We start from the raw sequence: 55,260 nt of genomic DNA on the forward strand, positions 1-55,260 counted from the left end.
CGACCGCGGCCGACTGGCTGGCCGATGATGTCGCCTGCGACCTTGCTCTGCCCGCCGGCCTCGACGCCCCGGAAGCCCTCGCTGCTCTGCGCCAGGCAGTCGCCTCCGAGCCCGTCGATGTCGTTGTGCAGCAGCGCGACGGACGCGCCAAGAAAATTCTGATCGCCGACATGGATTCCACCATGATCGATCAGGAATGCATCGACGAGCTCGCCGACGAGATCGGCGTCAAGGAGCATGTCGCCGCCATCACCGCGCGCTCCATGAACGGTGAAATCGCCTTCGAGCCCGCATTGCGCGAGCGCGTGGCGCTACTGAAGGGGCTGGACGCCGAGGTCATCGACCGCATCATATCCGGCCGGCTGACGCTCGCCTCGGGCGGCCGCGAACTGGTCTCGACCATGCGAAAGCACGGCGCCTGGACCGCGCTTGTTTCGGGCGGCTTCGATGTGTTCACCTCGCGCATCGGCGACATGCTCGGCTTTCACGAAAACCGCGCCAATCGCCTCGTCGTCGAGGCTGGCGGGCTGCTCGCCGGGACGGTCGTAGAGCCCATTCTCGGCCGTGCCGCAAAGGCCCAGGCGCTGCTGGATATCTCCGCCCGGCTCGGTCTGACGCCGGCCGATGCGATTGCCGTCGGCGACGGCGCCAACGACCTCGACATGATCCGGCTCGCCGGTACGGGCGTCGCCTTGCATGCTAAACCTGCAGTTGCAGCCGAAGCCGGCTTCCGCATCGATCACGGCGATTTGACCGCGTTGCTCTACATCCAGGGATATCGTCGCTCGGAATTCGCAGCATGACACCGATCCGCACCGAACGCCTGATCCTGCGCAATTGGGAAGATCGCGACCGCGATCTGTTCTTCCGCATCAATTCCGATGATCGCGTGATGGAATTCTTTCCGTTCCGCCGCGACCGCGCTGAATCCGACACGTTTCTCGACCGCCTGCGCGACGGCATCGCCGAACGCGGCTACGGCTTTTCGGCCATCGAGATAGCGGCGACCGGCGAATGCATCGGTTTCTGCGGCCTGAAAGAGCCCGACCTCGATCCGGTGTTTCCGGCCGGCACGATCGAGATCGGTTGGCGGCTTGCGCCCGAATACTGGGGCAAGGGCTACGTAACCGAAGCCGCTCAGGCCTGGCTCGGCTTCGGCTTCGAGGCGCTTTCGCTGGATGAGATCGTCTCCTTCGCCGTCTGGAACAATTTTCGCTCGACCGCCGTCATGGAGCGTCTCGGCATGCGGCGCGACCCGGCAGGCGATTTCGATCACCCGAACGTTCCCGACACCCATCCACATCTCAGGCGCCATGTGCTTTACCGGCTGACGCGCGATGAGTGGAAGAAACAAAAAAGAGCGGCCCTGTAGCCGCTCCTTTCGTTGTCATTTCAGCCGCTTGCTACGACTTTCAGATTCAATCCATCCGGATCGTCACGAAGCGCAGCTCGCCGGTCTTCGAAGCCAGCATCAGAAGCGCGTTCTTGCGGCCCTGGTCCTTCAGCGCGGCGATGCGGTCCATCACAGCCTTGGGCGAGGAAACCGATTCCTGCGCGATTTCGGTGATAACCTCGCCGGCAAGAATGCCACGCTCGGCGGCGGCGGAATCGGGCGCCACCTCGGTGATCACGACACCCGAAACGTCCGCGGCGACGCCGAATTTGGTACGCGTTTCATCGTTCAATTCGCCGATGGTCATACCAAGCACGGTCGCCGAGGCGACAGCCTCGCCTCCTTCTTCTTCTTCGGGCTGGCCCTCGGCGTTTTCGGCGAGCTTCTCACCGTCCTCCAGCCTGCCGAGCGTGACCTTCACCGTCTGCTCAACGCCCTTGCGCACGATCACCACATCGACCGCCTTGCCGACCGGGCTTTCGGCCACCACGCGCGGCAGGTCGCGCATTTCGTCGACGTCCTTGCCGTCGAACTTGATGATAACGTCGCCGGGCAGAATGGTGCCGTCGTCGACCGGACCGCCTTTGATGATCCCAGCCACCAGCGCGCCCTTGGCAATCTTCATGTCGAGGGTTTCGGCGATGTCGTCGGTGACGGGCTGAATGCGCACGCCGAGCCAGCCGCGGCGCGTCTCGCCGAATTCGGTCAACTGGCCGATCACACCGACAGCCAATTCCGACGGGATCGAGAATCCGATGCCGATCGAGCCGCCCGACGGCGAGATGATGGCGGTGTTGATGCCGACCACCTCGCCCTGCATGTTGAACAGCGGCCCGCCGGAATTGCCGCGATTGATTGCGGCGTCGGTCTGGATGAAATCGTCATAGGGACCGGAATTGATGTTGCGATTGCGCGCCGAAATGATGCCGACCGTCACCGTGCCGCCGAGCCCGAACGGATTGCCGATCGCCATCACCCAGTCGCCGATGCGCATCTGGTTGGAATCGCCGAACTTGACCGCAGTCAGCTTCTTCAGCGACGGGTCGATCTTGAGAACGGCGAGGTCGGTCTTGGTGTCGGTGCCGACGAGCTCGGCCTGAAGCGTCGAACCGTCGGAGAAATTGACCTCGATCTGATCCGCGTCGGCAATCACGTGATTGTTGGTAATGACGATGCCCTTTTCGGCATCGACGACGAAGCCGGAGCCGAGCGACTGCACTCTTTGCGGGCCGACGCCGCCATTGCCGCCACGGTCATTGAAGAACTCGTCGAAAAAATCCTGGAACGGCGAGCCCTCCGGCAGGTCGGGCATCGGCACGGAGTTCGGGCCTTCCGCGCCCTTCACATTCTGTGAGGTGGAGATGTTCACGACGGCGCCGAGCAGCCCTTCGGCCAGATCGGCGACCGAAGCAGGACCCTGGCCCTGCCGCAACGGCTGCAACTGCGGTTGAGGTTGCGCCGGCGATTGCGCCGGCGGCGCTGCTTGTGTCTGCGGTTGCGGCTGCGTCTGCGCGAGGGCCGGCGCGATGAAGGACGGCGCAGCCACCGCGGCTGCAAGGGCGGCGGCGGTCGCCGTCGGCAATATCCTTCGCACCGCTGGCAGGATGATCTTGGTCGCCATGGATATGCCTCCGGTGTTTTTGGAATGACGTGCCGCCTGATCGCGGTTCACGCCATGTTCTGGAGAAATAAGGCGTGTTTGCGGCCTTGCCCACAGGCTTGGCCACAAACTTGCGTTACCCGCGCACCAGCCAGACGATGCCGACCCCGATGGCGATCGCAGCAAGGCCGGCAGCCCGCAGCGCGCTTTCCGGCGTCGACAGCACTTCCGACGCAAGCCGCTTGGCCAGCGTCGGAAATCCGCCATAGACCAAGCCTTCCACGACCAGCACCAGACCCAGCGCGGCCAAGAAATCGGCCATCGACGCTTACTGGCCGGCGTCCGGCTGCGTGGCGCCCGTGGTCGTTCCGTTGGGGGCTGGCGCCGCCTCGGGCGCGCTGGCCGCCGGACCCGCGTTAGGCGCCGTCCGCGGAGCGCCGCCCGATGAGGAAGCGGCACCGCTCGGGCTGCGGAAATACCGGAAGAACTCGGAATCCGGCGACAGCACCATCGTCGTGCCCGTTGGATCGAGCGCCGCGGCATAGGCGATCATCGAGCGGTAGAACTCGAAGAAGTCCGGATCGCGCTGGAAGGCGTCGGCGAAAATAGCATTGCGCTGGGCCTCGCCCTCGCCTCGCAGGATTTCCGACTCCTTGCGCGCCTCCGCGACCGTCTCGACCACTTCGCGATCGGCCCGCGCCCGAATACGCGCCGCCGCTTCCCGGCCGCGCGCTCGCAGCCTTTCAGCCTCGGCAAGGCGCTCGGCCTTCATACGGTCGTAGGTCTGCTGCGACACTTCGGCCGTAAGGTCGGTCCGGCGGATGCGGACATCCTCGATTTCCAGCCCGAGCGACGTCGCGTCGGGACGCAGCTGGTCGCGCACCTCGGTCATCATCGAGGCGCGCTCATCCGACAGCGCCGCTTCGAAGCCGCGCACGCCGTACACGCGGCGCAGCGCCGCGTCGAGACGGGTCCTGAGCCGCTGCTCGGCCAGTGGTATGCTGCCCGACACCGTCTGCCGGAACGTGCGCGGGTCGGCGATGCGGTAGGCTACGAACGCGTCCACCTCGTAGAATTTGCCGCCCGAGACCTGGACGCGGATATCGTCGAGGTCGAAGCGAAGCACGCGATCTTCGATAATCTGGACATTGTCGGCCTCGAACATGCCGAATGGCGCCTTGAAATAGATGCCCGGTTCGCTCTTCACGTCGACGATTTCGCCGAAGCGCAGCACGATGGCCTGCTCGCGCTCGTTGACCACGAATATCGACGAATAGACGAGCAGCAGGATGACGGCGAGGATGACGCCGATGATGGGGAGACGGTTGGCCATCAGTTGCTTACTCCTTCAGCCGCAGCCGCGGGGGCTGGAGCGCGCTTTTGCAGTTCCGGCAGTGGCAGATAGGGGATGACCCCCTGTCCGTTGCCGCCCTGCTCGACGATGACCTTGTTGGAATCCTTCAGCACCTTCTCCATGGTTTCGATGAACAGACGCTGCCGCGTAACGTCAGGCGCCTTGGCGTATTCGTCGTAGACCGAGATGAAGCGCTGCGCCTCACCCTGGGCTTCCTGCACCACCCGGTTCTTGTAGGCGGCCGCTTCTTCCCGGACACGTGCTGCCTCGCCGCGCGCCTGGCCGAGCTTCTGGTTGGAATACTGGTTCGATTCCTCGACGAAGCGGTCCTCGTCCTGCTCGGCGCGCTGCACCTCGTAGAACGCGTCCGCCCCTTCGCGCGGCGGCGCTGCGTCCTCGATCGAGATCGCATTGATCGTCAGCCCGGCGCCGTAAGCGTCGAGCGTACCCTGGATGATGTCGCGTACGGTGTCCGCAATTCCCTGGCGGTCATCGCGGAAGATGTCCTGCGCAGGCCGGCGTCCGACTGCCTCGCGCATGGCGCTTTCGCCGACCTGGCGCACCATTTCATCCGCATTGGAGACATTGAACAGATAAGCCTTGGGATCGGAGACCTGATAGGCGATCGAGAATTTGACGTCGACGATATTCTGGTCGCCCGACAGCATCAGCCCCGACGAGGTGCTGCCGCGGACTTCGCCAAGATCGACCAGCTTTTCCGCCGTGTTGGCGATCTCGACCGTTTCGATCGGCCACCAATGGAAATGCAGGCCCGGACCGGAGAGTTCTTCCTTGGGCTTGCCGAAGCGCAGTTCCACGGCCAGTTCGTCAGGCTGCACGGTATAGACCGACTGGAACACCCAGAACGCCAGCAGGGCGAGCGCGATCAGCCCGAACAGCGCCGGGCTTGCCGCGCCGCCTCCCGGCAGTGCGTTCTTCAGCCGGTCCTGGCCGCGGCGGATGATGTCTTCAAGATCGGGCGGAGATCCCTGCGGGCCGCTCGGCCGCGGGCCTTGACCCCACGGCCCCCCGCCATTGCCGCCGCCGCCCCATGGGCCGCCGCCGCCTCCGCTCTGATTGTTCCAGGGCATGAAAGTCCTTTCGGTTACGAAGTCTCGGCGCGTCAGCGTTCACTGGCGCGCGTGTTGCCTGACCTCTTCTATAAGGGTGCAAGAGCGCGCTTTCAACGCGACCGCTGCGCAGAGGGCCGATTTCGAGGAGGAAGCGGTCCTAACCCGCCCTCAATGCACGTTGCTGCGCCTCTCGTAAACCATATAGCGCGTTGCATGGCTGTCCTTCTCGCCCGCCGGCACATCAAATACCCGGATGGCCCGCCAGATTTTGCTGTCTATATCGGGAAATCGCGTATCTCCCTCAACGTCGGCCAGTACATGGGTCACATGCAGGCGGTCAGCCAGCGGCAGCGCCTGCCGGTAGATCTCGCCGCCGCCGATCACGCAGATTTCATCCGCCCCGGCCATGCAGCGGCCGCGCGCCCTGGCCAGCGCGATCGCCTCCTCGAGCGAACGCACCGTCTCGGCGCCTTCGGCGCGAAACGCCGGATCGCGCGAGACCACGATGTTCAGCCGCCCCGGCAAGGGCCGCCCGATTCCTTCCCAGGTCTTGCGGCCCATGATGATCGGCTTGCCCATCGTGTCGGCCTTGAAGCGCTTCAGATCGCTCGACAGCCTCCACGGCAATCCACCCTCGCGGCCGATCACGCCGTTTTCGGCAATGGCGACATAGATCGCGATGTCCATCATCACACCGCGATCGGCGCGCGGATGGTCGCGTCGGCGACGTAGTTTTCGAGTCGGAAATCCTCGAAGCGGAAGGCGAACAGATCCTTCACCTCCGGATTGATCCACATGGTTGGCAGCTGTTTCGGCGTGCGCCGAAGCTGTTCGCGCGCCTGCTCGAAATGGTTCGAGTAAAGATGCGCGTCGCCCAGCGTGTGGACGAAGTCGCCGGGTTTCAGCCCGACCACCTGCGCCACCATCAACGTCAGCAGCGCATAGGAAGCGATGTTGAACGGCACGCCGAGAAAGATGTCGGCGGAGCGCTGGTAGAGCTGGCACGAGAGCTTTCCGTCGGAGACGTAGAACTGGAAAAGACAGTGGCATGGCGGCAGCGCCATGGCGTCGACCTCGGCCGGGTTCCACGCCGAAACGATCAGCCGCCGAGAATGAGGATTCGTCCGCAACTGTTTCAGAAGATTGGTGATCTGATCGATCTCGCCGCCGTCCGCTGCCGGCCATGAGCGCCATTGCTTGCCGTAGACCGGGCCGAGATCGCCATTCTCGTCGGCCCATTCGTCCCAGATCGTCACGCCGTGATCGTTGAGGTATTTGATATTCGTGTCGCCGGCCAGGAACCACAGAAGCTCGTGGATGATCGACTTCAAATGCAGTTTCTTGGTCGTCGTGACGGGAAAGCCCTGCGCCAGATCGAAGCGCATCTGGTAGCCGAAGACCGAGCGCGTGCCGGTTCCGGTGCGGTCGCTGCGGTCGGAGCCGTTTTCAAGGACATGGTTTAACAGGTCGAGATATTGACGCATCGCTGCCGCTTCGATTCGAGGTTTGGGCGATCATAGCCGACGCCAAAACCGGCGCATATGGCATATCGCCGATTGACGCCATTGCGGCCTTTCATTTTCGCCCGCGACTTCCTATATTCATCGAGCCGGCTTGTCCGGCTATGGCGATAAACAGGCGATGAAATAAGCCGTTCGGACCCGGGGGCGGTACCCGGCGCCTCCACCAAAAACCGCTTTCGAGAGCGGTTTCTGATGGGGGCGAAATAGGATCGACGAAGGTGTAAAGATCGTGCTTTCGCCCGGCATTGTACCACCGTTATCGGGCTAACCTAGTAGTTGCAAACGACAACTATGCGGAAGCACGTCTCGCCGCTTAATGCGGTGCGATAGCTTCAAATCAAGTCCTAGGGGTTCGCACTTCTAGGCGGGGTTCGGAGGTACCTGGCAACAGAAACCTCCACTTTCCTTCCTCTCTCCCTCCCCAGTTCAGCTTTGCCGTGCGCTCGCGTCTCGCATGCTGTGAACGGGCGCCCGGCACCTTTCATTCAACAAAGGAGCCGACAGAAATGTCCGAGGATTACCAACGCTTTTTTATCCTCACCGGCGGTCCCGGAGCCGGTAAGAGCACATTGATCGATGCTTTGCGGGAACGAGGCTTCGCCGGTTCGGCTGAGGCGGGCCGCGGTGTCATCCAGCAACAAGTTGCGGTTTCCGGTCCGGCACTGCCGTGGAACGATCCGGCCCTCTTCGCCAACTTGATGCTCTCCTGGGAAATGCGCTCCTATGACATGGCCCGCCGGGAGACTGGCACGATTTTTTTCGATCGCGGCATTCCGGAGCTTCCCGGCTACTTCCGGCTGATAGGTCTTCCCGTGCCGCCTCACGTGAGCGCAGCCGCCGAGACCTTTCGCTACAACCGGCGCGTTTTCGCTCTCCCGCCTTGGCCGGAGATTTTCTCCCAGGATGCCGAGCGCAAGCAGGATTTCGCCGAGGCCATCCGCACCTTCGAGGCGGTTACTTCGGCCTACCGTGAGTCGGGCTACCAATTGGTCGAAGTTCCGCGCGCACCGGTCGAGGAGCGGGTCGAATTCGTCGTCGACGAAATCCGACGCTCCGAAAGATAATGAAAAGGCCGGGTTTCCCGGCCTTTTTTATTGCAGAGTCGAGGGAGATTTACTCCGCCGGCGCTTCCGCCACGTCGCGGCCACGGTCCAGCGTGAGCTGCGTCAGGCCGAAGGCGATCACCGCGCAGGCGGCGATGCCGATCACCATGGGCAGCGGCGTGCCGTCGAAGAAGAGGCCGGCAACCGCCATGGCGACTGCGCCGGTGGCGAAATGCAGCGTTCCCATCAGCGCCGAGGCCGTTCCCGCGATCTCGCCATGGTCGTCCATCGCCAGCACCGAGGTCGAGGGGATGACCAGGCCCAGGAAGCCGTAGCCGACAAAGAGCAGCGACGCCAACACGGCGAGTTGGTCCATGCCCGACGCCATCACCGCCAAAAGAACGACCATGACCGTGGCGTAGCCGGAAACGGCGACGCGCACCACGCGCCTCAACCCGTAGCGCTCCGAGAGCATGCCGGTCATCTGCGACATCGCGAAGAAGGCGACGGCATTGATCGAGAAGAACACGCTGTAGACCGAGGGCGACAGGCCGTAATGGTCGATCAGCACAAAGGATGAACTCGCCAGATAGACGAAGAAGCTCGATATGCCGAAGCCGCCGATGAAGGCCAGTCCAAGGAAGTTGCGGTCCCCCATCAGGAATTTGTAGCCGGCCAGCGCGCTGCCGAACGAACTGCCGACCCTATGGCCGGCCGGACGCGTCTCCTTCAGGCCGAAGGCCAGAAGCACGACCGCGATCAGCGCGGCGATGGTCACCGCCCAGAACACGGCGCGCCAGCCGAAACCCTCGATGATGAAGCTGCCGGTCAGCGGCGCGAGGATAGGCGAGATCGAGAACACCAGCATCAGCAGCGACATCAGCCGCGCAGCTTCCGTTCCGGTGTGCAGGTCGCGCACCACGGCGCGCGGCACCACCATGCCCGCGCAGGCGCCGAGACCCTGGATGAAGCGGAAGGCTATCAGCCATCCTATGTCGGGTGCCAGCGCCGAGCCGATGCTGCCGACCACGAACAGCGCCAGCCCGAAATAGAGCGGAGCCTTGCGCCCCACCATGTCGGAAATCGGCCCGACCACGATCTGGCCGAAACCCATGGAGAGGAAGAACACCAGAAGGCTCATCTGCACGGCGACGGTGCCGGCCGCCAGATCCTGGCCGATGGTCGGCAGCGCGGGCAGATACATGTCGATGGCGAAGGGGCCGATGGCTGACAACAGGCCGAGAATGACCGCTGTGCGGAGGAAATTCGTTGTCATGGCTTGATTCTCTTGGCTCTTGTGACCAGTTGAGCCGAGCGCCGGGGGCTGCTCTCGACCTCTCCCCCGCGGATCGGCCGGCTCCTCCAAACCATCCGCTCCGAATGAGGCTCTGTCCAGAAAATTAGACAGCCTTGTCTAATTTGTCAATCATGCTTATCTTCTTTTCATGCCAGCACCTGACATTACGGTCCTCGAACCAGCCGCCCAGCGCGGCCATATCGCCAAACGGGTTTCGATCCTCGACGCGGCCGCCAACGTGTTTTGCCGTGAGGGATACGGCGGCGCCAACATCGACATGATCGCAGCCGAAGCCGGCGTATCGCGACAGACCGTCTACAATCATCATGGCGACAAGACCAATCTGTTCGTCGCCGTTGTCCGCGAGATCACCGAGCGCACAAATGCCGGCGTCTTCGCCACCCTCGCCACCTTCCCGGACCAGCCGCGCGACCTCGAAGCCGACCTGATCGACTTCGCCATGCGCCTGAACCGGAACTGCGTCTGCAACCGCGACGGCAAGTTCCTGCGCAAGCTGATCCAGACCGAGGGCGAGCGCTATCCGGAACTGTTCGAGACCTGGCGCACGGACGGCCCGGGCAAGACCTGGGCAGCGCTTGCGGCCCGCTTCGCCCGTCTCGCCCATGCCGGCCTCCTTGAAATGGACGACCCGGATGTCGCCGCCCGTCAGTTCCTGGCGCTGATCAACGCCGACCTGCAAATGTCGTTCGTGCTGGGCATCACGCCCACGGAAGAGGAATTGCGCACTGCCGCCACCAACGCGGTGCGGACCTTCCTGCGCGCCTACGGCAAATCCGGCCGGCAGCCCGCCGAAAACGCCCCCTCCCCGCCTGCCTGACAGCCGCTTCGAACATATGCGGGCGCCTGCCGCGTTGGCAGGCCCGCACGGTTGTTCTATATCCGGTTTACGGCAGCGCGAAGCTTGATTAGAGGTAGGGCTGACGATTCACCGGAACCGCTTCCAATATGGCCGAGGACCACATCCGCTACGACATTCTTGCCCAGGAGGCGTTGCGCGGGGTCATGCGCAAGGTCCTGGCGGAAGTCGCGCGCACCGGCCTCCCCGGCAGCCATCATTTCTTCATCACCTTTCTGACCGGCGCGCCGGGCGTGCGCATCTCCAGCCGCCTGCGCGAGCGCTATCCGGAACAGATGACCATCGTCGTCCAGTTCCAGTATTGGGACCTGAAAGTCTCCGAAACCGGCTTCGAAATCGGCCTGTCCTTCTCAGACGTGCCGGAAAAGCTGGAAATACCCTTCTCGGCCGTCCGCGGCTTCTATGATCCCTCGGTCAATTTCGAGCTCGAATTCGACGTCAAATCCGAAGGTCCGGCGGTGATTGCCGATCAGACCCCGCCGCCGAAGCTCGAAGCCGCGCCCGCCCCGGCAGCCGGCGGCAAGAAGGCGGAGTCGAAGAAAAAGCCCGCCGAAGCCGCAAAAGACGCGGCGGCAGCCGCTGAAGCCGGTCCAGCCAAGGGCGCCGAAGTCGTTTCGCTCGACTCGTTCCGCAAGAAATAGCCATGGCCGAAATCGTGAATCTTCGGCAAGCGCGCAAGCAGAAGGCGCGTGCCGACAGAGAGCGCGTGGCCGAAGAGAATCGCTCGCTCCATGGGCGCAGCAAGGCTGAGAAGACCCGAGATGCCGAGGCTGCGAAGAGATCCCAAAGCTTTCTCGAAGGCCATCGCCGCGAACGCCCGGCCGGAGACGGCGAGGCGTGAGCCTGGTGCGCAAACGTTCGGTCTCGATCCGCGGCCACCGCACCAGCTACTCGCTCGAACAGCCCTTCTTCGATGAACTCGTCGCTATAGCAGCCGAGCGGCAAATCCCACTCGCAGCGCTGATCGCGGAGATCGATACGTCGCGCCCGCGCGACGCGAACCTGTCGTCAGCGCTTCGGCTGTTCGTGCTGGGCGAGGCGAAACGCAAATCGGCCCACGCGCCGGAAAAATGAGCACTCAGCCCCGCCGCCGCGATGGATTCGCGGCGGCTGTGGGGATGACTGCCCGGCCGAAGGCGCGAGCGTCTGTTACGACTTCACCTCGATGCGGCGCGTCTTGTCGCGGGCGGCAGGGTTCTTCGGCAATTCGACGGCCAGGATGCCATTCTTGAACTTCGCCTGAACCTTGTCGGCATCTACCTCTGTGTCCAGCGGGATGGAGCGCATGAACCGGCCGTAGCTGCGTTCGGCATAGGTCCGGCCGCCATTCTCTTCCTTGTGCTCCCGCCGCTTTTCGCCGCTGATGATCAGGGCGTTGTCACGCAGGGTGACTTCGACATCCTTCTGCTCCATCCCCGGCAGTTCGGCGGTCACCTTGTAGGCCTTTTCCGTCTCGTCGACATCAACGCTCGGCCATACGCCGCCATCCTGGCCGGCCGCCAGGGCCGGAGCTTCCATCGGCGTCAGGAAATCGTCGAACAGCCGATCGATCTGCTGTCGGAAAGAGGTGAATGGATCGCGCGCGAATGGAGCGATTCCGCGGGACCGCGTCCAAGGCGCAAGGTCACGGTTGGGCATGACTTTCCTCCTTGTTTCTTTGGATTTGGACGCGTCGCCGCCCTATTGGTCCGGCGACGCTATTTGAACGTTTCTGTTCAGGGGATGTTCCGCAAAATGCAGTGGGAAAAACGGCGTCCAAATGACGGACGATACGGAATTATTCCGGGTTCTGCAGCGATCTGATGAAGCTCTCGAACGCGTTCGGCCGGGGCCTGTTCGACTCGGGCGGAATTGTCGCGGCTGGGCCGTCGGCTCTCGGCTCCGCCAACGGCGTCCGCTCGATGTCGGCCGGCGGCGGCGCCTCGGCGTCGCGGCGGGCTTTTTCGTCCGCTGCCCGTCTTGCCTCTTGCTCCGCCTTTCTCCGCGCAGCCTCGTTGGCTGCCTCTTCTGCCGCGCGCCGCGCTTCTTCCTCGGCGCGCGCCTTGGCTTCGGCTTCGAGCCTGGCCTTTTCCTCGGCCTCGGCCTTCAGCCTCGCCTCTTCCTCGGCCCTAGCCGCCTCCGACAATGCACGCAGGCGTGCTTCCTCCGCCACCCGCGCCTGCTCGGCCGCGCGTTCGCGCTCCTCCTGCAGCGCCGCGTAGTACCGCACCTCGCGCCGCAGCCGCTGCTTTTCCAGAAGCTCTGCCTGCATCGCTTCCACGCGCGCCTGTTCGCGCTCCAGCGCCCTCTGCGTCAGGAACTGCGCCAGCGGCTCGCTGTCGAACACGCGCTCGGCCTCGCTCGGCCTGCCTTGCAGGCGAAACCGCAGCGACGGCTCGGACCCGGCGAGCGCCTCGTCGCCGGGCTTGTAGGCGATCGTCCCCTCAACCGCGACTTGCCGCGTGTTGAGGTCGGCGCGGACATCCGCCGTTACCGCCGCGTCCTGGTTTTCGAAGCTGACCGGCGGCGCCCGGAGTATCCCGCCGGCGACGGTGAAGGCGATCTCTGCCCCTTCCGCCGAAAAGCTGCCGTCCGCCGCGACCTCAGGCGCAAAACCTGCCGTCCGCGCCGCGTCTATGTCGCGGCCGATCGCGTCGGCCCTGGAGATGAGGATCGGGAACGCCTTGCTATTGAGGCCGGCGATGGTCAGGTCCTTGAGTGCGGCGGTGCCCGAACCCGACAGCGCCGCGACCATGCCGCCGACGGATTTGCCGCTGGCCGACAGCGTCGTCGAGAAATCACCTGCCCCCGAAAGCCCGGCGCCCGGCAGCGCCGTTTCAAGATCCGCGCCGGCGAGCGACAACTGCCCTGAAAACAGTCCCGTGCCGCCATTGTTCTTGAGTTCAAGCAGGCCGGCGAGATCGCCGCCGAACAGCTTCCCTTTGAGGTCCGATACCCGCATGCCTTCCGCATCGAGCCGGAAGGTCATCGTCGCATCATAGGCGCTGGCCGCCGCGCCCGCCGCAAGCGTTCCGGCGGAAATATCCATCTCGGCGGTGAAGGGCGCAGCCGACTTGGGCTGGAAGGGCACGGAGGGCCAACCGCCGCTCGCCTCTGGCGCCAGTGCGGTCTCGCCGAGCAGCATGGCCGCCGCCGGTTCGAGGTCGAGCGCATCGAGCGCCAGCGCGCCGGTCAGATGCGGCAGCCCCTCGCCGATCTCGGCGTTGACGTCGCCCGACACCGCATTTTCATTTACCGTGCCGTTGAGGCCGGCAAGCACCAGGAGACCATCGGCATAGTCGACGTCGCCCGCAAGCGAGACTGGCATGCCAAAGCCCATTCCGGGCAGCGAAACGCCACTGGTCATCAGCCATGGCTCCAGATCCGCGCTTTCCAGCTCGGCCTTCCCCTTCGTCGCCAATCCCTGATCGCCGAAGCTGGACGTACCCTTGAAACCGGCCTGAAAATCGTCTCCCGAAAGCGTGAATGCCGTTTCCATGCCGGCGGCCGGCTCGCCCTTGGTCGAAAGCGTCATTTCGCCCGGCCCTACCGCGCCGAGCGGAAGAGCCGGCAGGCCGGCGAGCCCCATCAGCGATGTCGCATCATCATTGCGCGCCGAAAGCGACAGCGACAGCTCGCCCTCGCCAACCGCTCCGGCCTTGGCCGAGCCCGACAGGGTCGCCGAGATCGCCGATCCGCCGGCGTCGCCCTGCACGCTCAGCGCCAGTCCCGTCGTGCCGTCGTCATTGGCCGCTGCGCTGGCGATCAGGTCGATGCGGGTATCGGCCAGCAAGCCCGGATAGGCCCCGGCCCGCTTGTCCAGCCCGGCGAGCAGCGGATTGCCGGGGTAGCGCGCCGCCGCCAGCGAAACCAGCGGCGCCAAATCGACCGCCACCACCGAGGCGTCGAGATTGCCGGTCGGATTTTCCGGAAAGCCTTTTATCGTTCCGGTTGCGCTGACCGACGCGCCGGCCAGCCCGCCGATCGCCAGCCGGTCGATCTCGAGCACGCCGCTCCGCAACCGGAGCGCAGTGTCGACGGTCTCCGCCGTCAGCCCGCCGGCGCTCACCGGCCCGGCCTTGATCTGGAAATCGAGGTCGCGGTCGGCGAACCGGTTTGTGCCCTGGTCGCTGACGAACAGCGATGCGAACGCCGTCAGTCCGTCGACATCAAGCGCCTCGCCGTCGAGCTCGAGCAAGACTGAAGGCCGCAGATCGGCTGGCTGGCGGCTGTCGATGGCCCCGTGGAAGACCGCATCGCCGAGCACCAGCTCCAACTCGCTGAAAAGCTGGCGCTGTTTCGTCATCTCCACTTCGGCCTTGAACCCAGCCGCAGGCAGCCGCCGGATCGCGTCGTCCACGTCCTTGGCCACCCATGCGGCGAAGCCCGAAGGCTGGTTGATGGCGAGCAGCAGCGATCCGTCGAAGCCGAATTCGCCTTCGGTGCGCAAAAGTCCGTCGGCTTCCAGCGTGGTGCGCCCGGGCAGCGTCGCGCCAAGCGATTCCAGCTTCCAGCCGCCCTCGGCCGGCTCGGCGGAAAGGCTCACATTGCGGATCGTCGTATCGCCCACCACGACAGCCGGCAAATCGACCTTGACGGCTCCCGGTATCGCCGGCCTTGGCAGGCCGGTCAGCGCCGCCTCCAGCGCAGCGATGCGCTGCGCCAGCGACAGTTTCGCGCCCTCCTCCGCCCCGACCGCCTCGTCGAAACGCACCTTCGCGCCGCTCGTCTCTGCCAGGAAGCGCGGCTCCGCTCCGATCTCCACGAAGGCGGTTCCGTCGGCCGTGTAGGGGTTGTCCAGCGGGCCGGTTTCGAAGCGGAATTCATCCAGGCTGAGCCGCTTGTGGTCGAAGGTGAACCGCCCGTTGATGCGGTATCCGGGGTTGCCCTCCAGCGCCTTCACCGGCTGACCGTCGCTGCCGTGAAGGCTCTCGGCCTCGCCTCTGCCGCCCGCTATCCTGAACGCTCCGGTATAGACCGCCGCGCCCTTTTCGAGACGGACATTGCCGTCCGTTTCAAGAGCAATTCCATAGGGTTGCGGCTCGGCCTTGATTCGAAGCCGCATCTGGCCGGCACCGTCCGGCACGCCGGTCGAGACGGCCAGCGCGGTCGGCATGCCGTCCATTCTCATCGTCCCGTTCGCCCGCCACGGCCCGGCAAACGACCGCGCCGATATCTCGGCGCTTATTTCCGACAGCACATGCGTCCGACCGCTCGCCGCGTGCCGCACCGTAACCTGGCCCTCGGTGACGGTCAGCCTTTCCAAAGATATCTGGCTCGCCCGGAACGGCGTCGACGGCCGCACCGTCCAGTCCACCGTCCCGTCGGCCGCTACATCGACCGTCGCTTTCGGCCGCACCATGCGCATGTCAAAGATCAGAACCTCGCCGCGCAGGAACGGCGCGAGTTCGGCGTCCATCGAAAATGTCTCGACGGTCATCGCCGGCTCGCCGGACCCGCCGCCTACCGAAACATCCGAAAACGTCACCGAGGGAAACGGCAGCAGCCGCGCGCTGGCGTCGCCCTCCACCGTCACCTTGCGGCCGAGAATGGCGCTCGCCTCGCGCTCGAAATCAGCGCGATAGGATGTCCAGTCGACGAGATACGGCCCGACCAGCGCCGCCGTCAGCGCCAGTACGATCAACCCGCCGATAATGACAAAAAGCCGCGCCAGAATCAGTTCCTCGCGATGGATTGGAAACGGGTTCGCACTCTACCGTCATCAGTCCTCGCATAAAGTGGCAATTTTGCCGAGATGTTCCCCGCAATGTATCGGCTTCGGCTTTCGAGCCGTTGCAGTCTCCACGACAATCCGACGAACGGCTCAATTGAGCCCATTTCTACCAATGCTGCAGCTTGCACGAATGTCTGGTTTGGTAACACCGGTCAAAAACGCCAAAAACAAACTGAGCTTTGCCAAGGGTTTGCGGCACAATAGAATCTAAGGACCTTAGCCAAAGCTACGGCCGCGACGAAACCGACCGGCTTTGGCTGGAGGGTTATGGCTGTCTCCGCGGCAAAGCCGTCCTAACGTGTTCAATTTCTGCCTTGACCTCAAGCTAACTTGAGAAATTACGATTGAATCTGATCTAGCCATCTCGGAGAAAAAAATGACGTTTGAAATCGAACCAATGGTTCCAGAGCTGTGGTGCTCTGACTTCGAAAAATCGTTGGAGTTCTATACAGAGTCCGTCGGCTTCAAAGTGGCGCAACGGCGCGGACAAGACCCCCACGCCTACCTATCGCTGAACGAGGCTCAGATCATGATCGCACATTGGACGCTGGATGGGAGTTGGGAGCCATGGCGTCCCGAAGCGCTGCAACAACCCTTTGGTCGGGGCATAAATTTTCAGTTCATGGTCGATGACATTCAATACGTATACGACAGGCTTCTCTCGAAAGGGGTTAAGCCTTTCCGTGACTTTTATACTTCCGAAATTTGGAAGACCGATTGCATGGATACACGGCGGCAGTTCATGGTTCTCGATCCTGACGGGTATCTTTTGAAGTTCTCACAGAGCGTCAGCACGCGCCCTGTCACTGAGGATGATCACAGAAGCCTAAATCGGTATTATGAACGAGTTCTCCATGAGACTTTCTTAGCTGTAGGTTCGTGTTGAACTGACGGTTGCTTGCTTTCGAAGACCGTCACCCATGCGCGTAGCTGACCTTCTCCTCAGTGAAGGATATGCCAAACTCAAGAGTTCGTGGCCATGCCAGATGGGACGGCTTTTAGCCGCCCCTCAGAAAGCGGCCATTGGAGCATTTGCGGCAAACGACCGCTTCGTCCGCTTTGCGGCCGTTCGTGTTAGCTGGGCGGACGCTCGCCGCCCGTAACCGAAAATTCAAACCCAAACACCATCAGAGCTCCCGGTCGATATTCATCAACGTTCTTTCGTGGTATCGTTCCGGGTCCGGTTTTCGATCGGTCAAGGGAGGAAATCATGGCATCCGCAGACTGGAGATTGGAAGGCGAGTGGCTCAAGAATTGTAATTGCGCGTTCGGCTGTCCCTGCGATTTCAACGCGAGGCCGACAAACGGCGAATGCGAAGGCCTGGTGGCCATGCGCATCACCAAAGGCCATTTCAACGACGTAAGCCTGGACGGGCTGCATTTCGCTGTCACCGTCCATTTTCCCGGCCCGCTTCACGAAGGCAATGGCGACGCCCAGCCGATCCTGGACGAGCGCGCAAGCCCCGAACAACGCGATGCTTTGGGTGCGATCCTGTCGGGCGAGAATTCGGCGGAAGGAACGCTCTTTCACATTTTCAGCCTCATTGTCACGAAGATGCATGACCCCGTGCTCGCACCGTTCGAGTTCAGCTTCGATAAGGATGGCCGCACCGCGCGGATGATTGTTCCCGGAGTTCTCGAAACCGAGGTTGAGCCGATCAAGAACCCGGTGACCGGAGAGCCGCACCGCGCGCAGGTGTTGATGCCCGAGGGCTTCGAGCACCGGATGGCGGAGATCGCCTCGTCCAACATACGCAGCATGGGCGCGATCAGGTTCCAGACCAGCGGCGGGCACAGTTCGTTGGCCCATGTGGTCCAGACGCCGCAAGGCGTCGCTGCCTGACCGGGCCCAACGATGCCGCTCCTGACGGCGCTGCACCGGCACGACCGGGCGCTTGTCGTCGCCATTGTCGCGGGCGTCGTGCTCGCCTCGTGGGCCTATCTGCTCCTGGGCGTCGAGATGCCCATGCCGGAAATGCCGGGCATGGATATGCCGATGGCGAAGCCGGTCTGGACTGCCGGCTACGCGGCGCTGATGCTTCTGATGTGGCTGGCGATGATGACGGCGATGATGCTGCCCAGCGCCGTGCCGATGCTGCTCTTCTACGATTCCATTGCGCGAAAGCGCAGCGCCGGGGCGAGTACGATCGGGCCGACCAGCCTGTTCGGGTTCGGCTATCTCGTTCTATGGGCCGCCTTCAGCATCGCAGCCGTCCTGCTTCAATACGGCTTCGACAGGGTCGCCCTGCTGTCGCCGATGATGCAAACGACGAGCACGGCCCTTGCCGGGATCATCCTGGTCGGCGCCGGCCTCTACCAATGGACGCCGCTCAAGCAGGCCTGCCTCCGCCAGTGCCGATCGCCGCTCGATTTCGTGATGACCAACTGGCGGAGCGGAAAAAGCGGCGCCTTCGCCATGGGGCTGCGTCACGGCCTCTACTGCCTCGGCTGCTGCTGGCTCCTGATGCTGCTCCTGTTCGTCGGCGGCGTCATGAATTTCGCCTGGATCGCCGGCATCGCGCTCTTCGTTCTGGTCGAAAAGCTAAGCCCCGCCGGCCACTGGATCGGCAAGGCCGCCGGGGCTGCGCTCATCCTGTGGGGCGGAGTGGTGCTGGCTGGGGTCGCTTCGGCGAGTTAGCGGGCGTCGCGCTTTGCCTGCGCAACCGCGGCGGCCTTGCGCTGCCGTCCGCGCTCCATCGGCCGGACCAGGTCCTTCCGCTTCACGCTCTCCACCGCGCGCATGCCCTGGTGCGCGTGGCGGGCGTTGAAATCGGGGCCGTTGCCGGCCTTCTTTTGTTTCAGAGCCAGCGTATTGCGCGACTTTTCGACGAGATCGAGCTTTGCGGCGAGGCGTCGCCTGCGCTCATGTTCGCCGTTCAGCCGCCGCATGCTCATGGCGAGCACTTCGAGCTTGGCTTGCGTGCCTTGGTCCTTGGTCGCCGCTTCAGTACCCTTCGGCACCACCTTGCCCCGCATTTCGCGGCGTTTCCTGTGCGCTTCCGCCTGCGCCCGGTCGCGCCGTTCGCGCACCGACTTGATCAGGCCGAGCAGGTCGGCATCCGGCAGGTCCTGCACCGCCGGATGGTGCGACTTCTGCACCAACTGCCATTCGTCTTTGTTCAGCGCCCGTTCTTCCTGCTTGCGCGACACCGCCATCTGTCTGTCCTCGCCTTAAACCGCTCACCGCATCGAAAGCTTCGGCTCAAGCCGCGGCCGGGTCAAGTGCGGCGGAAGGCTACCGCGCCGCCGGCAGTATCTTCCCCGGATTGAGAATATTCTGCGGGTCGAGCGCGGCCTTGATCGTGCGCATGATGTCGACGCCATGGCCGAGCTCGTGCTCAAGAAAGCCCATCTTGCCCTGGCCGATCCCGTGCTCGCCTGTGCAGGTGCCCTCCATGGCGATCGCCCGCATGGTCAGCCGCGACACGAATTTTTCGGCGAGCGCGATCTCCTTGGGGTCGTCGACATCCATCAGCACCAGCGTGTGGAAATTGCCGTCGCCGACATGGCCGACGATCGGCGCGACCAGACCCATTTCTGCGATATCCGCCTCGGTCTCGGCGATGCACTCGGCAAGCCGCGAGATCGGCACGCAGACGTCCGTCGACAGGCCCTTGGCGCCGGGCCGCAGCGTCAGCGACGCCCAGTAGGCGTCGTGCCTGGCTTTCCAAAGCTTCGTCCGCTCCTCCGCCACGCTTGTCCACAGGAACGGCCCGCCACCAAACTCTGCGGCGATTTCTCCGAACGTCTCGGCCTGTTCGGCGACCCCCGCATCGCTGCCGTGGAACTCCACGAACAGGCACGGGCTTTCGGGATAGTCGAGCTTCGAATAGTTCTTCAGCGCCCGCATCTGCAAGGCGTTGACCAGTTCGATCCGCGCCACCGGAATGCCCATCTGGATCGTCGCGATCACCGCATTGCAGGCAGCCTCCACGCTCGGGAACGGGCAGACGCCGCCCGAAATCGCCTGCGGTATGCCGTAGAGCTTCAGCGTCAGCGAAGTGATGATGCCCAGCGTGCCTTCCGAGCCGATCAGGAGCCGCGTCAGATCGTAGCCGGCCGAACTTTTCTTCGCCCGCCGCGCCGTCGTCACCATGCTCCCGTCGGCCATCACGGCCTTCAGCGCCAGCACATTCTCGCGCATCGTGCCGTATCGCACGGCGTTGGTGCCCGACGCCCGCGTCGCCGCCATGCCGCCGAGGCTGGCGTTTGCGCCGGGATCGATCGGGAAGAACAGGCCGGTGTCTCGCAGATAGGCGTTCAGATCCTCGCGCGTCACGCCGGGCTCCACCGTGCAGTCGAGGTCCTCTGCATTGACCGCAAGCACCCGGTTCATGCGCGACGTGTCGAGCGAGATGCCCCCGCCCGGCGCGTTGACATGGCCTTCCAGCGAAGAGCCCACGCCGAACGCGATCACCGGCACGCGGTGCTCGGCGCAGACCTTTACGATCTCCTGCACCTCCTCCGCCGATTCGGGAAACGCCACGCCGTCCGGCGCCTGCGCCGGGATATAAGTCGTGGTGTGCGCGTGCTGCCCGCGAATCGCCGCGCCGGTCTGGAACCGTTCGCCGAAGCGCTGCTTCAATATGCCCAGCGCAGCCTCGATGCCGGCTTCGTTGCGTTCAACTGTCCGCAGGTCGCTTAGCGCCATCAAATCCTCCGCGAATGGACCAGCGCTGGTCCTTGTCTCATGATTATGGTCCTAATCCGCCGACTGCCGCGCTTTGTCCAGCCAGAATATCGAGGATCACCAATGCCCATCCCCGCCCCATTCGTCTCCCGCATCATGGAACTCGAAAAGGACTGGATCGACTATAACGGCCATCTCAACATGGCCTATTACAACGTGCTTTTCGACCGCTGTTCCGACGACGCCTTCGAAATCATGGGGCTCGGCCCCAATTACGCCAAGGAGCGCCGGCTGACCATCTACACGGCCGAAGTCCACATCTGTTATGTCCAGGAACTGCATCTCGGCCACAATGTGACGGTCACCTTCCAACTCCTCGACCACGACGAGAAGCGGCTGCGCGCCTACCAGGAGATCCGCCATGTCGACGGCTGGCTGGCCGCCACCTCCGAGCAGCTCTCGCTGCATGTCGACATGGCCGGTCCCAAGGTCGCGCCGTTCCCGGCCGACATCATGGCCAAGGTCGAGGCGATGCGCGCCGCGCATGCCGCCCTGCCCATGCCCGAGCGCGCCGGCCGCTCGATCAGCATTCGCCGCAAGACCACCTGAGCCGGCCCGCCCCTGTCGCCGTTAACCTTAATCGATTTTCACTGTGAACAATAAACCTGTTCGATTGTTTGGCAGTCGCGACTCGTGAACAAAGGGGCCGAAGTGGAATGCAAGCAGCGGCTGGGGCAAGAGTCGGCTTGAGGACGGACTATGAGAATCGATATCGAAAAGGCGTCGGACAAACTCGCCGACGATCCCCGCCTGACCGATTACGATTTCTGGCGCACGCTGAAGAACCTCAACAACGAGATCTTCCACATCGCCAATAACAACGACCCGATCCCGCTCGACATGATCCGCTGGCGGGTGATCCTCAAGCAGGCGCGCATGAAGCGCGGCTACGGCTGAGGCCGCTACCCGTCAGTCCGTTGGCTGCCGCCAGATCTCGACCACCCCGTCGGCGCGGCCGGTGATTGGGTCGGTTTCCGGCAAGGCAAGACCCGCGATCGCCTGCGCCGCAAGCCCAATCTCGATGTCGCCCGGTTTGACGATGTCGCCTCGCTGGCCAGGCGGATAGCCGCCGGCCATCTGGAAATCGCTGGAACCGTCGAGCCGCTTGTGGCCCACGCCGGCGGGCACGATGCAGACGTCGCCGACGGAAACATCCGCAGCGATGCCGGCATCTCCGCCGAAGCCGATGCGCGCGTTTCCCGATACGCAGGCAAGCACTTCGTGGCCGAGCGTGTGGAAGTGCCAGAACGGGTACACCGTATAGACCCAGGTGCCGCTCCAGCCGTTCTTCTCGTAGAGCGCGCAGACGCTCCGGCCGTCACGCGCTTCACGCGGGGTGCGGTCCCGCCAGATCAGCAGCGGCAGCGGACTATTGGGAATGCCGTCCGCCGGCTCGAAAACATGCTTTTCCGGCGCGTCGGTCATCACGCTGCGAGCTTCTCCTTGAAGAACGCCACGGTCCGCCCCCAGGCGAGATCGGCCGCTTCCTTGTTGTAGCGCGCTTCCGACGTATCGTTGTTGAAGGCGTGCTGCGCGCCCTCGTACATATGGATCGTGAACTCCTTGCCGGCGGCCTCCAGCGCCGCCTTGTAGGCGTCGATCCCGGCATTGATGCGCTCATCCTGCCCGGCATAGTGCAGGAGCAGCGGCGCGTTGATCTTGGCCGCATCCTCCGGCTTGGCCTGCCGCCCGTAATAGGCGACAGCGGCGTCGAGTTCCGGCGCATTCACCGCCAAGTCGTTGACCGCGCCGCCGCCCCAGCAGAAGCCGACCGCGCCAACCTTGCCGTTGCCCGCTTCATGGCTGCCGAGAAACGCCACGGTCGCCACGCCATTGGCGACGGTCTGCGCGGCGTCGAGCTGCCCGATCATCTCGCGCGCCTTGTCCTCGTCCTCGGGCGTGCCGCCGAGCGGCGACAGAAAATCCGGCGCCAGCGCCACGAAACCTTCCAGCGCCATGCGCCGCGCCACGTCGCGTATATGCGCGTTCAAGCCGCGATTCTCGTGGATGACGATGACCGTTCCGAGCTTGCCGCCCGCCTCCGCCGGCTGGACGAGATAGCCTTTCATGTCGCCGCCCTCGCCCGGCCAGGTGATGTCCTCGGCCTTGAGCCGCGCATCGTCCTCGGCGACGATCGCCGCCTGAGCCGAATTCGCCGCCAGCATCGGCGCGATCACGGCGGCCGCCGCGCCCGAGCCGGCGAGCCTGGTCAGCTTCTCCATGAAACCGCGGCGGTCCAGCGTCAGATGGGTGTACTCGTCATAGGCGTCGATCATCGCCTGCGTGATGGCCGGTGTGGTCATGAAACTCTCCCGATGCTGCTTGCGCCCGCCAGGCAAAAACATAGCTCCCGGCGGCCATCGGTCCAGTAACGCCTCGGTGAGATCGGCCGGAATCGACGAGCGAAGCAACGCCGCATTTTCCACTTTGAGGCGAAGTAATTCTCAATTATGGTCCGCAGGCTTTTGGCACGGGGGGAATATTGCCGATGGTTTTTTCACGCAGGAATGTCGTGCTCGGCGCCCTGGCGCTGGTCGCCGCGGGTGCATCCGGCAATATCGCTGAGGCCGCCGCTGCAAAATCCTTTTTCGCCGGCACGGCCAGCGACAACAATTTCGTCTACCGCAAGACCAATTTCGCCAAGATCGACAAACGCTGGCATCGCCAGATCGTCAAATATTTCAGCAGCGAGCCGGTCGGCACGATCGTGGTCGATACGCGCCATCATTTTCTTTACGTGATCATGGAGAACAAGACTGCCATCCGCTACGGCGTCGGCGTCGGCAAGGAAGGCTTCAAATGGTACGGCCGCGCGACCATCGACCGCCGCGCCCTGTGGCCGCAATGGGTCCCGCCCCCCGAAATGCGCAAGCGCAGGCCCGACCTGCCGCACATGGTCGCCGGCGGCGCGCCCAACAACCCGCTCGGGCCGCGCGCGCTCTACCTCCACCGCAATGGCGCCGACACAGGCTACCGCCTGCACGGCACGCTTGAGCCGTGGAGCATCGGCACCGACGCCTCCAGCGGCTGCATCCGCATGTTCCCGGAGGACATCATCGACCTCTACCAGCGTTCGCCCATAGGAACGGCGGTGCAGGTCCTGCCGCACATTGCCGACCAGGCTTCAACCGCTGTCGAATGAACCGTCCATGAACCGCATGATTGAAAATACGCGCCGGCTGCTTGCTGCCGGCATGCTGGTGCTGGCCGCGTCCTGCTCGACCAGCAACACGCTGGCGCCCGCCACGCCCGACGTCACCAACACCGAGGTCGCCGGCTTCCAGAACGTGCAGTCGGGTAGCGAGGAGGATTTTATCCTCAATGTCGGCCGCCGCACCTATTTCACGCAAGGCTCGGCGGCGCTCGATTCCGTCGCCAGGGCAACCCTCGACACGCAAATTGCATGGCTCACGAAACATCCGCGCTGGCTGCTCAAGCTGCAAGGTTTCGCCGACGATCCCGGCTCCAGCGAAACGGCGCTGTCGCAGCAGCGCGCCGACGCGGTGATGAACTACCTCGCCGCCGGCGGCATCGGCCGCAATCGCATGTGGGCCAAGGGCTACGGCAAGGACCGCCTCGTCCGCAACTGCCCCGACACCGCCTGCCGCTCGCAAAACCGCCGCGTGGTGTCGAATTTGCGGGATGAGAGGGACGAGTTATAAGGGTGACCCCTATCGTTCCCGCAAAATGGGACATGGGTTGAGATTCGGCTTTTGACTTTCTTACGGTTGACCCCTGTAGCGTCAGCCCGCACCGCCTCGGAATTTCGCGCGGACTGAGCTCATATCGGGACGGTACTAGGTAACCCGCCGTCCCTTCACGGGACGGCGGGGCTTTTTGCGTTTCAGCGACTGGCAGGATGATGAATCTGCAAATGTAGCCGGGAGAACTCGACGAAGCGGGCTCTTCCGGGGGAACGGACTCAGACGATGAAGTCGGTGCCCGCCATGAAGTTGGTGCCGGCGACCAGGATCTGCATGTCGGCGGTCGAATCGCCGTTCACATCGGCGTCGATGATCACGGTGCCGTTGTAGTTCGAGTAACGAAGCTGGCCGGCGACGCCGGAAAATGCCGCGCTGCCGATAAACGAAAAGGCCTGGTTGCCGCCGGCGAGCGTGTTGGCGTCGATTGTCGAGAGATCGATCAGATCGAAGCCGTGGCTGAAGCCGCCGACGATCGAGTCGCGCAGCGCCGGTCCGGCCGGGCTGTGGGAAACCAGGTCGAAATCGAACCGATCGTTTCCAGTGCCGCCGTTGAGGATGTCGCTGCCTGCACCGCCGATCAGCGTGTCATTGCCGGCGCCACCGTTCAGCGTGTCATTGCCAGCCCCGCCGGTGATGTAGTCGTTGCCGTTATCTCCGCTGAGTATGTTGGCGCCCGAATTGCCGACCAGGGTGTTGTCGAGCGTATTGCCGGTGCCGTTCAGATCGCCTGCGCCCAGCAGTTCCAGCCGCTCGACATTGTTGGCCAGTGTCCGGTCAATGTAGGAGCGAACCGTATCCGTCCCCTGGCCGGCATTCTCGATCGTGTTGTCTCCCGCGGCCGCGACGACGAATATGTCATCGCCTCCGCCGCCCACCATATAGTCGTTTCCCGCGCCGCCATTGAGCAAATTGTTGCCGGCATTGCCGACCAGCGTGTTGTTCAGCGCATTGCCGGTGCCGCTAAGGTTGCCTGAGCCCTGCAACTCCAGCCGCTCGACATTGGCGGCCAGCCCCCAGTCGATATACGAACGGACCGTGTCCGTTCCCTGGCCGGCGTTCTCGATCGTGCTGTCGCCGGCTGCGGCGACCACGAAGATGTCATCCCCGCCGCCGCCCACCATGTAGTCGTTGCCGGCGCCGCCATTGAGCAGGTTGTTGCCGGCATTGCCGACCAGCGTATTGTTCAGCGCGTTGCCAGTGCCATTCAGATCGCCCGAGCCCTGCAACTCCAGCCGCTCGACATTGGCGGCTAGCGTCCAGTCGATGTAGGAGCGCACCGTGTCGGTGCCCTGGCCGGCAAACTCGAACGTGACATCGCCGGTTGCAGCCACGATGTAGATGTCGTCGCCAAGTCCGCCGGACATTGTGTCGGCACCAGCGCCCCCGTTCAGCGTATCGTTGCCGCCGGCTCCATACATGATATCGCGCAGATCATCGCCAGTCAGCGTCTCGTTCGTTGCATCGCCTGTCGTGGTGCGGATGAACTGGGTACCCTGCGCGGCCACGTGGGTGCCGGAAGCGTCCGCGCCAGCGGCCTCGCTATCGTTCCATGCCGCGAAGAAACGGCCTCCGCCCATGCCCGCCACACTCGAAGCAGTCTGCACCCCAGTCGTAACCTCCAGGTTGAACTCCTCACCTATCTCGTTGCCTGAGAAGTCGAACACCTGGGCGAACACATCGCTGTTTCCGTTGCGGTCCGACGTGTAGCTCACCAGCAGGTAATTGCTGGAGATCACAGCGATATCGCAGTGGGAGATCAGATCGGTACCAAAATCGATCGTGCGGGTGTCTGTTTCATTGCCCGAGGCATCAAAGAATCCAACTTCGAGCTCGGTGTTCGTCGCTGCGCCGTTGTATTGGTCAATATAGGCAAGGGCGAAGCCGCCATTCGGGAGTGCGGCAAGCGCCGGATCATACTGGTTGTCGGGCTGGAAAACGGCCGTGATCTCCGCGCTAACCGCGTTGCCTATGGAATCATAAACCCGGGAAATGACGTTGAGGTCGCCACCGCCGACATCTTCGGTCCAGGTGACGACGAAGTTGCCGCCGGTCAGGCCGACCACCGCAGGCTGCGACACTGACAATGCTGACCCGGCGCCGCCCGCGATTACCGGGCCGGCTCGTAAGGAGCCGTCATTGTTGTAGATCACGAATTCGGCGTTGGTATTCGTTCCGGAGCCGGCGAACTCATCGGTGTATGCCACCACGAAACCCCCGCCTGCAAGCGCGGCGACCACCGGGTCGGTCTGATTGTCGGTGGCTTGGCCCTCCGCTTGCGTAACGATGTTCTGCGTATCGACTATGGCGCCCGACGGGTCGAAGATATGGAACTCCACGTCGTCTTCCGGGCCGCCGTCGTCATCCTCGTTGACGACCACCACATTGCCGTTCGAGAGAACCGCGACGGCTGAATCATCCTCGATGTCTGAACCTCCACCAGCCGACACCAGCCTGTCGCCTACGTCGAGCGCATTGCCGTTCGAGTCAAAGCGCCGGAACACCACATCCTGGAATGCCAGGTCGCCGGTCTCGAAGGTAAAGAACAGATCACCGTTTTCCAGGACCGCAACATCGGGCCGGAACTGGTAGCCGTCTGTCGTGCTGTTGACGACGAACTCGGGAACGAAATTATTGAAGGAGTAGGTGATGGTCGCCATGAAAATTGCTCCTGAACAAATGATTGTGCGCACTGGGCCACGGCTACTGCCGTTACTTTGCGATGTCTGGAGTTATTTCAGCATTGTCATGGCGTGTCTTCGCATGGAGCGAAGACTGACATTGCAATGAGCGAACAGTCGTGCGAAGCCGGATGGGCAGAGTGCATAACTGCGCCTGGAGGCGACTGCTATGTCGGGGGAGTTTTTTTCGGCGCATTTCACCACGACCGATCTGCCGGAACCGGAGCGCCTCGCCGCCTTTCACGAATCGATGGCTGGCGCCATGGGTCCGGTGGATATGGAAGCGATAGATGATGCCCCGTTCCACGGCACATTGCGGCTCAGTGCCGTCCCTGGCCTCGGCGTAGTCAGTATTGCCACGACTCCCAAGCGGGTGGCCCGGCAGCCCGCGTCGAACGAAACCGAAGAGAGCGTTATTCTTCTGCGCGTCCGCCCCGCAAGCGGCACATTTCGGGTCACGCAAAGAAATCGCGAGATCTATCTTGGTTGCGGGGAAGCTGTGGTGCTCAGAGACAATGAGCCGATCGATTGTGCAAATAATACCGTATGCGTCGACACTCTTCGTCTTCCACGCTCCGTGTTCGACAATTTCCTTGCCGATTTCGACGGCGCGGCCGGCCGGGTGGTCCCGGCCGGCGCGCCAGCGCTGTCGCTTCTCGCCTCCTATATCGAAAATGTACATGACGAACTGCCACGCTCTCCCACATTGCGGCATCTGATGCCGATACATGTGCGCGACCTCATGGCCGTGTTCATGGGCGCCACGCGCGACGCCGAAATGCAGGCCATGGGGCGCGGAGTGGCCGCCGCACGACTGCGGGCGATCAAGCTCGAAATGGCGAGGCGCCTCCATCATGCCGACCTCACGGCCGAACGGGTGGGGCGTGACCACAAGGTAAGCGCGCGCTATGTGCAGAAGCTCTTCGAAAGAGACGGCACGACGTTCAACAATTATCTGAGCGGTCTGCGATTGGAAGAGGCACGGCGGCGGATCAGCAATCCGGAGCTTGCCCATTTGCCGATCACCGAGATCGTCTTTGACGCCGGCTTCAACGACCTGTCGACTTTCTACAGGCTTTTTCGCAGACGTTTCGACGCCACGCCTTCGGACCTGAGGTCGGCCAGTTCTACTTCAGCCCCTCCGATAGCGGATTGATCGGCTCGAAGCAGTCGGCGCCTTCGACGTGGTAGAACTGTATCCGCGGGTGCCGTTACTTTGCGATGCCTGCAGTTTTTTTATCATCTTCGGGGCGTGTCTTTGCATGAAGCGAAGGCTTGAATTGCATTGAGCGAACAGTTGTGCGAATGCGAATAGACGGCGCTGGCCGCGTTGGGGGCGACGATAATGTCTGAAGAGTTGTTTTCAGCGCACTTCACCACGGCAGAATTGCCTGAGGCGGATCGCTTGGCCGCGCATCGCGAATTCTTCAAGAATGCGATGGGGCCAGTAGATATACAAGCTGTTGGGGACACCGCCTTTCAAAGCAAATTGCGGCTAAGTGCGGTCCCGGGCTTCGGCGTGGCGAGCGTATTCACATCTCCGACCACTGTGGGCCGGCGGCCGGCACAATCGAACGAGGCGGAGGAAAGCCTGTTCTTCCTCCTCGTCCGCCCGGGAAGCGGCGCTTATCAGGTCACTCAAGGAAACCGCGAGATCGATCTCGGCAACGGCGAGGCCGTTGTGCTGAGGGGGAACGAGCCGATCAGCGGCATCAACGAGACCGCTAGGGTCGACACCTTCCGTATGCCGGTGTCCCTGTTCGATCATTTGCTTGCAGATTTCGACGGCGCGGTCGGCCGGTCTGTCCCGGCAAGTGCGCCGGCGCTGTCGCTTCTCGCTTCCTACATCGAAACAATTCACGACGAATTGCCACGCTCTCCTGCGTTGCGGCATCTGGCACCGTTGCACATGCGTGACCTTATGACCGTGTTCATGGGCGCCACGCGCGACGCCGAGATGCAGGCCATGGGGCGCGGAGTGGCCGCCGCACGACTGCGAGCGATTAAGCTCGACATGGCCAGGCATCTCCAGCGAGCGGATCTCACGGCCGAACGGGTGGGGCGTGACCACAAGGTAAGCGCGCGCTATGTGCAGAAGCTCTTCGAAAGAGATGGCACGACGTTCAACAATTATCTGAGCGATCTGCGGCTGGAAGAGGCAAGGCGGCGGATCAGCAATCCGGCGCTTGCTCATTTTCCGATCACCGAGATCGTCTTTGATGCCGGCTTCAACGACCTGTCGACCTTCTACAGGCTTTTTCGCAAGCGCTTCGACGCCACACCTTCGGACCTGAGGGCAGCAGCCTGTGAACCGGGCACTCCGTAAAAGCGGCGGAGAAATGGTCGGTAATCGCCTGGTTTGACGCGAAGGTCTGCGCTGCAAACCACCTCATGGCGAAGACCGATCGGTCCAGCCCGCCACCCCTACTTCTCGCACAGCCGCCTTGGCCCGGAATACGGCTGAAAAGTACAATCCTCGGCCCGGAACGAGCGGTAGGCGCGCGAGCAGGCGCGCACATTGCACGACACCGGCGTCTCCTCTTCCGCGGAGGCAGCCACCGCCTCCGCCCCCGGCCGGCCCTCGGCCGCTTCTGCGGCCGTCATGAAATTCTTCCAGATAACCGCCGGCAGGGAGCCGCCGGTGATCTCGTTCATCGGCGTGTCGTCGTCATTGCCGACCCAGACGCCGGCCACCAGCGGCTCGTTGAAGCCGATGAACCAGGCGTCGCGATAATTCTGGCTGGTGCCGGTCTTGCCGGCGGCAAAACCCTCCAGCCCGGCCGCCTTGCCGGTGCCGCGCTCGACAACCAGCTGCAAGAGCCCGACCAGATTGCGCTGCACGCCGCTCAGATCGGTTTCCGGCTGCTTCGACGGCCCGACCCGAAACGCCTGCGGCTGGCCCTCGCTCTGAAACGAGACGATGCCCCACGGCTCGATCGGCGCCAGCCCCGCCCGCACCGAGGCGTAGGCGCCGGTGAGATCCAGCAGGTTGACCTCCGACGCGCCCAGCGCCAGCGCCGGCGTTTCGATCAGCGGCGCGTCGATGCCGAGCTCGCGCGCCGCCGCCACGACGTTCTTCAGGCCCACCTCCTGCGCGAGGTTGACCATCGCGGCGTTGAGCGACCGAGCGAAGGCCTCGGCGATGGAGACGCGGCCATTATACTCGCCGCCGAAATTTTTCGGCGTCCAGCCGTTTATTTCAACCGGCTCGTCCCTGACGCGGTCGCGTGGCGAATAGCCGGCCTTCAGCGCGGCATGGAGCACGAATAGCTTGAACGCCGAGCCCGGCTGCCGCATGGCCGTCACCGCGCGGTTGAACTCGCTGCCGGCATAGTCGCGGCCGCCCACCATCGCCACCACCGCGCCGTCCGGCGTCATCGCGACCAGCGCGGCCTGTCCGACCCCGGCCGCCGCTTCCGAGGCGAGCCCCTCGCGCACCGCCTCCTCGGCCAGCGCCTGCAGCTCCGGCACGATGGTCGTGCGCACCTTGATCGTGCCGCGATAGGGCCCGGCGATCTCGCGCGCATCGTCAAGCACCCAGTCGGAGAACCAGCTGCCGGCGCGGTGCGCCGGGCGCGCCGGGTTGAGAGTCGCGGCCTGTGCCCTCGCCGAGCGCGCCTCGGCCTCGCCGACCGCGCCGCTCGCCACCATCACGTCGAGCACTGTCCCGGTCCGCCTGGCGGCGGCTTGCGGGTTGGTGAGCGGGCTGAGCTGCGACGGCGACCTGATGATGCCGGCGAGCAGCGCGGATTCGCTCAGGTTCAGCTGGTTCACCCCCTTGTCGAAATAGACCCGCGCCGCCGCCGGCACGCCCGTCGCGCCCGCGCCGAGATAGATGTTGTTGAGATAGCGCGTCAGGATTTCGTCCTTGCCGAGCCGCGCTTCCAGCCAGAAGGCGATGACCAGTTCCTGGATCTTGCGCTTGAAGGTGCGGTCGCTCTCCAGATAGAGAATCTTGATAAGCTGCTGGGTGATGGTGCTGCCGCCCTCGACCACCTCGCCGGCCAGGAGATTGCGCCAGACCGCCCGCCCGACGCCGCGGAAATCGATGCCGTAATGCTCGTAGAAGCGGCGGTCCTCGACCGCCAGCACCGCGTCGACCAGATGCGGCGGAAATTCCTCGCGCTTGGCGTAGGCGCCCTGATAGGGCCCCTGCTGCACGATCGCTTCGCCGTCGGCGCTTTCCAGCACCACCACCGGCTTCAGCGAGCCTTCGGCGATCTCCTGCCAAGGCACGTCGCGCAGCGCCCACCACAGAACGCCGACCGAGACCGCCAACACGGCCAGCGTTGAAAAGGCCGCCGCCCGAAGCCACGGAAACCGCCTGCGGCGTTCGGCTGCCGGCGAAATGTTGAGGTCCGCCCCGCCTGTCCGGCCCTTCCAGCGTTCGGCAAGCGGCCGCGCCATTGCCGGCAGGCCGCGGATCGAGCCGGCCAGCGCGCCGATCCTCGCCTCCATGCGCGAATAGTCGGCCTCGCGTGCCCTTGCCCCGAGCCGCCTTACGCCCACTGAGACCGCCCTTCCCGCCCGCCGCGCGGCAACGCCGAGATCGTGGCGCAGCGCGCTGGCGAGTTCCGCCGCCGCCCGTCCCGTGCGGCCGAAGGCAGGCCGCGAATCCTCGTCCTCGCGCGGTTCGGGCGCGCCGGGCGGCGGTGGCCTTTCGTTGTCGGCGGCGCTCGTTCGAGCCGTTTTCCTGCCTGCCATGAATATCTGTCGTTCGCGCGTCCCTGATTCCCGAACTAGCGCGAACGGCAGCTTCGGAAAGTGCGCTCGCGGGCATTTGAGCACCCGCGTTGCCCTGCCGCACGCCACGGCCCGTGCGCGGGCCAAACGCCGCGCCTGCCGGCACAAAACGGAAACGCTGCTGGTCTTTCCGCCCCGAATCACTACATTCGGTGTCAATGCCAGGTTTCCCGGACGACATGCCTTTTTTCGACGAACCCGCGCCGCCACCGCGCTCTGGGAGCAGCGATCGTGCGCCTTCGGGCATCGCCGCGCGCGCCATGGCCGCGCGCCAGGCTTCCGCGCCCGATTATCTCGCCGGCCTCAACCCCGAGCAGCGCCTTGCGGTCGAGACCACGGAGGGCCCGGTGCTGGTTCTGGCCGGCGCCGGCACCGGCAAGACGCGCGTCTTGACCACCCGCATTGCCCACATCCTCGCCACCGGCCGCGCCTTTCCCTCGCAAATCCTCGCCGTCACCTTCACCAACAAGGCCGCGCGCGAGATGAAGCAACGCGTCGGCATGCTGGTCGGCGAGGCCGTCGAGGGCATGCCCTGGCTCGGCACCTTCCACTCGATCGGCGTAAAAATGCTGCGCCGCCACGCCGAGCTTGCCGGCCTCAAATCCGGCTTCACCATCCTCGACACCGACGATGTCGTGCGGCTGATCAAGCAACTCATCCAGGCCGAGGGCCTGGACGACAAGCGCTGGCCGGCGCGCCAGTTCGCCATGATGATCGACGGCTGGAAGAACAAGGGCCTCGGCCCCTCCGAAATCCCGGAAGGCGACGCCCGCTCCTTCGCCAACGGCAAGGGCCGCCAGCTTTACCAGGCCTACCAGGACCGTCTGAAGACGCTCAATGCCTGCGATTTCGGCGATCTGCTCTGCCACCCGATCCGCATCTTCCGCGCCTATCCGGACGTGCTGCAGGAATATCACCGCCGCTTCAAATACATCCTCGTCGACGAGTACCAGGACACGAATACGGCGCAATATATGTGGCTGCGCCTGCTCGCCCAGCGACCGCAGGGCGAGGGAGATTGGCGCTCTTCGGCCGAAGGCCGCAAGCCCGACCGGGCGTCGGCCGGCCAGGCCGCCCCCGCGGAGGGCCAGCCGCCACAGGCGGCGATGCGGCCCGTGAGCGAAAACAGAGTCAACATTTGCTGCGTCGGCGACGACGATCAGTCGATCTATGGCTGGCGCGGGGCCGAGGTCGACAACATCCTGCGCTTCGACAAGGATTTTCCCGGCGCGACCATCATCCGGCTGGAGCGCAACTACCGCTCCACCGCCCACATCCTCGGCGCCGCCTCCCACCTCATCGCCCACAATGAAGGCCGGCTCGGCAAGACGCTGTTCACCGAGAAGATCGAGGCCGACGACGCCAAAGTCCATGTCCACGCCGCCTGGGATTCGGAGGAGGAAGCCCGCGCCGTCGGCGAGACGATTGAGCAGGCGCAGCGCGAGAAGCACAATCTCAACGACATGGCGATCCTGGTGCGCGCCTCGTTCCAGATGCGCGAGTTCGAGGACCGTTTCGTCACCCTTGGCCTCAACTACCGCGTCATCGGCGGCCCGCGCTTCTACGAGCGCCAGGAGATCCGCGACGCACTGGCCTATTTCCGCGTCGTCGCCCAAGGCGCCGACGACCTCGCCTTCGAGCGCATCGTCAATGTGCCCAAGCGCGGGCTGGGCGAAGCCGCCATCCGCCAGGTCCACGACACGTCCCGCGCGCTTCGCATCCCGATGCTTGAGGCGGCCGAAAAACTCGCCGAAAGCGACGAGCTGAAACCGAAGCCGCGCGCCGCCCTTCGCGAAGTCGCCGCCAATTTCGCGCGCTGGCAGGCGGCACTCGACCACACGCCGCACACCGAGCTTGCCGAGACCATCCTGGAAGAGTCCGGCTATACCGACATGTGGAAGAACGACCGCTCGGCCGAAGCGCCCGGCCGGCTCGAGAACCTGAAGGAGCTCATCCGCTCCATGGAGGAATACGAGTCGCTGCGCTCCTTCCTCGAGCATGTCGCGCTGGTCATGGACGCCGAGCAGCAGGAGAATCTCGACGCCGTCAACATCATGACGCTGCACTCGGCCAAGGGCCTCGAATTCGAGACCGTCTTTCTCCCCGGCTGGGAGGAAGGCCTGTTCCCGCACCAGCGCTCGCTCGACGAGGGCGGCCGCTCCGGCCTGGAGGAAGAGCGCCGCCTCGCATACGTGGGCTTGACCCGCGCGAAGAAAAACCTGCACATCTGGTTCGTCTCCAACCGCCGCATCCACGGCCTCTGGCAGTCGACCATCCCCTCGCGCTTTCTCGACGAACTGCCCGAGGCCCATGTCGAGGTAGACGAGGGCGGAAGCTCCTATGGCGGCTATGGCTCGTCCTATGGCGGCGGCTCTTTCGCCTCCGGCCGCGGTGGGCGGCAAAATCCCTATGGCGCGTCGCGCTTCGACAATCTCGGCGCCGGCGGTTCCGGCACAGGCGGAGCCGGCGGCAGCACAAGCGGGGGCGGCGCCTTCTCCAACACCTACGCCACGCCCGGCTGGCAGCGCGCCCAGCAAAACCGCACCGAGGCCACCGACCGCAACTGGGGCTCGCGCTCCGGCCACGCCGTCGAACGAATCGGCTATGGCGAGACCGACAGCGGCTACGGCGCCGGCCGCGGCTCGGTCAAGGGCCGCACCATCGACGGCGAGCTCGTCGCCAAGTCCGTCTCCGCCACCCCCTCCCCCTTCACCGTCGGCGACCGCGTCTTCCACCAGAAATTCGGCAACGGCAACGTGGTGGCCATCGACGGCAACAAGCTGACGATCGATTTTGATAAGGCGGGGCAGAAGCGGGTCTTGGATGGGTTTGTGCAGGGGGGTTGAGGGACGATGGCGGTTCACTCACGAAAGGAACTTATCGAAAAGTATATTAGAACCGCGTGGATACTGAAAATCCGCCTCATGAGTGCTCGGCGACATCTATGGGCTAGCGAAGCTTCGTTAATCCACCTCGAAACCGCCTGTCTCCAAATTCGTAAGATTTGCGAAACGATAGCCTATTTCTGCGTAATCGCAGCGGATATCGAGTTTGAAGAGGTTCCAGACCTCAGACAGAACTATCGCGTAGGAGAAACCTTTAAGCGCCTAAGAAAAAGCTCGAAGCTTCTTTTTCCGGCACACGCATGCATGACCGCAAAGGAAAACGTCAACGATCAAACAATTTGGGAGATCGACGTCAAGAATATTGACGAAGATGACATCAATAGTGTGAAGAAAATCCACGACAACACTGGCAAGATTATGCATGAGTTTTCACCATATCGAGATTTTCACGATACGGCTGCCGCGCCGCACAAACTTTGGCATGATTTGAATGCGCTGCGCGCGGATCATCAATGGCTCTGGAATCAATTCTGGCATCACGCCAATTATCTAAAAGGCACCTTATTTTTTATTAACCTTGGGGATCAAACTGAAGCCAGTCGTCCAATAATGATTAAGGTCGAAGGTTTCCTTGACGAGGAAATCTACCTCGATTTTGATCCCAATTATGTTGCTGACTTTACTGGCTCTGTTGACTGGGCGGAATTTCAATAGCGTAACAACACGGCGAATTCCAAGAGGAGCCGCAGCGGCGCGCATTATCTCCCCCCTTGCGGGGGAGAAAGCGATTTCAACATCTTAGTCCGGAGCGAAGCGTAGGCTAAGTGTTAGAAATCGCAAGAGAGGGGCTATGCCTCGCAGTGCGATGTAGCAATGCCTCACGATGCGATGTGCAGAAGGAGCCAATCTTGATCCACCGCAATGTCCCTCCGCCTCACCGCGCCTTCGCCCGCGCCATGCGCACAGATTCAACCAAAGCCGAGAACGTTCTCTGGCAGGCATTGCGCGGCAAACAACTGGAGGGCCTGAAGTTCAGGCGCCAAGTGCCGCTCGACGGCTACATCGTCGACTTCGTCTACTTCGAAGCACGGCTGATCATAGAAGTGGATGGCGGCCAGCACTCGGAGTCGCAACGCGACAAGGTCCGCGATCTGCATTTCGAGAGGCAGGGCTTTGCGACGATCCGCGTCTGGAACGACGAAGTGCTGACGAATATCGACAGCATCTGCCTGACGATCCTGCGCGAAGCCCAACGAAGATTGCGGGAAAAATAGCCCCTCACTTGCGATTTCTAACACTTAGCCTCCGCTTCGCTCCGGCTAAGATGTTGAAATCGCTTTCTCTCCCGCAAGGGGAGAGATAACCGCGCTCCCCTTTGCCGCGTCGCGCCAGAAAGCCCGGCGCCGGCCTCTATCTCCGCCTTGCGGGGAAGAAAGCGTTTTCCTGCACGTGCGAGCGGGCTTGTCCCCGAGCAAGTGCTTGGAAAACGCAAGAGCGGGGCTTTCTCACGGAGGAACATAAATCGCGATGCGATGGGCATATCGCAACATCCCGCCATCTCGCTGCTTCAATCCCGTTACGGAACAACACGGCCCGATCCCGTGTTGAGAAACAGCCCCGACCTCAATCACGGAGATGCGACATGCCAACGCCGGATCGGAACAAGAAAGGAAAAAAGGGCGGCGGCCCGCCTAAAGAATCTGCCAAGGACATGAACGACCTCCGTCGGCAGGAGCAGGCGGAACGCGGCGGCACAGGCGGCCAGGATAGGTTCGGCCAGGCCGGGGGCGAGAAGCTGCGCGACAAGCAGCAGCGCGGCGGCCAGGCAGACAACACGCGCCAGTAGCCCAGCGGGCAGCCCTACCCCTCCAGCATCTCCCGGATCACCACTGCCTGGTTATGCGCCTCATCCCTCGCCGAATAGACCAGCGTCAGCCGGCCCTTCTCGGCATGGCCGCGCAGTTCGTCGAGCAGGTCGCCCTTGGCCGCGAGTTCCTCGCGGTAGCGGGCGCGGAACTCATCCCACCGCGCAGGATCGTGGCCGAACCATTTGCGCAGCTCCGTCGACAGACCGATCTCCTTCATCCAGAGGTCGACCGCCGCCTTGTCCTTGCTCACGCCGCGCGGCCAGACCCGGTCGACCAGCACGCGAAACCCGTCGCTCTTCTCGGGGGCGTCATAAACGCGCTTGATCGCAATCCCTGTGCTCAGCAGTCCGCCTCCCAACGGAGGAGCTTGTGCCAAAAAAACCCCTCAGCGGCTCGCCCCTACTGCACGTAAACCGTCACCGCGCCGTCGGCCTCGATCGAGGTCGCCACGATGCTGGCTACCTCGACCTGCTGCTTGTCGAGTTCAGCCTTCAGCGCCGGATTGGCCTCGACGGCGCTGCGCAGCTTGGTCAGGTCGTCCTGGTTCTCGGTCAGCGCGGTCTGCAATTCGGTCGCGCTGCCGCCCAGTTCGCTGATCTTCACCACCTTCACCTCTCCTACGGCGGTGATGGTGCCGATCTGGGAGGCGCTGTTGTCGTTGGCTTTGACCGCCTCGACCACGTCGGCGATCGTGGGCGGAGCGCTCGTCGTGGTGGCGCCGGTCGGGTCGGTGTCCGGCGAAACGCCGCCCGTCGCGGCGTCGCCCTCGACGCCTGGCCGCGGCTTGGTCGTATCCTGGGCAAAGGACGGCGCGGTGAGGCTTGCTATGGCGAGCGATGCGGCGGCAAGGGTGATCATGCGTTTCATGCTGATTTCCTTTCGCAGGGGCTTGCCCTTCGATTGGAAAACAGCCGTCGGGGCGGATGGTTCCGGTAGTGGCGAGGGCACGGTTCCGGGAGGGCCGGGCTAGGCCTCTTCCCAGCGCTCCAGAAACGCCTCGATCGACAGCGCCTGCATGTCGGGAACCGCATCGGCGAGTTTTGCGACCGGCCAGTCCCACCATGCCAGCCTTTCGATGCGCGCCGAAATCTCGGGTGCAAAACGCAGCTTCAGCACCCGCGCGGGAATGCCGGCGACGATCTCGTAGGCGCCGACATCGCGCGTCACCACGGCGTTCGCGCCGACCACCGCGCCATTGCCGATCGCCACGCCCGGCATGACGACCGCGCCATGCCCGATCCAGACATCATGGCCGATGGTCACCGCCTTCGCCTGCCGCCTTTGCCGGAAACCCGCATCGACGCCGAGATAGCGGAAATACTCGTTGGGCCGGTAGCTCACCTTGTGCGTGGTCAGCCGCTCCAGCGGGTGTTCGAGCGCGTTGATCCGTGTGTTGGCGGCAATGGAGCAGAACTTGCCGATGATGGTGTAGATCGCCTCGGCGTGGCGCTCGAAATAGGAGAAGTCGCCGAGCGTCACCTCGCGCAGTATGACGCGCTCGCCGACGATCGAATAGCGCCCGAGCCGGCAGGATTTCAGCTCCGCCGTCGGGTGGATGCGCGGCTCCGGCGATTTGAAGCGGATGTCTTCCGGCTCGTCCATGGCAGCGGCTTTACGCCGCCGTTGCCCGCCCGGCAAGCAGGGCTATTGCGGCTTGCCCTCGGTCCAGGTCACCTCCTGGCCGTAGAGCGGCACGGTGGTCAGCGACATTTTCGCCGAACCATCCTGCACCTGACGCGAATGCGAAAGATAGACCAGCGTATCGTTGGCCTTGTCGTAGATGCGGTTCACCACCTGCTGCTTCCAGACCAGGCTGATGCCCTGGTTGAAGATCTCCTCGCCCTCCTCACCCATCGAGATGTCGCCGATGGTGATCGGCCCGGTCTGCCGGCAGGAGATCGACGAATCCGACGGATCCTCGAACCAGTTACCCTTCTGCAGCCGGTCGATCATGCCGCGCTCGAAATAGGAGACGTGGCAGGTCACGCCCTGCACTTTCGGGTCCGGCACCGCTTCGATGATGATGTCGTTGCCGAGCCAGTCGACGCCGACTTCCCCGACCTGCTGGGCGAAGGCAGGCAGAGCCGCGCAGACGGCGATGGTGGCCAGGACCGCAGATACGCCAAATCGCATCGAAATTTCTCTCCTGTTGAGAACCGCCGTTCAGTTGGGACCGCGCACCCGACCTTGCAAGAAAAATCCGCCGACGAACCGCATGCGCCAATAGGCAGCGGCATCATGGCCCCTTTCTGCAGCGCCTTGGCCGTACTATGTTTATTGCATGAAGCAACCCGTTTCGATGCCGGTCGGCACGGCCGCGAAGATCCTGGCTGGCGCAGCGCTCCTCGCTGCCGCCACAGGCCTTGCCTTTGCGTCCTGGATCGACCACGGCGCCGCCATCTTCATGACGATGGTCGAAGCGGGCATCTCCTGGTGCTTCTGATTCCCCCGCGCCGGGCGCGTAGCAAATCCGATTGGCGAACCTCACCATGATGCGATCCATTCTCGTTGGCATTCTCGTCCTGATGGCCGCCGGCATAGGCTGGCTGACCTTCGACTGGTACCGCTCGCAGAACGCCGGCGAGCCGTACGGCGCGCCGTTCACGCTGGTCGACCAGAAGGGCGCCGAGATCACGGAAGCCGCATTCCGCGGACGTCCCTCGGCGGTGTTCTTCGGCTTTACCCATTGCCCCGAAGTCTGCCCGACGACGCTTTTCGAACTGGATGGCTGGCTGAATAGGCTCGGCGACGAGGGCAAGGACATCCGTGCATATTTCGTCACCATCGATCCCGAGCGCGACCAGCCCGAGATCATGGACGCCTATGTCGGCAATGTCTCCGACCGCATCACTGGCATCACCGGCGATCCGGAAAAGATCGCCGCAATGGCCAAATCCTTCGGCATCTATGCCCGCAAGGTCGACCTCGGGGGCGGCGACTACACGATGGATCACACCGCCTCGATCCTGCTGCTCGACGGCAGCGGCGATTTCGCCGGCACCATCGCCTATGGCGAGAGCGCCGACGCGGCGATAGCCAAGCTGAAACGGCTGGCCGACGAAGGCTGACGCCGCTCGTTCGCTTCGCTGGCTCGCTCTCATCGCGAAAAGAAGTCCATGACGCAAACCCGCCTTCACCTGACGACCGGGCGCATCGACGCCGCCCGCATCTTCGCTGCCTTCGAGGCGGCGTTCGAGGAGGATGGCTTTCCGATTGCTGTGCTGGAGGTGGATGAGGCGCGCGACATCCAGGAGATTTCGCTCTACGCCGATGGCGACATAGACGAGGCCGAGCAGCGCATGCGTGCGGTGCTGGAAGAGCTTTCGCTGCCTAAACCGATCGAACGCGAGGCCCTTCCCGATGTCGACTGGGTCGCGCTGTCGCTGGAAGGACTGAAGCCGGTGCGCGCCGGCCGCTTCTTCGTCCATGGGGCGCATGACCGGCAAAAGCGTCGCAGCGGCGACCTTGCCATCGAGATCGAAGCAGGCCTGGCCTTCGGAACCGGCCATCACGGCACTACGGCGGGCTGCCTGGAGGTGCTGGAAGAGGTCGCCCGGCGCGAGCGGCCCAGGAATGCGCTCGATCTCGGCACCGGCAGCGCCGTGCTCGCCATCGCGCTGGCGAAGTTTTCGCACATCCCGGTTCTGGCGACCGACATCGACCCGGTCGCGACCAGGGTGGCGGCCGACAATGTCCGGCTGAATGGCGTGTCGTCGCTGGTCGAGACAGCGACCGCGCCCGGTTTTCATCACCCGGTGTTTTCGCGGCGCGGGCCTTTCGACCTGATCGTAGCAAACATATTGGCGAGGCCGCTGATGCGGCTTGCCCGGCAAATGGCCCGGCATCTGACACCCGGCGGCTCCATCGTGCTGTCAGGCATTTTGGAGCGCCAGCGCAATGCGGTGCTTGCCGCCTATGCCGGCCAAAAATTCCGCCATGTCCGCACGCTGGAACGCGATGGCTGGGTGACGCTGCACCTCAAGCGGTAGATACGAAAAGGCGGCCCGGAGGCCGCCTAAAAGCCGTTCAGAAAAAATAAGCTCTGCTGCGCTTCGACAGCTCTTCGCGGCTGTAACCGCTGGCCTTCAGCGTCTTGTCGTCGAGAGCCAGCAACGCACCGGTGACATAGCGGTCAGCCTGGCGCTGGCGCGATTCGACGAAGGCGTTGAAGGCGGATTTGAAGAAGCCGGATTTCGCACGGGTGGTCATCTACGCTCTCCTTTCAGAGATCGGAATTTGTCCTCCCGCTGAACAGATAGGCTGCGCCGATCCATTCCGGAATGGACGGAATTGCATGGCAGCCATCCCATTTTTGCGTATGCGAGGACGAAAGTTTGCAGCGCAGCATTTCCATCTGGCCCAAGGCCGCTGCGTTGCAAGCGGCTTGGCCGGAAGCTAGGTTCGCACTCTCGATTTTTTCACAACTGAGGCGAGCCCGATGTTCCAGTCTTTCGACGATGTAAGCGACGCCTCTCTGGGCGCGGCGCGCGTGGCGGGCTTGCGCGAATGGCTCGCCGCCAACGACCTCGACGGCTTCATCGTGCCGCGATCGGACGAGCACCAAGGCGAATATGTAGCCCCGGGCTCCGAACGGCTGAAATGGCTGACCGGTTTCAGCGGCTCGGCGGGCGTTGCAATCGTGCTGGCGAAACAGGCCTACATCTTCGTCGACGGGCGCTATACGCTGCAAGTGCGTGATCAGGTCGACCTCGGCGTCTTCACGATCGAGAGCCTGATTGAGAAACCGCCGCCCTCATGGATCGAGAACAATCTGGGCAAGGGCGCCCGGCTCGGCTTCGACCCGTGGCTACACACGGTCGGCGATGTGAAAGCGCTCAAGGCCGCGGCGGAGAAGACTGGGGCCACGCTGGTGGCGGTCGAGCGCAATCCGATCGACCAGCTTTGGCAGGACCGGCCGAAGCCGCCGCTGGCCTCGGTCGAAATCCACCCCATCGCCTTCGCAGGCGAACTGGCCAAGGACAAGCTGGCGCGGCTGGCCCAGGCAATCGGGAAGCAGAAGGCGACCCACGCCGTATTGACCGACCCGTCGTCCATCGCCTGGGCTTTCAATATCCGCGGCGGCGACGTCCCGCACACACCGCTGGCGTTGGGCTTCGCCATCCTCGCCGCCGATGGCGCGCACCAGCTCTTCATGGATAAGCGCAAGCTGCCCACCGAAACCGAAGCCTATCTGACCCAGTTGGCCGACCTGCGCGCGCCCGCCGGTCTGGAATCCGCAATCATCGACCTTGCTCGTTCCGGCGCTGCCGTTTCGCTCGATCCGGCGCTTGCCGCCGATCGCCTGCGGGCGCTGGTGGAGGACAATGGCGGAACTGTCATTTCCGCGCCCGATCCCGCCCGGATCCCGCGCGCCACCAAAAACAAGGCCGAAATTCAGGGCGCGCGCGCAGCGCATCGCCGCGACGGCGCGGCGATCGCGAAAATGCTGTGCTGGCTCGATGCCCAGAAACCCGACACCATCGACGAGATCGCAACCGTCACCCAACTCGAGGGCTTCCGCCGCGCGGTAGGCGAGGAAACCCAGATGCCGCTGCGTGACGTCTCGTTCTCCACCATATCCGGTTCGGGGCCGAACGGCGCGATCATGCACTACCGCGTGTCGCGCGCGACCAACCGCAAGCTGGGCGACGGCGAACTGTTCCTGCTCGATTCCGGCGCGCAGTATCAGGACGGCACCACCGACATCACCCGCACCGTCCCCGTCGGCCAGCCGACCGACGAAATGCGCGAGCGCTATACGCTCGTGCTCAAGGGCATGATCGGCATTTCGCTCCTGCGCTTTCCCGCCGGCACGCGCGGCGCCGACATCGACGCTATCGCCCGCCTGGCCCTATGGGAGCACGGGCTGGACTACGCCCACGGCACCGGCCATGGCGTCGGCTCGTATCTGGCGGTGCATGAAGGCCCGCAGCGCATCGCCAAGACCGGTACGGAAAAGCTGCTCGAAGGCATGATCCTCTCCAACGAACCCGGCTACTACAAGCCCGGCCATTACGGCATCCGGCTGGAGAACCTCATCATCGTCACCGCCGCTGAACAACTGCCGGACGGCGACATAGCCATGCACGGTTTCGATACACTCACGCTCGCCCCGTTCGACAGGCGCATGCTGCGCACCGACCGTCTGGCGCCTGAAGAACTCGCGTGGCTGAACGCCTACCACGCCCGCGTGCTCTCCGAGATCGGACCAATGGTGGACGGTGAAACGCTGAAATGGCTGGAGGCTGCGACCGCGCCGCTGGCTTAGCGCTGGTAGTCAGCCTATCACCTGCCGCAGCGCGATCAGCACGGCAGCGCCGGTCAGGAACATCGGCATCATACCGGCCCTGAGCGACACCAGCCCGGCGACCAGAAGCGCTATCGCCTCGGCCGGACCGGCCGAGACCGCAACCGGCGCGACCAGCGTCGTCAAGACCGCGGCCGGCACGGCGTTGAGCCCGGCCTCGACCCGCGGATGGATGCGCTCGAAGCGCGACAGCACCATATGACCGCCAATGCGGGTCAGATAGGTCATGACCGCGCCGGCCAGGATAATCCAGACGGTCGTGCTCATGGCCTCTTTCCTCCGTTAGCCCTGCCGGGCATTGCCGCCGCAAGCAGAATGCCCGTAACCGCACCGACGGAAACATGCCAAGGCGAGCCGATGGTCTTGTAGGCAAGGATGGAGGCAGCAGCGCTGGCGATCACGATAGGCAGCCAGAGCGGCCGGTTGCGGAAGCCCATGACCAGACCAAGGAAATAGATCGGCAGCAGGAAATCGAGCCCCAGCGCCTGCGGGTTGGGGATCATATTGCCGAACATCGCGCCTAGCCACGTCTCCGCAACCCAGCAGACGTAGATCGGCAGCGCCATGCCCATGTACCAGGCGAAGGTTATCTCTTCGCCCCGCTCGCCCTTGGTTTCGGACTCGGCGTATTGCGGATCGACCAGGAAAAAGAACGCGAACGCCTGGCGCGCGAGCGGCCAGTGGCCGATGCGCCGCCCGACCGCGCCGGAATAGAGAACATGGCGGAAGTTCACGGCAAAGATCGACAGCACGATCAGCCAGGGCGCCACCTTCTGGCCGAACAGCTCGATGCCGACCATCTGGCTCGCGCCGCCATAGATCGTCGCGCTCATCAGGACAGCTTCGAAGACGCTGAAGCCGTTTTCCACGGCAAGCGCGCCGAACAGCAGACCGAACGGCCCCGCGGCGACTACGACGGGCAAGCCCAGCCGCGCGCCGCGCCAGAACGCGCTCGGGCGCCGGGCCTCATCTTGTATCGCTTCGGCGGACATGGCGGCTCCAGGGAAAGGAAGTCTGTGTAGGTAGGTGAGCACCTCTGCCCTGTCACATGAATTCGCTTGAGCCAAGCGATCAGCAGGGTTGAAGTGAGAGGGAGAAATGGCGAGGTGAATTCCGCCACCCGGTAGTGTAATAGGTTGCCGATGAGCAGGCTTTGGAGGCACCCATGAAATTGAGCGTTGTTCTCGAACGAAGCGAAGAAGGCGGCTACTCCGTCTTTGTTCCGAGCCTTCCCGGTTGCATCAGCGAGGGCGAGACGAAAGAGGAGGCGTTGGAAAACATCCGGGAAGCAATTCAGCTGTACCTGGAACCGGTGGAAGACGACATGGGCTTCGGCCCGAATGCCGAGATTGCGGAATTGGCGTTGTGACACTCGCCGCTAGCTCATGACCGAGGCGACAAAAGTCCCAAGCCTGCCCTATGAAAGAGTCATCAACGCGCTCAAGCGAGATGGCTGGGTTGTGATACGCCAGCGAGGCAGCCATATCCGGCTGCAGAAGCGCACGCGGACGGAAGTGCTGAAGCTTACAATACCTGCGCACCGCCCGATCAAGCGTTCAACTTTGTCGCATATCCTCAAGCAGGCCCGTCTCTCCGTGTCCGAATTCCAGGACTTGCTATAGTCCCGCTCAGCGCTGCCCCACCCTTTCGAACCACTGATCCTCGTCGATCACCTCGATGCCGAGTTCCGCGGCCTGCTTCAGCTTGGAACCGGCGCCTGGCCCCGCCACCACGAGATCGGTCTTCTTCGACACCGATCCCGCGACCTTGGCGCCGAATTTCTCCGCCATGGCCTTCGCCTCGTCGCGCGACATCCTTTCGAGCGAGCCGGTAAACACCACCGTCTTGCCCGAAACCGGCGACGACACATCGCCGACGCGCGCCTCGTCGAGCGGCGTGACTTCCTTCAGCAGCGCGTCCACGACTTCGCGATTGTGCTCCTCGGCAAAGAACTCCACGACGGCTTCCGCCACGACCGCGCCGATGCCGCCGACGTCGTTCAGCTCCTGCCAGGCGGCACTGCCGGGATCGCCCTTGCCCTCCGGCGGCACTGCCCCTTCCGCTACCTCGCGAAACGCCGCGAAGCTGACGAAGTGCCGCGCCAGTCGCTTGGCGTTGGTCTCGCCGACGTGACGGATGCCGAGCGCATAGAGGAAACGGGAAAACTCGACCTTGCGGCGATCATCGATCGCTGCGAACAGCTTCTTCACCGAAGTCGTGCCGAAGCCGTCGATGTTCTCGAGCTTCGCAAGCGATTTTTCCTGGCGAGCCTTCAGCGTAAATATGTCAGCGGGCGAGCGTATTCTGAGCGCCGGGTCTTCGGAATTGAAGAAGAACTCGATCTGCTTTTCGCCGAGGCCTTCGATATCCATCGCGCCGCGCGCCACGAAATGGCGCAGGCGTTCCACTGCCTGCGCCGGGCAGATCAGGCCGCCGGTGCAGCGCCGCACCGCCTCGCCCTCCTCGCGCACCGCATGGCTGCCGCAATGCGGGCAGGTTTCAGGGAATTTGTATGGCACGGCATCGGCCGGCCGCTTTTCCATCTCCACGTCGAGGATCTGCGGGATGACGTCGCCGGCGCGCTGGATGATTACCGTGTCGCCGACCCGGATATCGCGGCCCTCGCGGATCGGCTGGCCGCTATTGCCGATGCCCTTGATGTAGTCCTCATTGTGCAGCGTGGCGTTGGTCACCACCACGCCGCCGACGGTCACCGGCTGAAGCCGCGCCACAGGCGTCAGCGCGCCGGTACGCCCGACCTGAATGTCGATGCCGGTGAGGATCGTCGTCGCCTTCTCCGCCGCGAATTTGTGCGCCGTCGCCCAGCGCGGGCTGCGCGAGCGAAAGCCCAGCCGTTCCTGCAGGTCGAGGCGGTCCACCTTGTAGACGACGCCGTCGATGTCATAGGGCAGCGCCGCGCGCTCGGTCTCGATAGCGTGATAGTGCTCGATGATCGCCTCGACCGAATTACAGCGCACCATCCGCTCGTTGACCGGAAAACCCCAATCTGCGAAACGCTGGACCACCTCGAACTGCGTCTCGCCGAGCGGCGCGCTGGTCTCGCCCCATGCGTAGGCGAAAAACCGCAACGGCCGCGTCTTCGTAATCGACGGATCGATCTGGCGCAGGCTGCCGGCGGCCGAATTGCGCGGATTGGCAAAGACCCGGCCGGTCTCGGCCATGCGCTTGTTCAACTCCATGAAATCGTCGCGGCGCATATAGACTTCGCCGCGGATTTCGACCACGTCCGGCGCGTCCTTCGGCAGTTGATGCGGAATCTCGCGAATGGTGTGGATGTTGGCGGTCACGTTCTCGCCGGTTGTCCCGTCGCCGCGAGTCGCCGCGGTGACCAGGCGGCGGTTCTCGTATCGCAGCGACATCGACAGACCGTCGATCTTCGGCTCAGCCGTGAACACCAGTTCCCGGTCCGCCGGCAGCGCCAGGAAGCGGCGCACGCTGGCCACGAAATCGATCACGTCCTGGTCGGAAAAGGCGTTGTCCAGCGACAGCATCGGCCGCGCATGCACCACCGGCCCGAATGCGCCGGCTGGCGCCGCGCCGACCTTGAGCGATGGCGAGTCCTCCCGCACCAGCTCGGGAAATTTCGCCTCGATCGCCGCATTGCGCTGCCTCAGCGCATCATATTCGGCGTCGGAGATCGTCGGCGCATCCTCGGCATGATAGCGCCGGTCATGCTCGGCGATTTCCCGCGCCAGTATTTCAAGCTCCGTGGCAGCCTCGGCTTCGGTCAGGTCGTCGATGGATTTTTCCGTAAGCGGCATGGATGTTTCTCGAGAGAGATCGGGCGGCGAAGTCTTCCGCAAAATGCCAAAAAAAGTAAACCGTCGCGAATGATAGGGCGCGCTTCATCCTCGCCGCGCCTGCATTTTTGCATCCGGCCATTAATCCTTTCCTTGCGTCCGCGAAGGCGGCCGAGAGGTCATGACGTGTCAGTGCGCTCCATGGCCTTGCCGGCAAACCATTGCAGGTCCCTCAGAATCTCATGAACCTCATGAGTGGGCCGGAGGCGGCCGCCGGGCGGGCGGCCGGGACGCAAGGGCCACACGCGGCGGGCTCGGCCGGTATGGCGGCCTTGCCGTGCTAGCGCGTTCGCCGCATCGCGGTTCCTATCTTGCGCACCTGCGGCGTCGCGGTTCCTGTCTTGCGCGCCTGCGGCATCGCGGCGCGCCCGCCAGCGGGCAAAGCGCCGCGCCTGGCCCGGCAGATCGTCCAGCGCCGAGGCGAGCGCCTCGAGGCGCAGCGCCAGACGCGCGGCGTCGACCGGATCGTCGGGCGAAGGCGGTCGCCGGACCACGACGGGATGCGGGGCGACGAGGCCGGGAAAGGAGATGCGGGGAATCCCGCTCGCCGCCGGCCGGCCGAAAGTCCGCCGACGCGGCAGCGGATCGAGAAGGGCAAGGGAGACTGCGCGCCGAGCGGGCGCAGGAAGGCCGGGCTCGGGCCGGAAGCCGCGCGGCATCAGAATGCCGGTGCCGAGCCTGTTGTGCAGGATCGCGGGCCTCGGCTGCGGCTTGCTCAGGCGCGCAGGGGGCAGTTTTACGACAAGTCCTCGCGCCATCACTATGACGAGCCGCCGCGCCGCGGCTTCGGCTGGGCGCAGCAGGCGGAGCACGGCGCGGTGGAGATGGCGCGGAAGGGTTGGGCTACTGCGGCCGGAAAACCCCTCACCAGGTTCGGCTAACGCCTCGGCTTTGCCTCGCCGAGCCGAACCATCCTCTCCCGCAAGGGGAGAGGTAAAGGCGGCGAGCCCGGCCATGGCAACGAGCATAGCCAAGACGCGTTTCAGAGCTTCGCGGTTTCGCTCGATCGCAGCATCCCAGTCCATCGCCGCCTCCTCCATCAAAACGCGCGGGGATTATCGCACGGGCGGAGGAGGGTGTGGATAAAAGAATTTTCGATTGCAGGAAAAGCAGCGGATTCAGGTCAGGCCGGCCTGCATATCACCTAAACGGCGTTCTCGCTGAGCAACCTGCCGGCCGCCGCCCGCGCTTCCTCGGTGATCGTCGCGCCGGCCAGCATGCGGGCGATCTCCTCCTGCCGCGCGCCGCGATCCATTTCGGCGATGCCCGTCGAGACACGTTCGGTTCCGCCCGATTTGGAGATGAGGAAATGCGTGTTGGCACGGGCCGCGACCTGCGGCGCATGCGTCACCGACAACACCTGCACGCGCGCCGACAGCCGCGCCAGCCTCTGCCCGATAGCGTCGGCGACCGCCCCGCCCACCCCGGTGTCGATCTCGTCGAACACCAGTGTCGGCGCCGATCCGCGATCGGCGAGCGCCACTTTCAGCGCCAGCAGGAAGCGCGACAGCTCGCCGCCGGACGCGACCTTCATCATCGGGCCGGCCCGGGTTCCCGGATTTGTCCGCACCCAGAACTCGACCTGGTCTATGCCCTCTTCCATGCGGTTGTCGGGCTCGCTCGACATCTCGACGATGAACTCGGCGCGTTCGAGCTTCAGCGCCGGCAATTCGGCCATCACCGTCTTCTGCAGGCCGATCGCCGCGCCCTTGCGCAATTCGGAAAGGCGCTGGGCGATCTCGTCATAGGCGTCGCTGGCGGCCGCCGCCTGCTTTTCCAGGACGTGAAGCCGCTCTTCGCCGGCGTCGAGATCGGCAAGGTCCGCCGCCATCGTGTCACGCAGCTGCGCCAGATCGTCGACCTGCACATTGTGCTTGCGAGACGCTGCGCGCAGCGCAAACAGCCGCTCCTCGGCCTTTTCAAGCCGCTGCGGATCGAATTCCGTCGCACGCATCGCAGCCTCGACGGCCGATTGCGCGGCGTCGAGCGACAGCATGGCTTCGTCCAGCGACGTGACGACCTCGTCGAGCAGGCCCGGAACTTCGCCGGCCTTGCGCTGCAGCCGCCGCAGCAGGCTCGCAAGCTGCGGCAGCGGCGATTGCGGCCCAGACAGCACATCCTGCGCATCCTGGATCTCGGACGCGATCTTCTCGGCCCGCATCATGCTGGTGCGGATTTCGGCGAGCTCGGTTTCCTCGCCGGGCTGCGGGTCGAGCTGCGCGAGTTCGGCGACGGATGCGCGCAGATAATCGGCTTCGCGGGCGGCCGCCGCCACCTTGGCGCGGTGGCGAGCCAGTTCCTGCTCGCCGTCACGCCAGCGCCGCCACGCCTCGCCGCAAGTCCGGACTTCGCCGAGCAGACCGCCGAACGAATCGAGCAGGTCCCGATGCGCGCCGGGGTCGACCAGAGCCCGCTCGTCATGCTGGCCGTGGATTTCAACCAGCGCCCGGCCGATGTCGCGCATCAGAGTCACGCTGGAAGGCTGGTCGTTGACGAAGACGCGGGTGCGCCCGTCCGCCGTCTGCACGCGGCGCAGGATGATGTCGCCGTCATCGTCCAGCGCATTCTCGGCGAGCAGCATGCGCGCTGGGTGGTTACGCGGCACGTCGAAAACGGCGGAGACCTGGCCCTGCGCTGCGCCGTGGCGCACGAGCGATGCATCGCCGCGCGCGCCCAGCGCCAGCGAAAGCGCATCGAGGAGTATGGATTTGCCGGCGCCGGTCTCGCCGGTCAGCACGGAAAGGCCGGCCGAGAAATCGATGTCCAGCCGTTCGATCAGGACGATATCGCGGATCGACAGTCTGGAAAGCATGAAACCCGCTTAGGCGCCGGTAATCAGCTTTCCGGCCTTGGATATCCACGAACCGGCATTGTCGCGCGGCTCGAGCCCGCCGGTCTGCAGCAGCGTATAGGAATCCCTGTACCACTGGCTGTCAGGATAGTTCTGACCCAGCACGGCCGCGGCCGTCTGCGCTTCCGATGTCAGGCCCATCGCGTAATAGCTCTCGGTAAGGCGAGCCAGCGCTTCTTCGATGTGGCGAGTGTTGGAATAGTTCTCGACCACATAGCGGAACCGCTTGACCGCCGCGATATATTCGCGCCGCTCGAGATAGTAGCGGCCGATCTGCATCTCCTTGCCGGCAAGCTGGTCGCGGGCGAACCGCACCTTTTCGCGGGCGTCGTCGACATATTCGGATTCGGGCCAGCGCTGCACCACCTCTTCCATCGCCTCGATGGCGCGGCGCGATTCCTTCTGGTCCTGCGTCACGTCACGGATCTGCCGGAAATAGCTCAGGCCAACGATGTACTGCGCGTAGGCGGCGTCTTCACTGGACGGATAGAGCGAGACATAGCGCTTGGCCGAGTTGATGGCCTCGTCATACTTGCCCTGACGGTAATTCGCGAAAGCGCCCATGACCATCGATTTGCGAGCCCATTCCGAATAGGGATGCTGGCGGTCGACGGCATCGAACTTGCGGCTGGCTTCCGTGAGGCGGCCGGCATTGAGGTTGGCCAGACCCTGATTGTAGAGCACGTCCGCCGGCTCGGTCTGGTCCACATAGGTCGCCAGATCAATGTCGTCTTCCGTCGACATGCAGCCCGACAGGACAAACGGCGCAGCCAGAACCGACAGAGCCAGCAAGGCCGTCCGCAAGGGCTTTTTCGCTTCAGCAGCGCGCTGGAGAATCATGATCGGAACGGCCCCTCTCGGCGTCATTTCACTTGGAAATTGCAGCCATAAACCATAACTGCTTCTGCACGGCAAACGCTATCGCCCGGCATTGGCGCATTTTTGTGGCGCGCCCTCTACAGCCAAGGCGGCGACAACATCGCCGCCGCCTTTCGCTGGTTTAAAGCATCCAGGGCGCAAAGACCGGCGCATTGACGGCGATCATTTCGGCCTGGCGGCCGCGCTCGCGGCGGGTCGTCTCTACGATCTCGAAAGCCGAGCGGTCCGAAAGCAGACGGCGCAGCGCCGAGGCGTTGAGCTTGTGGCCGCCGCGATAGGAGCGGAAGCAGCCGATGAAACGCGCGCCGGCAAGCGCCAGATCGCCCATCGCATCGAGCGTCTTGTGGCGCACGAACTCGTTCGAATAGCGCAGCCCTTCGACGTTGATGACGCGGCTGTCGTCGCCGATAACCACCGAATTTTCCAGCGACGAGCCGAGCGCGTATCCGGCGGCCCAGAGCCGCTCGACATCCTTCATGAAGCCGAAGGTGCGTGCGCGCGCAAGATCGCGGCGGAAGAGATCGGGCTCGATGTCGGCGGCATAGGACTGCCGGCCAACCGCCGGGCTGTCGAAGTCGATCTCGATCTCGAAGCGTGTGCCGCCATAGGGACGGAACTCGCCCCAGGATGCGCCATTCTCGATTCGAACCGGCTTGAGAACGCGAATATAGCGCCGCTTGACTGTCAGCGTCTCGATGCCGGCCTGGTCCATGGCGTCGACAAACATTGCCGCGCTGCCATCGAGGATCGGCACTTCGGCGCCGTCGATCTCGATTGAGACATTATCGACGCCGAGGCCGAACAATGCGGCCATGACATGCTCGACGGTCGCCACATGATAACCGGACGGATCGCCCAGAACCGTGCACAGCGCCGTACCGCCGACCTCCGAGACCAAGGCCGGCAATTCGCGGCCGAGGCCGCCCTCACCCGTATAATGGAACACGATCCCAGTATCGGGATCGGCCGGATGGAAATGCATTGTAACTTGTTTTCCGCTGTGAACGCCGATGCCCGACAGCGTCACACGCGATTTGAGAGTTGTCTGATAGTCGTGCAAGTCGATCCCCATATGCCCATTTGATCCGTCCGCTACACGATCCCAAATGTGTGCGGCTCTTGATTTTGTCGGCCTGCAGGACATCATCCCCAAAACTCCCTGCATGCCATTTCTTTCGGCGGCGAAGATAGTCTTACGGCGAAGAGACTCCAAATCACGGATTCTTACCCCGTGTTACGCCTGCACTGCTTGCAGCAATCGACCCAACATTTTGATTTTTCTACTATTTTAAACGCCGACGGGCGGGCAAAATAGCGCCCGCCCGTTAAGCTTGATTACCGTCCGTTAACGTTCAGTTGGCCTGGCGGCGCAAAAACGCCGGAATCTCCAGCTGATCGTCTTCCTGAGTCGCCCTCGGCTGCGGCTGAAGACGGCCATGTTCGTCGAGTTGACCGCGGCGCGGCGCGTAGAGCTGCGGGTCCTGGCTGGCTATACGCCGCGCTTCCGGCGCGGGCTGGCGCAGCTTCGGCTCGCGCGGCTGGGCCGGCTGCAGGCGCGCCGGTTCTTCTTCGCGACGCGACAGGCCGTTGGTCAGCCGCTTCAGCAGCCCCATCGGCCCGCTGCTTTCATGGTCGACCGGGCGGCTCTTGGCCTCGACTTCCGCCTTAACGACGGGCGGGAAGTCCTCGACACGCGGCATGCGCGGCTGCGCGACGGCTGCCGGCTGCATCTCCCGCACCGGCTGCGGTTGCGGAGCCGGAGCCATCATCTGCGGCTGCGCGGGCTGTACCACCGGCTCGGCCGGCGGGGCCTGGAACAGCTTGCTCTGCGGACGGAAATCATCCTGCACCGGAACCGGCCGCGGCGCCGCCATGGCGGCGGCGTTCTGCTCGGCCATGCGGATGGCCTCGGCGACCGGATCGGCGCCGCGGACTTCCATCTGCGGAGCCTGCTGCACAGGAGCCTGCACCGGCCGCGATTCGGCGGCCGGACGCGGAGCCGGCTTCATCGGCTGGCGGATGGCGATCGGCGCAGCGGCGATTTCAGCAGCCGTCTTGTCGATGCCGGTCGCAACCACCGAGACGCGGATGACGCCTTCGAGTTCTTCGTCGAAGGTGGCGCCGAGGATGATGTTGGCGTCCTGATCGACTTCCTCGCGGATGCGGGTAGCCGCCTCGTCGACCTCGAACAAAGTCAGGTCGCGGCCGCCGGTGATCGAGATCAGCAGGCCCTTGGCGCCGCGCATCGTCGTCTCGTCGAGCAGCGGGTTGGCGATCGCGGCTTCCGCCGCGGCCATTGCGCGGCCTTCACCCGATGCTTCGCCGGTGCCCATCATCGCCTTGCCCATCTCGCGCATCACCGAGCGGACGTCGGCGAAGTCGAGATTGATCAGGCCTTCCTTGACCATCAGGTCGGTGATGCAGGCCACGCCCGAATAGAGCACCTGGTCGGCCATGGCGAAGGCATCGGCGAAAGTGGTCTTGTCATTGGCGAGACGGAAAAGGTTCTGGTTCGGGATGACGATCAGCGTATCGACGCACTTCTGCAGTTCCTCGATGCCGAGATCAGCCGTCTTCATGCGGCGCTGGCCCTCGAAGTGGAACGGCTTGGTCACCACGCCGACGGTCAGGATGCCCTTCTCGCGCGCCGCACGCGCGACGACGGGAGCAGCGCCGGTGCCGGTGCCGCCACCCATGCCGGCGGTGACGAAGCACATATGGGTGTTCGACAGGTGGTCGATGATCTCGTCGATGCACTCCTCGGCGGCGGCGCGCCCGACTTCCGGCTGCGAACCTGCGCCGAGACCTTCGGTGACATGCGCGCCGAGCTGTATCAGGCGATCCGACTTGGACATGGTCAGCGCCTGCGCGTCGGTGTTGGCTACGACGAATTCGACGCCGCGCAGCCCTGCCGTGATCATGTTGTTGACAGCGTTGCCGCCACCGCCGCCGACGCCGAACACAGTGATGCGTGGCTTAAGCTCGGTGATGTCCGGCTTTTTCAGATTGATGGTCATTGTCTTCGTCCTTTGCCTTTTCCCGCCGCTTGCCGCTGCGGCCGCCTATGGGGCTGTCCCCGTCGAATCTCTAAAAACTGTCTCTCAACCACTGACTCATGCGATGAAACTTCCCCCCCGTCCCGGTCATCCGCAGCCGGGCGAAACCACTCGCTTGAGCGCTTTCGAAACTCGCCACCTGCGGATAGATCAGAAGACCGACCGCCGTCGCAAATGCTGGCCCCTTGGCCGCCTCGGGCAGCCCGGCAACGCCGAGCGGACGCCCGATGCGAACGTTGCGGCCAAGAATTCGGCGCGCCGCTTCCGGCAGGCCGGAAAGCTGGCTGGCGCCGCCTGTGAGCACCACGCGCTTGCCGACCGCGTTGCCGTAGCCGGACTTGTTCAGACGGTCGCGCAATATCTCCAGGGTCTCTTCGATGCGGGCGCGGATGATGCGGGTCATCACCGAACGCGGTATCTGCAGCGGCGCCTCGCTGTCGTCGCTGCCGATTGGCTGGATCGAGACGAGGTCGCGGTCGTCCGCGCTGCCGGGCAGCGCCGAGCCGTGCATCACCTTCAGCCGCTCGGCGTCCTCAAGCCGCGTCGACAGCCCCTTGGCCATGTCCATGGTGACGTGGCTGCCGCCGACCGGAATGGCGTCGCCATGGACGAATTTTCCGTCGGCAAAGACAGAGATCGTCGTCGTGCCGCCGCCCATGTCGATGCAGGCCGCGCCCATTTCGAGTTCGTCGTCGACGAGGGCCGCAAGGCCGCTGGCATAGGGCGTCGCGACCATGCGCTCGACCGACAGATGCGAGCGGTTGATGCACAGCTCGAGATTGCGCAGCGGGGCCGCATCGCCGGTCAGGACATGCATGTCGACGCCGAGCGTATCGCCGACCATGCCGCGCGGGTCGCGCATGCCGCGCTCCGCGTCGAGCGAGAAGGCGACCGGCAGCGAATGCACGACTTCGCGCTCCGCCTTCAGCGCCTGCTTGGAACCGGCGGCCAGAACGCGCCTGATGTCGGCGGCGTCCACTTCATGGCCGCCGAGATTGATCGTCGCCGAGAACGATTTGCTCTTGAGGCGGCCGGCAGTGAGATTGACGATGAGCGAATCCACCGTCAGCCCGGCCATGCGCTCGGCCGCGTCCACCGCCAGCCTGATCGCGTGCTCGGCGCGGTCGAGATCGATGACGACGCCGGATTTAACCCCTTGTGACTTCTGGTGGCCGATGCCGATCACGCGCGCCTGGTGGGTGCGGCCCTTGAGAAGCTGGCCTTCCTCACGCGGCTTGAGCTTGGCCACCACGCAGCACACTTTGCTCGACCCGACGTCGAGCACTGTGACGATGCCGGAGCGGCGCGTCTGGGCGTCCTTGCGGCCGACGAGCCAGCTCATATCCTCTTCTCCGGCTTGATCTTGAGGCCCTTGAAGCGCTCGCTGAGCGCCGCATTGCGGCGCACCGCGGCTTCCGGCGTCAATTGCACGACAAGGCGGTCCGGCAGACGCATGTCGACGGAAGCGATGTCGCGCGACAGAAGCCCGCTCTCGCGATCCATCCGCAGCAGGTCGGCGATTGCTTCGTCTTCGCCGGCTTCGGGAAGTTTTACGGTGATGCCGTTTTCGAGCCGCAGATCCCAGCGCCGCTCCGACACGCGAATGTAGCCCTTCACCCGCGCCGCGAGTTCTGGAAACTGGCGGATCTTGCCGATGAAATCCGATGCGTGGCCGTTCGCGCCATAGCCGATGACCAGCGGCAGCATTGCGTGGCGTCCGCCTGAATAGGGTGCAATGACATTGCCCGCTTCGCCGACGACGGCGAGCTGACTGCCGTGCTGCCACAGCGCGAAGGGCTTGCGCTCCTCGATGCGTACTTCGAGCGCGTCGGGATAGACCTTGCGCACGGACGCGACCTCGACCCAGGGCAATTGCGCAATGCGTGCGCGCGCCTCGTCGGCGTTGAAGCCGATCAACGAAGTCCAGCCGTCGAGCTCCAGTCT

General features: G+C 63.9%; 56 protein-coding genes and 1 other RNA gene (1 of these 57 only partly in view). 27 read left to right on the forward strand and 30 right to left on the reverse strand.

The window, feature by feature from the left end:
* On the forward strand, window positions 1–803 hold an 803-nt coding region (gene serB / locus MAXJ12_RS16340; protein ID WP_008837028.1), incomplete at its 5' end, for a phosphoserine phosphatase SerB.
* Entirely contained in the window at window positions 800–1,372 is a 573-nt protein-coding gene (locus tag MAXJ12_RS16345) for a GNAT family N-acetyltransferase (RefSeq protein WP_008837029.1), read from the forward strand. The genes serB and MAXJ12_RS16345, both read left to right, overlap by 4 nt.
* A gap of 46 nt (window positions 1,373–1,418) precedes the next feature.
* Here the strand turns inward: MAXJ12_RS16345 and MAXJ12_RS16350 are convergent, their stop codons facing one another.
* The 6 genes from MAXJ12_RS16350 to MAXJ12_RS16375 all read right to left on the reverse strand — a co-directional run bounded on the left by MAXJ12_RS16350 (window position 1,419) and on the right by MAXJ12_RS16375 (window position 6,904).
* The gene (locus tag MAXJ12_RS16350) at window positions 1,419–3,014 is read right to left on the reverse strand and encodes a DegQ family serine endoprotease (RefSeq protein ID WP_008837030.1); all 1,596 of its coding nucleotides are present in this window, start codon (window positions 3,012–3,014) and stop codon (window positions 1,419–1,421) included.
* A gap of 115 nt (window positions 3,015–3,129) precedes the next feature.
* On the reverse strand, window positions 3,130–3,315 hold the full coding sequence (locus MAXJ12_RS16355; protein WP_008837031.1) for a DUF2065 domain-containing protein: 186 nt from the start codon (window positions 3,313–3,315) through the stop codon (window positions 3,130–3,132).
* Between the two features lie 6 nt (window positions 3,316–3,321).
* Window positions 3,322–4,326 carry a protease modulator HflC gene (gene hflC, locus MAXJ12_RS16360; RefSeq protein WP_008837032.1) on the reverse strand — a complete coding sequence of 335 codons (1,005 nt, stop codon included), beginning with the start codon at window positions 4,324–4,326 and terminating at the stop codon, window positions 3,322–3,324.
* On the reverse strand, window positions 4,326–5,438 hold the full coding sequence (gene hflK, locus MAXJ12_RS16365; protein ID WP_008837033.1) for an FtsH protease activity modulator HflK: 1,113 nt from the start codon (window positions 5,436–5,438) through the stop codon (window positions 4,326–4,328). The genes hflC and hflK overlap by 1 nt, the downstream gene beginning before the upstream one ends.
* A gap of 150 nt (window positions 5,439–5,588) precedes the next feature.
* The gene (locus tag MAXJ12_RS16370; RefSeq protein WP_040586518.1) at window positions 5,589–6,107 is read right to left on the reverse strand and encodes a dihydrofolate reductase; all 519 of its coding nucleotides are present in this window, start codon (window positions 6,105–6,107) and stop codon (window positions 5,589–5,591) included.
* A gap of 2 nt (window positions 6,108–6,109) precedes the next feature.
* Complete coding sequence (locus MAXJ12_RS16375; protein WP_008837035.1) at window positions 6,110–6,904, reverse strand: thymidylate synthase; 795 nt, start codon at window positions 6,902–6,904, stop codon at window positions 6,110–6,112.
* A gap of 85 nt (window positions 6,905–6,989) precedes the next feature.
* Between MAXJ12_RS16375 and ssrA the strand changes: the two genes are divergently transcribed.
* Window positions 6,990–7,345: a transfer-messenger RNA gene (gene ssrA / locus MAXJ12_RS35225) on the forward strand.
* 104 nt (window positions 7,346–7,449) lie between these two features.
* Window positions 7,450–8,007 carry an AAA family ATPase gene (locus tag MAXJ12_RS16380; RefSeq protein WP_008837036.1) on the forward strand — a complete coding sequence of 186 codons (558 nt, stop codon included), beginning with the start codon at window positions 7,450–7,452 and terminating at the stop codon, window positions 8,005–8,007.
* A gap of 49 nt (window positions 8,008–8,056) precedes the next feature.
* On the opposite strand, the gene MAXJ12_RS16385 is transcribed toward MAXJ12_RS16380, so the two are convergent.
* On the reverse strand, window positions 8,057–9,262 hold the full coding sequence (locus MAXJ12_RS16385) for a multidrug effflux MFS transporter (RefSeq protein ID WP_008837037.1): 1,206 nt from the start codon (window positions 9,260–9,262) through the stop codon (window positions 8,057–8,059).
* A 169-nt stretch (window positions 9,263–9,431) separates the two neighbouring features.
* On the opposite strand from MAXJ12_RS16385, the gene MAXJ12_RS16390 reads away from it, so the two are divergent.
* The 4 genes from MAXJ12_RS16390 to MAXJ12_RS16405 all read left to right on the forward strand — a co-directional run bounded on the left by MAXJ12_RS16390 (window position 9,432) and on the right by MAXJ12_RS16405 (window position 11,234).
* Window positions 9,432–10,121, forward strand: coding sequence for a TetR/AcrR family transcriptional regulator (locus tag MAXJ12_RS16390; RefSeq protein ID WP_008837038.1), 690 nt, complete (start codon window positions 9,432–9,434; stop codon window positions 10,119–10,121).
* A gap of 128 nt (window positions 10,122–10,249) precedes the next feature.
* Complete coding sequence (locus MAXJ12_RS16395; RefSeq protein ID WP_008837039.1) at window positions 10,250–10,801, forward strand: SspB family protein; 552 nt, start codon at window positions 10,250–10,252, stop codon at window positions 10,799–10,801.
* Window positions 10,802–10,803: 2 nt separating this feature from the next.
* Window positions 10,804–11,001: a DUF4169 family protein gene (locus MAXJ12_RS16400; RefSeq protein ID WP_008837040.1), complete on the forward strand. Its 198-nt coding sequence runs from the start codon at window positions 10,804–10,806 to the stop codon at window positions 10,999–11,001.
* A complete protein-coding gene (locus tag MAXJ12_RS16405) occupies window positions 10,998–11,234 on the forward strand; it encodes a ribbon-helix-helix domain-containing protein (RefSeq protein WP_008837041.1) in 237 nt (78 codons plus the stop codon). The genes MAXJ12_RS16400 and MAXJ12_RS16405 overlap by 4 nt, the downstream gene beginning before the upstream one ends.
* Window positions 11,235–11,309: 75 nt before the next feature.
* Here the strand turns inward: MAXJ12_RS16405 and MAXJ12_RS16410 are convergent, their stop codons facing one another.
* Together MAXJ12_RS16410 and MAXJ12_RS16415 are read right to left on the reverse strand one after the other, a co-directional pair.
* Window positions 11,310–11,798, reverse strand: a complete 489-nt coding sequence (locus tag MAXJ12_RS16410) for an Hsp20/alpha crystallin family protein (RefSeq protein WP_008837042.1) — start codon at window positions 11,796–11,798, stop codon at window positions 11,310–11,312.
* 139 nt (window positions 11,799–11,937) lie between these two features.
* The gene (locus tag MAXJ12_RS16415) at window positions 11,938–15,816 is read right to left on the reverse strand and encodes an AsmA family protein (RefSeq protein ID WP_040586523.1); all 3,879 of its coding nucleotides are present in this window, start codon (window positions 15,814–15,816) and stop codon (window positions 11,938–11,940) included.
* Between the two features lie 433 nt (window positions 15,817–16,249).
* On the opposite strand from MAXJ12_RS16415, the gene MAXJ12_RS16420 reads away from it, so the two are divergent.
* From MAXJ12_RS16420 to MAXJ12_RS16430, 3 genes are all read left to right on the forward strand, one after another.
* The gene (locus tag MAXJ12_RS16420; protein ID WP_008837044.1) at window positions 16,250–16,759 is read left to right on the forward strand and encodes a VOC family protein; all 510 of its coding nucleotides are present in this window, start codon (window positions 16,250–16,252) and stop codon (window positions 16,757–16,759) included.
* A 324-nt stretch (window positions 16,760–17,083) separates the two neighbouring features.
* Window positions 17,084–17,716 carry a DUF1326 domain-containing protein gene (locus tag MAXJ12_RS16425; RefSeq protein WP_008837045.1) on the forward strand — a complete coding sequence of 211 codons (633 nt, stop codon included), beginning with the start codon at window positions 17,084–17,086 and terminating at the stop codon, window positions 17,714–17,716.
* 12 nt (window positions 17,717–17,728) lie between these two features.
* On the forward strand, window positions 17,729–18,511 hold the full coding sequence (locus tag MAXJ12_RS16430) for a DUF2182 domain-containing protein (RefSeq protein WP_008837046.1): 783 nt from the start codon (window positions 17,729–17,731) through the stop codon (window positions 18,509–18,511).
* Here the strand turns inward: MAXJ12_RS16430 and MAXJ12_RS16435 are convergent.
* A complete protein-coding gene (locus MAXJ12_RS16435; protein WP_008837047.1) occupies window positions 18,508–19,029 on the reverse strand; it encodes a hypothetical protein in 522 nt (173 codons plus the stop codon). The two genes, MAXJ12_RS16430 and MAXJ12_RS16435, sit on opposite strands and share 4 nt — an antisense overlap.
* A gap of 79 nt (window positions 19,030–19,108) precedes the next feature.
* A complete protein-coding gene (locus MAXJ12_RS16440; RefSeq protein WP_008837048.1) occupies window positions 19,109–20,524 on the reverse strand; it encodes an FAD-binding oxidoreductase in 1,416 nt (471 codons plus the stop codon).
* A 102-nt stretch (window positions 20,525–20,626) separates the two neighbouring features.
* Here MAXJ12_RS16440 and MAXJ12_RS16445 point away from each other — a divergent pair, with 102 nt between their 5' ends.
* Together MAXJ12_RS16445 and MAXJ12_RS16450 are read left to right on the forward strand one after the other, a co-directional pair.
* Window positions 20,627–21,112 carry a thioesterase family protein gene (locus MAXJ12_RS16445; RefSeq protein ID WP_008837049.1) on the forward strand — a complete coding sequence of 162 codons (486 nt, stop codon included), beginning with the start codon at window positions 20,627–20,629 and terminating at the stop codon, window positions 21,110–21,112.
* A 150-nt stretch (window positions 21,113–21,262) separates the two neighbouring features.
* Window positions 21,263–21,460 (forward strand): hypothetical protein, encoded by a 198-nt coding sequence (locus MAXJ12_RS16450; RefSeq protein WP_008837050.1) that lies wholly within the window; start codon window positions 21,263–21,265, stop codon window positions 21,458–21,460.
* Between the two features lie 12 nt (window positions 21,461–21,472).
* Here the strand turns inward: MAXJ12_RS16450 and MAXJ12_RS16455 are convergent, their stop codons facing one another.
* Both MAXJ12_RS16455 and MAXJ12_RS16460 read right to left on the reverse strand, forming a co-directional pair.
* Window positions 21,473–21,988 (reverse strand): cupin domain-containing protein, encoded by a 516-nt coding sequence (locus tag MAXJ12_RS16455; RefSeq protein ID WP_008837051.1) that lies wholly within the window; start codon window positions 21,986–21,988, stop codon window positions 21,473–21,475.
* Window positions 21,988–22,866 (reverse strand): dienelactone hydrolase family protein, encoded by an 879-nt coding sequence (locus tag MAXJ12_RS16460; protein ID WP_040586547.1) that lies wholly within the window; start codon window positions 22,864–22,866, stop codon window positions 21,988–21,990. The genes MAXJ12_RS16455 and MAXJ12_RS16460 overlap by 1 nt, the downstream gene beginning before the upstream one ends.
* Window positions 22,867–23,051: 185 nt before the next feature.
* On the opposite strand from MAXJ12_RS16460, the gene MAXJ12_RS16465 reads away from it, so the two are divergent.
* Window positions 23,052–23,705: a L,D-transpeptidase gene (locus MAXJ12_RS16465; RefSeq protein ID WP_008837053.1), complete on the forward strand. Its 654-nt coding sequence runs from the start codon at window positions 23,052–23,054 to the stop codon at window positions 23,703–23,705.
* A gap of 7 nt (window positions 23,706–23,712) precedes the next feature.
* The gene (locus tag MAXJ12_RS16470) at window positions 23,713–24,225 is read left to right on the forward strand and encodes an OmpA family protein (protein WP_008837054.1); all 513 of its coding nucleotides are present in this window, start codon (window positions 23,713–23,715) and stop codon (window positions 24,223–24,225) included.
* Between the two features lie 260 nt (window positions 24,226–24,485).
* On the opposite strand, the gene MAXJ12_RS34450 is transcribed toward MAXJ12_RS16470, so the two are convergent.
* Window positions 24,486–26,924 (reverse strand): calcium-binding protein, encoded by a 2,439-nt coding sequence (locus tag MAXJ12_RS34450; protein ID WP_008837055.1) that lies wholly within the window; start codon window positions 26,922–26,924, stop codon window positions 24,486–24,488.
* Between the two features lie 190 nt (window positions 26,925–27,114).
* Between MAXJ12_RS34450 and MAXJ12_RS34455 the strand changes: the two genes are divergently transcribed.
* The gene (locus tag MAXJ12_RS34455; RefSeq protein WP_008837056.1) at window positions 27,115–28,101 is read left to right on the forward strand and encodes an AraC family transcriptional regulator; all 987 of its coding nucleotides are present in this window, start codon (window positions 27,115–27,117) and stop codon (window positions 28,099–28,101) included.
* Window positions 28,102–28,290: 189 nt separating this feature from the next.
* Entirely contained in the window at window positions 28,291–29,271 is a 981-nt protein-coding gene (locus MAXJ12_RS16485) for an AraC family transcriptional regulator (RefSeq protein ID WP_008837057.1), read from the forward strand.
* 98 nt (window positions 29,272–29,369) lie between these two features.
* Here the strand turns inward: MAXJ12_RS16485 and MAXJ12_RS16490 are convergent, their stop codons facing one another.
* On the reverse strand, window positions 29,370–31,649 hold the full coding sequence (locus MAXJ12_RS16490; protein WP_008837058.1) for a PBP1A family penicillin-binding protein: 2,280 nt from the start codon (window positions 31,647–31,649) through the stop codon (window positions 29,370–29,372).
* Window positions 31,650–31,846: 197 nt separating this feature from the next.
* Here MAXJ12_RS16490 and MAXJ12_RS16495 point away from each other — a divergent pair, with 197 nt between their 5' ends.
* The 4 genes from MAXJ12_RS16495 (at window position 31,847) to MAXJ12_RS16510 (ending at window position 36,380) form a co-directional block, all read left to right on the forward strand.
* Window positions 31,847–34,534, forward strand: a complete 2,688-nt coding sequence (locus tag MAXJ12_RS16495) for an ATP-dependent helicase (RefSeq protein WP_008837059.1) — start codon at window positions 31,847–31,849, stop codon at window positions 34,532–34,534.
* 6 nt (window positions 34,535–34,540) lie between these two features.
* Entirely contained in the window at window positions 34,541–35,248 is a 708-nt protein-coding gene (locus MAXJ12_RS16500) for a hypothetical protein (protein ID WP_040586526.1), read from the forward strand.
* Window positions 35,249–35,442: 194 nt separating this feature from the next.
* A complete protein-coding gene (locus tag MAXJ12_RS16505; protein WP_008837061.1) occupies window positions 35,443–35,808 on the forward strand; it encodes an endonuclease domain-containing protein in 366 nt (121 codons plus the stop codon).
* A 368-nt stretch (window positions 35,809–36,176) separates the two neighbouring features.
* Window positions 36,177–36,380 (forward strand): hypothetical protein, encoded by a 204-nt coding sequence (locus MAXJ12_RS16510; protein WP_008837062.1) that lies wholly within the window; start codon window positions 36,177–36,179, stop codon window positions 36,378–36,380.
* 14 nt (window positions 36,381–36,394) lie between these two features.
* Here the strand turns inward: MAXJ12_RS16510 and MAXJ12_RS16515 are convergent, their stop codons facing one another.
* From MAXJ12_RS16515 to MAXJ12_RS16530, 4 genes are all read right to left on the reverse strand, one after another.
* Complete coding sequence (locus MAXJ12_RS16515) at window positions 36,395–36,760, reverse strand: DUF488 domain-containing protein (protein ID WP_008837063.1); 366 nt, start codon at window positions 36,758–36,760, stop codon at window positions 36,395–36,397.
* A gap of 41 nt (window positions 36,761–36,801) precedes the next feature.
* Window positions 36,802–37,269, reverse strand: coding sequence for a hypothetical protein (locus tag MAXJ12_RS16520; RefSeq protein WP_008837064.1), 468 nt, complete (start codon window positions 37,267–37,269; stop codon window positions 36,802–36,804).
* 99 nt (window positions 37,270–37,368) lie between these two features.
* The gene (locus MAXJ12_RS16525; protein ID WP_008837065.1) at window positions 37,369–38,004 is read right to left on the reverse strand and encodes a DapH/DapD/GlmU-related protein; all 636 of its coding nucleotides are present in this window, start codon (window positions 38,002–38,004) and stop codon (window positions 37,369–37,371) included.
* A gap of 42 nt (window positions 38,005–38,046) precedes the next feature.
* Complete coding sequence (locus MAXJ12_RS16530; RefSeq protein ID WP_008837066.1) at window positions 38,047–38,535, reverse strand: CreA family protein; 489 nt, start codon at window positions 38,533–38,535, stop codon at window positions 38,047–38,049.
* 148 nt (window positions 38,536–38,683) lie between these two features.
* Here MAXJ12_RS16530 and MAXJ12_RS38225 point away from each other — a divergent pair, with 148 nt between their 5' ends.
* The 3 genes from MAXJ12_RS38225 to MAXJ12_RS16540 are packed head-to-tail and all read left to right on the forward strand — an operon-like array spanning window position 38,684 to window position 40,391.
* On the forward strand, window positions 38,684–38,845 hold the full coding sequence (locus MAXJ12_RS38225; RefSeq protein ID WP_165033491.1) for a hypothetical protein: 162 nt from the start codon (window positions 38,684–38,686) through the stop codon (window positions 38,843–38,845).
* A gap of 46 nt (window positions 38,846–38,891) precedes the next feature.
* On the forward strand, window positions 38,892–39,470 hold the full coding sequence (locus tag MAXJ12_RS16535) for an SCO family protein (protein ID WP_008837068.1): 579 nt from the start codon (window positions 38,892–38,894) through the stop codon (window positions 39,468–39,470).
* Between the two features lie 48 nt (window positions 39,471–39,518).
* Window positions 39,519–40,391: a 50S ribosomal protein L11 methyltransferase gene (locus tag MAXJ12_RS16540; protein WP_008837069.1), complete on the forward strand. Its 873-nt coding sequence runs from the start codon at window positions 39,519–39,521 to the stop codon at window positions 40,389–40,391.
* A gap of 37 nt (window positions 40,392–40,428) precedes the next feature.
* Here MAXJ12_RS16540 and MAXJ12_RS16545 read toward each other — a convergent pair whose 3' ends face one another.
* Window positions 40,429–40,611, reverse strand: coding sequence for a hypothetical protein (locus MAXJ12_RS16545; protein ID WP_008837070.1), 183 nt, complete (start codon window positions 40,609–40,611; stop codon window positions 40,429–40,431).
* Window positions 40,612–40,840: 229 nt separating this feature from the next.
* Here MAXJ12_RS16545 and MAXJ12_RS16550 point away from each other — a divergent pair, with 229 nt between their 5' ends.
* Window positions 40,841–42,670, forward strand: a complete 1,830-nt coding sequence (locus MAXJ12_RS16550; RefSeq protein ID WP_008837072.1) for an aminopeptidase P family protein — start codon at window positions 40,841–40,843, stop codon at window positions 42,668–42,670.
* A gap of 9 nt (window positions 42,671–42,679) precedes the next feature.
* On the opposite strand, the gene MAXJ12_RS16555 is transcribed toward MAXJ12_RS16550, so the two are convergent.
* Entirely contained in the window at window positions 42,680–42,976 is a 297-nt protein-coding gene (locus tag MAXJ12_RS16555) for an AzlD family protein (protein ID WP_008837073.1), read from the reverse strand.
* Complete coding sequence (locus MAXJ12_RS16560; RefSeq protein WP_008837074.1) at window positions 42,973–43,701, reverse strand: AzlC family ABC transporter permease; 729 nt, start codon at window positions 43,699–43,701, stop codon at window positions 42,973–42,975. Before MAXJ12_RS16560 ends, MAXJ12_RS16555 begins: the two co-directional genes overlap by 4 nt.
* Before the next feature lie 173 nt (window positions 43,702–43,874).
* Between MAXJ12_RS16560 and MAXJ12_RS16565 the strand changes: the two genes are divergently transcribed.
* Together MAXJ12_RS16565 and MAXJ12_RS40030 are read left to right on the forward strand one after the other, a co-directional pair.
* Window positions 43,875–44,078 carry a type II toxin-antitoxin system HicB family antitoxin gene (locus MAXJ12_RS16565; protein ID WP_008837075.1) on the forward strand — a complete coding sequence of 68 codons (204 nt, stop codon included), beginning with the start codon at window positions 43,875–43,877 and terminating at the stop codon, window positions 44,076–44,078.
* Between the two features lie 16 nt (window positions 44,079–44,094).
* On the forward strand, window positions 44,095–44,331 hold the full coding sequence (locus MAXJ12_RS40030; protein WP_008837076.1) for a type II toxin-antitoxin system HicA family toxin: 237 nt from the start codon (window positions 44,095–44,097) through the stop codon (window positions 44,329–44,331).
* Between the two features lie 6 nt (window positions 44,332–44,337).
* Here the strand turns inward: MAXJ12_RS40030 and ligA are convergent, their stop codons facing one another.
* The 8 genes from ligA to MAXJ12_RS16610 all read right to left on the reverse strand — a co-directional run.
* A complete protein-coding gene (gene ligA, locus MAXJ12_RS16575; protein WP_008837077.1) occupies window positions 44,338–46,491 on the reverse strand; it encodes an NAD-dependent DNA ligase LigA in 2,154 nt (717 codons plus the stop codon).
* Window positions 46,492–46,649: 158 nt separating this feature from the next.
* Window positions 46,650–47,555 carry a hypothetical protein gene (locus tag MAXJ12_RS16580; RefSeq protein ID WP_008837078.1) on the reverse strand — a complete coding sequence of 302 codons (906 nt, stop codon included), beginning with the start codon at window positions 47,553–47,555 and terminating at the stop codon, window positions 46,650–46,652.
* A gap of 119 nt (window positions 47,556–47,674) precedes the next feature.
* The gene (gene recN, locus MAXJ12_RS16585) at window positions 47,675–49,342 is read right to left on the reverse strand and encodes a DNA repair protein RecN (RefSeq protein WP_008837079.1); all 1,668 of its coding nucleotides are present in this window, start codon (window positions 49,340–49,342) and stop codon (window positions 47,675–47,677) included.
* A 9-nt stretch (window positions 49,343–49,351) separates the two neighbouring features.
* Window positions 49,352–50,221 (reverse strand): outer membrane protein assembly factor BamD, encoded by an 870-nt coding sequence (locus tag MAXJ12_RS16590; RefSeq protein WP_008837080.1) that lies wholly within the window; start codon window positions 50,219–50,221, stop codon window positions 49,352–49,354.
* A gap of 160 nt (window positions 50,222–50,381) precedes the next feature.
* Window positions 50,382–51,332, reverse strand: a complete 951-nt coding sequence (lpxC, locus tag MAXJ12_RS16595) for a UDP-3-O-acyl-N-acetylglucosamine deacetylase (protein WP_008837081.1) — start codon at window positions 51,330–51,332, stop codon at window positions 50,382–50,384.
* 280 nt (window positions 51,333–51,612) lie between these two features.
* A complete protein-coding gene (ftsZ, locus tag MAXJ12_RS16600) occupies window positions 51,613–53,277 on the reverse strand; it encodes a cell division protein FtsZ (protein WP_008837082.1) in 1,665 nt (554 codons plus the stop codon).
* Window positions 53,278–53,347: 70 nt separating this feature from the next.
* Entirely contained in the window at window positions 53,348–54,658 is a 1,311-nt protein-coding gene (gene ftsA / locus MAXJ12_RS16605) for a cell division protein FtsA (protein WP_008837083.1), read from the reverse strand.
* Window positions 54,655–55,260: the 3' portion of a cell division protein FtsQ/DivIB gene (locus tag MAXJ12_RS16610; protein ID WP_008837084.1), read on the reverse strand. 336 nt of this gene lie beyond the right edge of the window; the window shows 606 of its 942 coding nt (coding positions 337–942); its start codon lies beyond the right edge, outside the window; its stop codon occupies window positions 54,655–54,657. Before MAXJ12_RS16610 ends, ftsA begins: the two co-directional genes overlap by 4 nt.

This window comes from Mesorhizobium alhagi CCNWXJ12-2, assembly GCF_000236565.1.
In the GTDB taxonomy this organism is placed as follows: Bacteria; Pseudomonadota; Alphaproteobacteria; order Rhizobiales; family Rhizobiaceae; genus Allomesorhizobium; species Allomesorhizobium alhagi.

Coding starts and splice junctions, on each gene's coding strand:
- MAXJ12_RS16345 (WP_008837029.1), top strand. CDS start 800: ATGACACCGATCCGCACCGAACGCCTGATCCTGCGCAATTGGGAAGAT.
- MAXJ12_RS16350 (WP_008837030.1), bottom strand. CDS start 3,014: ATGGCGACCAAGATCATCCTGCCAGCGGTGCGAAGGATATTGCCGACG.
- MAXJ12_RS16355 (WP_008837031.1), bottom strand. CDS start 3,315: ATGGCCGATTTCTTGGCCGCGCTGGGTCTGGTGCTGGTCGTGGAAGGC.
- hflC (WP_008837032.1), bottom strand. CDS start 4,326: ATGGCCAACCGTCTCCCCATCATCGGCGTCATCCTCGCCGTCATCCTG.
- hflK (WP_008837033.1), bottom strand. CDS start 5,438: ATGCCCTGGAACAATCAGAGCGGAGGCGGCGGCGGCCCATGGGGCGGC.
- MAXJ12_RS16370 (WP_040586518.1), bottom strand. CDS start 6,107: ATGGACATCGCGATCTATGTCGCCATTGCCGAAAACGGCGTGATCGGC.
- MAXJ12_RS16375 (WP_008837035.1), bottom strand. CDS start 6,904: ATGCGTCAATATCTCGACCTGTTAAACCATGTCCTTGAAAACGGCTCC.
- MAXJ12_RS16380 (WP_008837036.1), top strand. CDS start 7,450: ATGTCCGAGGATTACCAACGCTTTTTTATCCTCACCGGCGGTCCCGGA.
- MAXJ12_RS16385 (WP_008837037.1), bottom strand. CDS start 9,262: ATGACAACGAATTTCCTCCGCACAGCGGTCATTCTCGGCCTGTTGTCA.
- MAXJ12_RS16390 (WP_008837038.1), top strand. CDS start 9,432: ATGCCAGCACCTGACATTACGGTCCTCGAACCAGCCGCCCAGCGCGGC.
- MAXJ12_RS16395 (WP_008837039.1), top strand. CDS start 10,250: ATGGCCGAGGACCACATCCGCTACGACATTCTTGCCCAGGAGGCGTTG.
- MAXJ12_RS16400 (WP_008837040.1), top strand. CDS start 10,804: ATGGCCGAAATCGTGAATCTTCGGCAAGCGCGCAAGCAGAAGGCGCGT.
- MAXJ12_RS16410 (WP_008837042.1), bottom strand. CDS start 11,798: ATGCCCAACCGTGACCTTGCGCCTTGGACGCGGTCCCGCGGAATCGCT.
- MAXJ12_RS16420 (WP_008837044.1), top strand. CDS start 16,250: ATGACGTTTGAAATCGAACCAATGGTTCCAGAGCTGTGGTGCTCTGAC.
- MAXJ12_RS16425 (WP_008837045.1), top strand. CDS start 17,084: ATGGCATCCGCAGACTGGAGATTGGAAGGCGAGTGGCTCAAGAATTGT.
- MAXJ12_RS16430 (WP_008837046.1), top strand. CDS start 17,729: ATGCCGCTCCTGACGGCGCTGCACCGGCACGACCGGGCGCTTGTCGTC.
- MAXJ12_RS16435 (WP_008837047.1), bottom strand. CDS start 19,029: ATGGCGGTGTCGCGCAAGCAGGAAGAACGGGCGCTGAACAAAGACGAA.
- MAXJ12_RS16440 (WP_008837048.1), bottom strand. CDS start 20,524: ATGGCGCTAAGCGACCTGCGGACAGTTGAACGCAACGAAGCCGGCATC.
- MAXJ12_RS16445 (WP_008837049.1), top strand. CDS start 20,627: ATGCCCATCCCCGCCCCATTCGTCTCCCGCATCATGGAACTCGAAAAG.
- MAXJ12_RS16450 (WP_008837050.1), top strand. CDS start 21,263: ATGAGAATCGATATCGAAAAGGCGTCGGACAAACTCGCCGACGATCCC.
- MAXJ12_RS16455 (WP_008837051.1), bottom strand. CDS start 21,988: ATGACCGACGCGCCGGAAAAGCATGTTTTCGAGCCGGCGGACGGCATT.
- MAXJ12_RS16460 (WP_040586547.1), bottom strand. CDS start 22,866: ATGACCACACCGGCCATCACGCAGGCGATGATCGACGCCTATGACGAG.
- MAXJ12_RS16465 (WP_008837053.1), top strand. CDS start 23,052: ATGGTTTTTTCACGCAGGAATGTCGTGCTCGGCGCCCTGGCGCTGGTC.
- MAXJ12_RS16470 (WP_008837054.1), top strand. CDS start 23,713: ATGAACCGCATGATTGAAAATACGCGCCGGCTGCTTGCTGCCGGCATG.
- MAXJ12_RS34450 (WP_008837055.1), bottom strand. CDS start 26,924: ATGGCGACCATCACCTACTCCTTCAATAATTTCGTTCCCGAGTTCGTC.
- MAXJ12_RS34455 (WP_008837056.1), top strand. CDS start 27,115: ATGTCGGGGGAGTTTTTTTCGGCGCATTTCACCACGACCGATCTGCCG.
- MAXJ12_RS16485 (WP_008837057.1), top strand. CDS start 28,291: ATGTCTGAAGAGTTGTTTTCAGCGCACTTCACCACGGCAGAATTGCCT.
- MAXJ12_RS16490 (WP_008837058.1), bottom strand. CDS start 31,649: ATGGCAGGCAGGAAAACGGCTCGAACGAGCGCCGCCGACAACGAAAGG.
- MAXJ12_RS16495 (WP_008837059.1), top strand. CDS start 31,847: ATGCCAGGTTTCCCGGACGACATGCCTTTTTTCGACGAACCCGCGCCG.
- MAXJ12_RS16500 (WP_040586526.1), top strand. CDS start 34,541: ATGGCGGTTCACTCACGAAAGGAACTTATCGAAAAGTATATTAGAACC.
- MAXJ12_RS16510 (WP_008837062.1), top strand. CDS start 36,177: ATGCCAACGCCGGATCGGAACAAGAAAGGAAAAAAGGGCGGCGGCCCG.
- MAXJ12_RS16520 (WP_008837064.1), bottom strand. CDS start 37,269: ATGAAACGCATGATCACCCTTGCCGCCGCATCGCTCGCCATAGCAAGC.
- MAXJ12_RS16525 (WP_008837065.1), bottom strand. CDS start 38,004: ATGGACGAGCCGGAAGACATCCGCTTCAAATCGCCGGAGCCGCGCATC.
- MAXJ12_RS16530 (WP_008837066.1), bottom strand. CDS start 38,535: ATGCGATTTGGCGTATCTGCGGTCCTGGCCACCATCGCCGTCTGCGCG.
- MAXJ12_RS38225 (WP_165033491.1), top strand. CDS start 38,684: ATGAAGCAACCCGTTTCGATGCCGGTCGGCACGGCCGCGAAGATCCTG.
- MAXJ12_RS16535 (WP_008837068.1), top strand. CDS start 38,892: ATGATGCGATCCATTCTCGTTGGCATTCTCGTCCTGATGGCCGCCGGC.
- MAXJ12_RS16540 (WP_008837069.1), top strand. CDS start 39,519: ATGACGCAAACCCGCCTTCACCTGACGACCGGGCGCATCGACGCCGCC.
- MAXJ12_RS16545 (WP_008837070.1), bottom strand. CDS start 40,611: ATGACCACCCGTGCGAAATCCGGCTTCTTCAAATCCGCCTTCAACGCC.
- MAXJ12_RS16550 (WP_008837072.1), top strand. CDS start 40,841: ATGTTCCAGTCTTTCGACGATGTAAGCGACGCCTCTCTGGGCGCGGCG.
- MAXJ12_RS16555 (WP_008837073.1), bottom strand. CDS start 42,976: ATGAGCACGACCGTCTGGATTATCCTGGCCGGCGCGGTCATGACCTAT.
- MAXJ12_RS16560 (WP_008837074.1), bottom strand. CDS start 43,701: ATGTCCGCCGAAGCGATACAAGATGAGGCCCGGCGCCCGAGCGCGTTC.
- MAXJ12_RS16565 (WP_008837075.1), top strand. CDS start 43,875: ATGAAATTGAGCGTTGTTCTCGAACGAAGCGAAGAAGGCGGCTACTCC.
- MAXJ12_RS40030 (WP_008837076.1), top strand. CDS start 44,095: ATGACCGAGGCGACAAAAGTCCCAAGCCTGCCCTATGAAAGAGTCATC.
- ligA (WP_008837077.1), bottom strand. CDS start 46,491: ATGCCGCTTACGGAAAAATCCATCGACGACCTGACCGAAGCCGAGGCT.
- MAXJ12_RS16580 (WP_008837078.1), bottom strand. CDS start 47,555: ATGGACTGGGATGCTGCGATCGAGCGAAACCGCGAAGCTCTGAAACGC.
- recN (WP_008837079.1), bottom strand. CDS start 49,342: ATGCTTTCCAGACTGTCGATCCGCGATATCGTCCTGATCGAACGGCTG.
- MAXJ12_RS16590 (WP_008837080.1), bottom strand. CDS start 50,221: ATGATTCTCCAGCGCGCTGCTGAAGCGAAAAAGCCCTTGCGGACGGCC.
- lpxC (WP_008837081.1), bottom strand. CDS start 51,332: ATGGGGATCGACTTGCACGACTATCAGACAACTCTCAAATCGCGTGTG.
- ftsZ (WP_008837082.1), bottom strand. CDS start 53,277: ATGACCATCAATCTGAAAAAGCCGGACATCACCGAGCTTAAGCCACGC.
- ftsA (WP_008837083.1), bottom strand. CDS start 54,658: ATGAGCTGGCTCGTCGGCCGCAAGGACGCCCAGACGCGCCGCTCCGGC.